This window comes from Micromonospora sp. PRAS1, from assembly GCF_059553435.1.
Map to the genome: position 1 here is coordinate 173,015 of NZ_JCANNB010000007.1, position 53,654 is coordinate 226,668.

Consider the following 53,654-nt stretch of genomic DNA (forward strand, 5'->3'; position numbering starts at 1 on the left):
ACCGGCCGTCGGCCGTGATCGCCGGTTCCGAGCAGGGCGTCGAACTCGCCGACGCGCTCGGTGCGGCGGCCGGGCTGCCCGGCAACGGCACGGCGCTCAGCTACGCGCGGCGGACCAAGGACGCCCAGATCGACGCGATCGCCGCGGCGGGCCTGCCGGCCACCCGCCAACTGCCGGTGCCCGACGCGGAGCGGTTGGCGGCGTGGCACCGTGACCTCGGCGGGCGGGTGGTGGTGAAGCCGATCCGCAGCGCCCGCAACGACGGCGTGCACATCTGTGACACGCCTGCCGAGTCGGTCGCGGCCTACCACCGGATCCGCTCGGCGGTGAACGACTTCGGTCACCGCAACGAGGGTGTCGTCGCCCAGGAGTACCTGACCGGCACCGAGTTCGTGGTGAACACGGTCAGCTGGCGCGGCCGGCACCGGATCACCGACACCTGGCGCTATCACAAGATCAACGTCAACGGGGTACGCGACCGGATCAACGGCATCCTCTCCCTGCCGCCCGGCGATCCACGCTGGACGCGGCTGCGCCGGTACGCGTTCGCCGTGCTCGACGCGCTCGGGATCCGGTACGGGCCCGCGCACCTGGAGATCATCCTCACCGCGGCCGGCCCCCGGCTGGTCGAGGTGGGCGCGCGACTGTGCGGATCGGACGTCGCCCGGTACGCCGTGCTCGCCACCGGCGAGTCCCAGGTCGACCGGACCGTGCAGGCGTACCTGGACGGTGACCGGTTCCTCGCCGAGGTCGACCGGCCCTACCGGCGCGACGATCACGCCGCCATGGCCTTCCTCGTCTCTCCCGTCGAGGGCCGGCTCAAGCGGTACCCCCTGCTCGACCAGGTCGAGCGACTGGAGAGCTACCAGGGTCGATCGGTGCGGGTGCAGCCCGGCGAACTGCTACGCCGCACCGTCGACGACAGCTCCGAACCGCTCGCGGTGGGTCTGGCGCACGCCGACGCCGCGACCGTGGAGAAGGACTTCCAGACCATCTGCTACCTCGACGGACACGGGTTCTACGAACTGGAGGAGGTCCACCATGGGTGACCGGCGCACGATCGCTCTCGTCGACCCGTACGGCGCGGTAAACAAGCTGGGCGGGGCCCTCACCGAGGCCGGTCTGGAGTGCGTACGGGTCCAGTCCACGCCGCAGCCGCCGCCGTCCTACGGCGAGGCCGAGCTGAGCGGCTACACCGACAACATCGTCCACGACGGAGACTTCGACCAGCTGGTGGCCCGGCTGGCGGCGCTGCGACCGGTCTCGGTCGTGGTCGGCAGCGAGCTGGGTGTGGAGTTCACCGACCAGCTCAACGAGGCGCTCGGCCTGCCCGGCAACGGCACCGCGCTGAGCGAGGCCCGGCGCGACAAGTTCGTCCAGATCGAGACGCTGCGGGCGGCCGGCCTGCCGGCCACCCGGCAACTGCGGGTCACCGACCCGGACCAGCTGGCGCAGTGGCACCGGGAACTGGGCGGGCGGATCGTGGTCAAACCGGTGCGCAGCGCCCGCAACGACGGCGTCGCCTTCTGCGACACCCCCGACCAGTCGCGGGCGGCCTACCGGCACATCATGTCCCGCAACAGCGTCTTCGACGTACCGAACGAGGGGGTGGTGGCCCAGGAGTACCTGCGCGGGGTCGAGTTCGTGGTGAACACGGTCAGCTGCCGGGGCCACCACCGGATCACCGACATGTGGCGCTACCAGAAGATCACCGTCAACGGCATCCGGGACCGGATCAACGGCATGACCTCCACGCCACCCGCCGACCCCGACTGGGAACAGGTCGCCGAGTACTCGTACGCGGTGCTCGACGCGCTGGGGATCCGCTTCGGTCCGGTGCACCTGGAGGTGATGCTGACCGCCCACGGGCCCCGCCTGGTGGAGGCGGGTGCCCGACTCTGCGGCGCCGACGTCGCCCGGTACGCCGTGCTGCTCACCGGCGAGTCCCAGATCGACCGCACCGCGCAGGCGTACGCCGACCCGGACCGGTTCATCGCCGAGCACCGCAAGCCGTACGCGCTTGACAACCACGGGGCGATGGCCTTCTTCGCCTCTCCGGTCGAGGGCCTGCTCCGCGGCTACCCGCACGTGCACCTGATCGAGGAACTGGAGAGCTGCCAGGGGGTGACGCTGCGGTTCAAGCCCGGCGAGCGGCTCGTCCGGACGGTCGACGACGAGAGCGAGCCGGTGACGGTGGGTCTGATCCACCCGGACCGGTCGGTCCTGCTCTCCGATTTCGCCACGGTCTGCTACCTGGATGGGTTCGGTTTCTACGACATCGATCCTGGGCAGTGAGCGGTCACGTGCCGTACCGACACCGCCACGATGACGGCAGTCGAGGCGGTCCGAGCAGTCGAGGGAAAAACGTGGCGGAGGGTTGGCGCCGGGACTTCCGGTTCTTCTGGGCAGGCGAGAGCGCCTCCTTCCTCGGTACCCAGGTGTTCCAACTCGCGATGCCGCTGACCGCGGTGCTGACCCTGGACGCCACCCCCGGGCAGCTCGGCCTCCTCGGGGCGGTCACCTTCGCCCCGTACCTGGTCTTCGGGATACCAGCCGGGCTGCTTGTCGACAGGTGGCAGCGACGCGGCGTACTGATCATGTCCAGCCTCGCCCAGGGCGTCGCGATCGGTGCCATCCCGCTGCTCGCGGCGCTGGACCGGCTGACCTTCTCGTGGCTGCTGACGATGGCCTGCCTCGCCGGCGTCGGTCGGGTCTTCTTCAACATCGCCTACCGTTCCTACCTGCCGACGATCGTGCCGCCCGAGCACCTCACCGGGGCCAACTCCCGGCTGACCGCCAGCGAGTCGGTGGCCGAGATCGGCGGCCCCGGGCTCGGCGGCGTGCTCGTGCAGATCGTCGGCGCGCCGTTCGCGCTGCTCGTCAACGCCGTCACCTACCTGGCGTCGGCCGCGGGCGTCACCGCCGTACGCACCCGGGAGAAGCCGGTCGAGGTCGATCCGACACCGCTGCGCTCGCAGATCGCGGAGGGCTTCCGGTTCACCTTCCGCAACCCGTACCTGCGGGCCTTCCTCGGCGAGGCGGCCAGCTACAACATCTGCTGGCAGATCGTGCAGACCGTGCTGGTGATCTTCGCCGTCCGGGAACTCGGCATGAGCCCCGGCACGCTGGGCTTCATGCTCTCCATCGGGGCGGTCGGCGCCCTGCTGGGTGCGACGGTCACCGAACGCGTCGCGGGGCGGGTGGGTCTCGGGCGTACGCTGCTGGCCGCCGCGGTCATCGGCGACCTCGCGCCACTGCTGCTGCCGGTGACCCAGCGGGGCACCTGGGCGGCGCCGATGTTCGCGATCGCGTTCTTCATCCAGGGCTTCGGGATCACCGCGTGCAACGTGCACACGATGAGCGTTCGGCAGGCCATCACGCCGCAACGGCTGCTCGGCCGCACCAACGCCGCGTACCTCTTCGTGGCGCTCGGGGTCAAGCCGATCGGATCGCTGCTCGGCGGCTGGCTCGGCACGCTGGCCGGGCCCCGCAGCGCCCTGCTGATCGGCACGATCGGGCTGCTGGGCACCAGCCTGTTCCTCATCCTCTCGCCGCTTCGCCACGTCCGTTCCCTGCGCAGCATCCTGCCCGAGGAACGAACACCCGTACCCACTCCGGGGTAAGGAAGGGCCCCTTGTTAACGCCTGCGGTAGAGGAAGGGCCCCCTATTAACAACTGCTCTTCCGGCGGGCCGGGCGGGCCGATCAGGCCGTGTCGACGCGCAGCGCCCGGCCGGCCGCGTCCAGCGCGGCCCGGCAATCGTCGGCCGTCGCACCCAGCGCGATCGCGTACCCGACCCGCCCGTCCATCAGCCCCTGCGGCGGCGGGGACTTCACCTCACCCGGCTGCGCCAGCGGCCCGTGCCGGACGATCGCGGCGGGCAGCGGCGCCCGGTCGAAGGCGATCTCGGCGATCCGGCTGTCGTCGTGCGGCGGATAGTAGAAGCGGATGGCGGCCACCTGCCGGCGGGGCGCGACCCGCACCGGCGGCCGGTGCCCGCAGGCCACGGCCGCCGCGGCCAGGCCCAGGTCCGCGCCACCACCGAGCAGGTTGAGGTACGGGATCAGCCCGCCACCGATCCGGGCGTTGACCTCGATCACCTTCGGCCCCTGCCGGGTCAGCTTCACCTCGGTGTGCGTCACCCCGTCGGTGAACCCCAGGGCCGCGTGGGTACGCTCGACGGCCTCGCCCAGCGTCGCGTCCTGCCACAGCGGGTCGGCCGGATCGACCACGTGCCCGGTCTCCTCGAAGTACGGCGCGAAGCCGACCTCCTTGCGGGCGATGCAGAGCGGAATCACCTCGCCCCGGTACACCACCGAGTCGACACTGATCTCCGGGCCCTCGGCGTACTCCTCCACCAGGATGTTGCGCTCGTGCACCGGCAACTCCGGGGCCATCCGGCCGCTGCCCGCGGTGAACCCGACGAACCGGCGTACCGCCGCCGGGTCGTCCGCCTTGACCACGCCGAAGCTGCCGGCCAGCGCCCGGGGCTTGAGCACCACCGGAAACCCGATCTCGCCGGCCACCGCCACCGCCTCGTCGCCGCCGCCCACCAGGCGTGAGCGCGGTTGCGGCACCCGGTGGGCGGCGAGCGCGGCGCGGGTGCCGTGCTTGTCCCGGCACCGCTGGACCACCGCCGGGTCGCCGGGCAGGCCGAGCGCCGCCGCCACCTGCGCGGTCTGGACGATCCACGTCTCGTCCCAGCAGATCACCCCGTCGACCGGGTCCCGCTCGGTGAGCCCCTTGGCGACCGAGACCAACTCCCCCGCGTCGGCGAGATCGGCGATGACCGTCCAGCCGTCCAGATATCCGCGCTCCCATGTCGGCGGCTCGGTCGCCACCAGATGGACCCGGTACGCGCTACTGATCGACTCAAGCAGGTACTCCCGGTACGCACGGATGCCGGGGGTCACGACGAGCAGATGTGGCAGGCCCATGCCTGCAACCTACCGACCTCCCTCGATGCCCGCCCGTCAACGACCGTCGATCACGGGGTGTTGATGTCGGGTCCGAGATCCAGCTCCGGCTCCTGCCGCCCCTGCCGTCGCCAGCGGTCCCCCTGCTGGTCGGTGAAGCTCAACTCGACAGTCGTCGACGCGTACCCGGTCAGGTCCACGGACCGGTCCACGGTGAGGAACAGTTCGGCGCTGCCGTTGCCGTCGAGCCGGTCGGTGGGACCGGTGACGGCCGAGACGGGCAGCGCCGTGTTGGGCCGCCCGGCGGGTCCCGTCGCGACGACGGGCACCAGCGCAAGGTCGAAGATGGGCTGACCGCTGTCGTTGGCCACCCGCACCCGGAGTACGCCGCCGCCCTCGGTCCGGGTGGTCGTCGAGACGAGTCGGGCCTGGCGGGCCCGGGCCGCCCGCTCCTCCCGGCGCCGCTGGCGGACCTCGCGTCGCAGACTCAGCACGCCGAACAGCAGGGTGCCCACCGTGCCGAGCCCGCCCACCCAGTCCGGGACGGAGCCCCAGTCGAGGTGCAGCGCAACGGCGAGGTAGGCACCGACGTCCACCCGCAGCATCGCCTCACCGTACTGACGGCCCGCCAGCACTCGGTTACTCGGACCGCTCCCGTTCGCGTTCCGCCGAAGGTGGCCATCCAAACAGGCCGCTCCGGTTGCTCGCGGTGATGCGGCGACGACGAGCCGGTAAGGTTGGGGTACGGATCACACGACCGGCCGCAACCAGGCGGCCCGGGCACCTGACCCCTGTCGTCCCGCCCCTCCGGGAGATCAGATGAGTCGCACCCGTCCGTCCCCTGTCGCCACTCCGGCCGCCGCATGGCACCCCACCCCATGATCGGTCTGACCTCGGACGCCGAATTCTCCGTAATCCCGCCGCGACGCGGTCGCTCACCGCTACGCGGTCGCGATCACCTGGTCGAGCTGATCATGCGGGCCGCCGAGCCGCCGGCCCGGACGAGCCGCCGGCCGGAGGAGGCCGCGCAGATCCTCTGGGGGCTCGGCGGCTGCGGTAAGAGCATGACCGCGCAGGAGGTGGCCCACCGGCTGGAAGAGCGCGGCCGGAAGGTCTGGTGGATCTCGGCGAAGGACTCGGCCCGGGTCAGCGCCGGCATGCGCGAGATCGCCGGCCAGCTCCAGGCGCCGGGCAGCCAGCTCGACCTGGCCTGGGCGGGCAAGGCGCGCAGCCCGGTCGAGTTGGTCTGGGACCTGCTTAACGACTTCGGCCGTCCCTGGCTGCTCGTCTTCGACAACGCCGACGAGCCGGCCCTGCTCGCCCCGGCGGACGGCCGGGTCGCCGACGGCACGGGCTGGTTCCGCCAGCCGCGTACGCCCAACGGGCTGGTCCTGGTCACCACCCGCGACGGTCGAAAGGAGACCTGGGGCGAGTGGTCCACCCTGCACCCGGTCCGGGAACTGGCTCCCGCCGACGGCGCGCAGGTACTTGTCGACCTGGCCGGGGAGGCCCCAGGCTCGCTGGCCCACGCCACGGCGCTCGCCGCGCGACTCAAGGGCCACCCGCTGGCCCTACGTGGCGCCGGGACGTACCTCGCCGAGGCGAATCGCATCCCGGTGGGTGGCGTCAACTCGTCGATCCGGACCTTCGAGGACTACCGGCGGGCCCTCGACAGCCGTGCCGTGGGTACGATCCGGAGCCGCAGCAGCGACGTCGACCAGGCCGTCCGGCCGGTGGTGCAGTCCTGGGAGATGTCCCTCGACCTGCTCGCCGGCCGGGGCCTCGACCAGGCCCGACCGGTCCTGCGGTTGCTGGCCTGCCTGGGCGACGCGCCGATTCCGTACCCGGTCCTGCTCGACCCGGTGCGGCTCAGCGCCTCCCCGCTGGTCGGCGAGATCGGTGCGCAGCGGCTGCGGGAGGTGCTGCGCTCGCTGGCCGACTTCGCGCTTGTCGACCTCACGGTGATCGAGTCGTTGCCGGCCCAGTCTCCGGTGGCCCACGTGGTGACCCTGCACCCGCTGGTCCGGGAGCTGGTCCGCGCGCATCCCGACGTGGTGACCGACCGGGCCACCTACCACGAGCTGGTCCTCGACCTGCTCGACGCGTTGCGCCTGCGCGACCCGGACCGGCCACGGGAGGAGGAGTTCGACCCGGACGAGCCGGACAAGTGGGCGAGCTGGCACGTGCTGGCGCCGCCCACCTCCGGCGCGGTGCTTGACTTCCTGGACGCGGGGGAACTGCCCAAGGCCCGGCCGGACCTGCTCGCCACCGCCCTCGATCTGGCTCGGCTGATCGCCCGCTACACCCTGGCGGTGGGCCTGCCCGGTCAGGCGGAGATCTTCCTGGACCGCTGCCTCGCCGGGTGCCGGCGGATCGGCCTCGACCTGGACGAGCGGGCCGTGTTGAGCCTGCGGCACGAGCGCTCCCGCGCCGCCCTGGAGCAGGGTCAGCTCGCCTGGGCCGAGGAGGAACTCCGCAAGGTGATCCCGGCCCGCGAGGCGTTGCTGGGCCGGGAGCATCGCAACACCCTGGCCAGCCGGCACAAGCTGGCCCGCACCATCCTGGAACAGGGCCGGTGGCAGGAGGCCGAGGAGGAGTTGCGGGACATCGTCCGGGCCGAGTTCCGGGTCCGCGGAGCGGAGGACCGGGACACCATGACCGCGCGACACAGCCTGGCCCGCGCCGTCGTCGCCCAGGGTCGGTACGCGGACGCCCGGGCGGAGCTGACCGAGATCCTCGACATCCGGCTGCGGCACTGGGCACCCGACCACTTCGAGACGCTTACCGTCCGGCACACCCTGGACATCTGCCGGCTGGCTCAGGGCGAGGCGGCCGAGGCCCTCGCCGACCTGCGCGCGATCCTCGCCACCGACACGGCGAGGCGGCAGGTCCAGCACCTCGGCATGATCGCGGCGCGGCACAGCCTGGCGCACGCGCTACTCGCCACCGACCGCCGGGCGGAGGCGGAGAAGGTGCTGCTCGGGGTGGTGGCGGACCGCCGCCGGATCCTCGGTGACGGCCATCCGGACACCCTCCGTGCCGAGGAGGAACTACGGCAGCTCAGCGGGGAATGAAGCGACAAGCGGGGATCGGGAGCGTCCAGGACGAGGAGTTGACGTGGGCGACGAACTGCGCCGCAGCGACCGGCTGACCGCCGAGTCCCTACGGGACATCGCACTCGGCGAGATCGACCTGATCTGGCACCGCGAGTATTACCCGGCGGCGCTCTGCGACGCCGCTCTGCCCCGCGTGATCCGGGCCGCGGAAGCGGCGAACTTCCTGCTCACCAAGGAGTTCACAAGCGTCGGTACGTCGATGGGCGAGGTGGCCAACGGCGGCGAGAGCGTACGCCGCTACCTGGACACCGCGGCGGCCACCACCTGCCTGATCCGGCACGAGGTCTTCGCCGGGCAGCCCTCCCCCACCGACCTGATCCGGCTGGACCTGGACGAGATGTGGCCGCAGGGTGCCACGGTGGGCCGCCACGAGGGGCGGATGATGCTGCCGGGTGTGCTGCGCCGGATGACCCCGGGTGGACGCGGCCGGCCACACATCGACCGGCTGCGCATCCCGCTGCTCGACACGTACCGGCTGCGACGCCGGCTGGGCGTCAACATCTATTTGGAGGTACCGGCCCCCGGTGACGGCGGCGAGATCGACTTCTGGGGGTACCTCTCCGAGGAGGAGTTCGTCGCGCTCAAGACGGATCCGTTCGACTACGGTCTCGAACCCGAGCGGGTGGGTCCACCGCACGACACGGTGCTCCCCGACAAGGGTGATCTGGTCATCTTCGGGGCCGGTCGGATGCACGGCGTACGGGAGGTGCGACGGGGCTGCCGTACCTCGGCGGCCTGTTTCATAGGCGTACGGACGGCCGACGAGCCACTGCTGGTCTTCGCCTGACCCGCGGCTCCGCCGAGCCGCCTTGCCGCAGTCCTGGTCGGTTCCGGCCCGGTGCCAGGCCGCGGCGCCGCTCGTCAGACGGCGAGCCTGCCGGGAGCGGGGTACGGCTCGCGGAGCGTGAACGCCGCCGGCGACGGGCCGCGGCGGCGCAGCAGGTCCAGCCGTTCGGTGGCCTCGTCGATGGTCGGCAGGGTGTCGGCGGGGATCCACCAGAGCACGAGATGCGCCTCGTCGTGGGGAACGAACCACTCCCGCCGACGGCGCATCGGCTCCAGGTGCACGCTGCGGTACACGAAGCCGTGCAGCGACTCGACCGACTGCCACACGGTCAGGTTCACGACGACGTCCGGTCCGAGGGGCCGCAGCGCGCTCGCGTCGCCGGAGTCATCCTGTAGCCGCCAGACGTAGCCGGGCGACCGCTCGGCCAGGCCGTTGATCTCCGGCAGCAGGGCGACGAAGTCGGCAAGCTCGGGGCTGTCGAGCGGGGCACGCAGTCGAGCGATGTTCAGTTGCGCGAGGTGATGGTCGGCCATGCGGCAAGCGTACCGTCTATGTCAATGAATCTTGTTTTTAGATCTGATCGCGACGCAGCATCCGGTCGGGCCCGGTTCGAGCCGCACGTCTTCCCCGCCGTCGCCCACCAGCCCCTTGAGAAATGCCAGATTCAACCCGCAGACCAGTGCGGGGTGCGCCGCCGCCAGAGCGTGGAACGGGCAGTTGCGCAATCGGATCGTCCCGTCGACGTCCTCGAAGGGCTCGTATCCCAGCGCCACCAGGCGCGGGATCATCTCCTCCCCGGCGAACTCGGCACCCTGCTCCCGGGCTGCCGCGTAGGCCACCGGCTCCACGCCGGCCCGCTCGATCGCACCCGCCAGCACCTCGGCCAACAGCCGATAGTCGCGCGGCGGCAGGCTCACCGCGTGCTCGGCGGCCGACCGGCGGTACAGCTTGGCCGGCCGGCCCGCCCCCGGACCGCCGCGGCGTGCCGCGTTGGTCGTCTCCAGCAGCCCCGCCTCGGTCAGCTTGTCCAGATGGAAGGCCGCCAGGGTGCGGCCGATGCCCACCGCCTCGGCCACCTCGTTCCGGCTGACCGGCTCCGACCGCGCGACGACGTGCTCATACACCGCCCGGCGCACCCGTTCCCGCAGCGCCCCGATGGCCTCCAGTGACATGACCTCGACGCTACCCGTCCCACCACGGCCGGCCGGGGCGGGCGTGGCGGCCGACGCGGACCGAGGCGGGCGTGGCGGCCGACGCGGTCCGCAGGTGGGACAGCAGGGGTGGCCGCGCCGCCGGATGGAATATCGTGCCAGGTTCAAGGGATCACGGGACATGCAACGGACGGGAGTGGGTCGATGCGGCTGCTGCGGGTGGGGGAAGTCGGGGCCGAACGTCCGGTCGCGGCGCTCGACGACGACACCTTCGTCGACGTCAGCGGGATCACCGGCGACATCGACGCCGCGTTCCTGGCCGGCGACGGCCTGGCTCGGGTGCGGGAGGCCGTGGCCGGCGGTGGCCTGCCCGCCTTCGATCCGGCCGGTCAACGGCTGGGTGCGCCGCTCGCCCGGCCCGGCGCGGTCATCTGCATCGGCATGAACTACGCCGAACACGCCGCGGAGTCGGGTGCCGCGCCGCCCGAGCACCCGGTCGTCTTCTTCAAGACCCCCAACACCGTCGTCGGCCCGCACGACACCGTGCTGCTGCCGCGCGGATCGTCCAAGGTGGACTGGGAGGTCGAGCTGGCGGTGGTCATCGGCAGGCGGGCCCGCTACCTGGACTCCCCGGCGGAGGCACCCGACGTCATCGCCGGATACACCATCTCCAACGACGTCAGCGAGCGTACGTTCCAGTTGGAGGTCTCCGGCGGACAGTGGTCCAAGGGCAAGTGCTGCGAGACGTTCAACCCGATGGGCCCGTGGCTGGTGACCCCGGACGAGGTGGGCGACCCGCAGAGGCTGCGGCTGCGCAGCTGGGTCAACGGCGAGCCCCGGCAGGACTCCTCCACCGCCGACATGGTGTTCGGGGTGTACCACCTGATCTGGTCGCTGAGCCAGTTCATGGTGCTGGAGCCGGGTGACGTCATCAACACCGGCACCCCGCAGGGCGTGGCGCTGTCGGGCCGGTTCCCCTACCTGGAGTCGGGCGACGTGGTGACGATGAGCATCGACCGGCTGGGCCGCATGGAGCAGCGCGTACAACCGGCCGGGTGAGCCGTAAGCTATATCGCGCAGGTGACGGAGGGGAGACTCAGGGTGGCCGAGACCACGGTGGCCGAGGTGATGGCCGAGCTGGCCACGCTTGAGGACCCGAAGATGCGCGCGGTGAACGAGCGGCACGGCGACGATCACGGCGTCAACCTCAGCAAGCTCCGCGCGCTCGCCAAGCGGCTGAAGACGCAGCAGGAACTCGCGCGCCAACTATGGGCCACGGGCGACACGGCGGCACGACTGCTGGCGCTGCTGATCTGCCGGCCGAAGGCGTTCGAGCGGGACGAGTTGGCCGCCATGATCCGCCAGGCGCGCGCCCCCAAGGTGCACGACTGGCTGGTCAACTACGTGGTGAAGAAGAGCCCGCACGCCGAGGAACTGCGCCGGGCCTGGTTCGCCGATCCGGACCCGGTGGTCGCGAGTGCCGGCTGGGCGCTCACCACCGAACGAGTGGCCAAGAAACCCGAGGGCCTCGACCTCGCCGGGCTGCTCGACCTCATCGAGGCGGAGATGAAGGACGCCCCGGACCGACTCCAGTGGGCAATGAACAACTGCCTGGCCCAGATCGGAATCGAGCATCCCGAGCACCGCGCCCGCGCGATCGACATCGGCGAGCGCCTGGAGGTGCTCAAGGACTACCCGACCTCCCCGGGCTGCACGTCTCCGTTCGCGCCCACCTGGATCAGCGAGATGGTGCGCCGCCAGCACGACAAGTAGAAGGCCCTGATCCCGGCGCCGGACGCCGGTCAGCTGTGGTTGCCGAGCGGGACGTGCAGCGAGAGGTGCGGAGAGAGTGCACGCAGGAAGTCCGGGGCGTCGAAGACCGCGCCGGCGGAGGCGACCCCGGTGGTCCTGGTCCGGCCGCTGAGGATGCGGTCGACGGCCTCCACCGCCAGCGGCGCGCTGCTGGCGTAGATGTCCTGACCGGTGACGACGGCGCGGCGTTCGGTGCCGCCGGAGCGGACGAGGACGTCGACGACGAAGGTCTGCGCGGAGCGTCCGCGCCCGTCCACGGCGACCGGTGCCGAGATGCCGGAGCTGGACAGGTCCGCAGCGGCCTTGGCGGTCATGTAGGTGCACACCTGCGGAACGGCCAGGTGGCTGGGAACCGTGACGATGTCGGCCATGCTGAACTCCGCGATTACGCGCTGCGAACCGAGCGGAGCCGGGAACGGCCACTCCAGGGTCGGCAACACGTCGTCGTGGTATTCCAGCTGCCCACCGGTGTAGCGCACCCGGCGGCCACCCCGGCGCTGCGCCGAAACCGTGCCCGACGCGAGCGTTCCGCCGGTCGGGTGCCAATCGCTGAGGCCGTAGGCGATGTGTGCCTCGTCCGCCGCCGTCCAGTCATCCATGGCTGTGGTGACCAGCAGGTCGCCGAGGCCGCCGAAGAAGGCCATCGCGGGCACCACCACCGTGCCGGCGGCGCGGGCCCGCTCCGCGAAGTGCGCGAACGTGTCGAGGTTCGCCTCGATCTCGGCCGCCACATCGACGTACGGCAGGCCGGCGCGCAACGCCGCCTCGACGAGCGGGGCGGCGGTCGTGGCGAACGGACCGGCGCAGTTGATGACCGCCGCTGCGCCGTGCAGCGCGCGGTCGAGCGAGGCCGGATCGTCGACCGACGCCGGCCGCGCCTGGAGCCCCGGTCGGGTCTGCGCCAACGCCAGCAACCTGTCCTGGTCACGACCGAGCAGCAGCGGGACGTACCCGCGCTCACACAACTCCGCGACCACGAACCGCCCGGTGTGCCCGTACGCACCGAACACCGCCACGTCCCGACCCGATCCCATGTCTGCTCCGCATGTTCGAAGTGATCCACCAAGAAGATCCTGTTCCCGTCGCCCCCTCGGTGCCAGTGTCCGGAACGACACGACGCGTACAGTTTCCGACATGACTTCCGCCCCGCGTTCCGTCGCGATCGCCGCCACCGACGGGCTGCAGGCGACCACCCACTGGGCGCACACCGAGGAACTGGCCGCGCGCTACCCCCGGGTGCAGGTCGACCCGGACGTGCTCTACGTCGACAACGGCAGCGTGCTCACCTCGGCGGGCAAGGCCGCAGCCATGGACCTCTGCCTGCACCTGGTCCGCCGCGACCGCGGCTCGGCGGTCGCCAACGTGGCCGCCCGACGCCTGGTCGTGCCGCCCCACCGGGCGGGTGGCCAGGCCCAGTTCGTCACCACCCCGGTGCCCACCCAGGACGGCCACCCCCTGGCCGAACTGCTCCCCTGGGTGATGCGGCGGCTGGACCAACCCCTCACCGTGGAGGACCTGGCCCGCCAGGCGAACCTGAGTTCGCGCCACCTGGCCCGCCACTTCCGCTCGACAACCGGCACCACCCCACTGCGGTGGCTGCTGACCCAGCGGATCCGCCGCGCCCAGGAACTGCTGGAGAACACGGACGACAGCATCGACGCGATAGCCACGGCCGCCGGCATGGGCACCGCGACGACGCTGCGCCGCCACTTCCACCGCACGATCGGCGTACCCCCGGACACCTACCGCCGTACCTTCCGCTCGAATTGAGTACGGCGGCGGATGTGCCCCGTCGGGCGCGACCGCGAAGCTGGCCCCATGACCACGTCGATTTCCGCACCGCCGGCTCGGTCGCCGCTGGTGGCCGTACAGCTCGGCATCGTCTGGGCGTTGGGCGGGCTCCTCCTGCCGAACGTGTACCTGCTGACGCTCATCATGCTCTTCACCGGCAGCGGCGCCGTGGTGGTGGTGGCGTTGCTCGCCGGAACGGTCGGGCTGGTCGTCCTGCTCTGGGGCACGGTACGGCTGACCGCCCCGGTCACGGTGCTGGGCAGCACGCCGCACCGGCAACTGGCGTGGGCGCTGCTGGTGTTCGCCGCCGGTACCGCACTGTGGGGTTTCGGTTGGGCGCTTACCGACGAGGCGGGGCTGGGCATCAGCGACCATCAGCTGCTCCGGCCCCTGTTCGGCGGTGCGGCGTACGCCCTCGTCGCCGGGTTGCTGCTCCGCGGCGCGCGGCGCCGGCTCGCCTCGGGCACTGTGCTCGCGGTGCTGCTCGGGTTCGGGCTCGTCGCACTGGCCAGGTCCGGCCCCACCGAGCTGACGGTACGGCTGGCGCACGCCAACGTCTCGCGCGAGCTGGAGTACGTGGTCACCATCCCCGGGTACCGCCCGGTCGACACGGCGTACGGGGACCGGCTCGGCACCCGGCTGTTCGTACCGCAGGACGAGTCGGCGATCCCACCGCTGCGGTTGATCACGATCGTCGCGTACCGCGAGACCGTCACCGAACCGGGGCCGTGCGGCGAGACGGCACTCGACTCCCAGCTGCGGACCGCCGAGTGTGTGCGGGAGCCGGGCGGCCTGCTGTACCGCCGTGGCGTGGTCAACCACGGCTACCAGGTACGCAGCGGCAAGGCTTTCGTCGAGCTGGTCGCACCGCACTCGGTCGACCAGCAGGTGCTACGCGACGCGGTGGCCACCCTGCGCCCGCTGAGCAAGGCGGAGCGAGCCCGGTTCGACCACCACACCGACGACCTGTACACCGCCGACGTGCCCGAGTACGGCGCACAACTGCTGGGGATCCCGCCGGGCGTACAGCTCGCGCCCACCGACCCGAAGGCGGCGCCGCAGAGCGTGCACATCACCGTCGACGCGGTCAGCCACCAGGAGCCGTGCGGCCTCACCGTCGAGTGTGTCTCCTCCGAGGAGGGGCTCTGGTACCGGCGTACCGCCGAAGACCATGGCTACGTCCTGCGGCGGGGTCCCGTCGACGTGTACGCGATCGGTGGTCTCGGGGTCGACCGGCAGTTCCTGCGTACCGTCGCCTTCGACGCCCGCCCGGCCACCGACGCCGAGCTGCTCCGCGCGCTGCCGCCGGCACCTCGCACCGGCCCCCTCGACCGGCTCCGGCGATGGCTGCGCGGCGAAGCCTGACCCATCTCCCCTGCCCCAACCGATCGCGCGGCTCGACGGCCACCTCCCCGAACCGGGGAAGTGGCCGTCGAACCAGGTCCGGGCCGGCTACTCGCAGCCCAGGGCGCTCTTGTACCCGTCCGGGTTCTTACCGGCGGCGACCTTGTCGGCGATCTCCCAGAACACCTCCGGCCAGGCGCCCTCCTCGTCCATCTGGTGCAGCACCTTCCAGTTGTGGCTGCTGCGCATCGCCGCTGCGGCCCGCTGCCGGGCGGCATCGTCGCCGGCCTCCTTCGCGCGCTGCCATTCGGCGATCCAGGCGCAGCCGACCCGGCTGGTCACCCGGGCACCGAACTGGTAGGCGTCGTTGACGCCGAGACCGCGCAGCGCGGTGGCGTCGAAGCCGGGCGGGAGCGGCACGTCGGCGAGGATCGTGGCCGCCTGCTCGTCCGCGCGTTCCGGGGTGACGATCCCGGCCGGCAGGGCGGCGAGCCAGGCACGGGCGGAGACGCGGACCACGTCGGCCAGTACCCGGTCGAACTCGCTGCGCGTCCAGTCGCCACCGGTACGGAATTCGACGAAGGAGCCGTCGCGCGGGCGAAGCATGGCCGCGAAGTCGCTGTCGGAGTACCGGAACAGGTCGGCCGGCCAGCCGTCGACCCGAACCTCTTCCGGCTCGCTGACGTGCAGCCGGTCCCGGTAGTAGCTGTCGTGCTGGCTCGCCGGGTACCAGGTGATCTCGACTTGCCGTCCGCCGTTGCTGAAGGTCAGGCTGCCCTCCTTCTCGGCGAAGCCGTACGCGCCGGTCGCCGTCCAGCCAGGCTGGTCGATCAGCAGCCGTGGGTTCTCCTCGGCCGCCCTCAGGACCATCGCCGAATAGCCCTCCGGGTCCATCGTCTCGGCGGTGATCGGCGGGATCGCCGGCTCCTCCGGCTGGCCACGCAGGGTCGAGACGACAAGCACACCGGCGAGCAGGGTGGCCGCGACGCTCGCGCCAGCGAGGCCGTTGAGCACCGCGCGGCGCGGTCGGAAGCGTCTGCCAAGCGGTTCGGCGACGGGCTCGGGGTTCGGTACGGACACGATCTCCTCCAGGAGGTGCTGCGCGGCCTCGTCGAGGTGCCGGATGGCCCCCGGTCGGTACGGGTCGGCGTCTCGAACCATCCGGTCGAGCGGCTCCTCGCTCATCTGCCCTCCTTCGAGGTGCGTGCGGCCATGACGTCGAGTACATGTCCGGGCGGTCCCAGATCGTCACCGACGAGATCCCGTAATCGGGCGCGGGCGCGGGAGAGCCGGGTACGGACCACCGTCGGGCTCACCTGAAGGACGGCAGCCGCCTCGCGCGGCTCCAGCCCCTCCCAGAAGGTCAGCATCAACACCTCCCGGTCCAACTCGCCCAGCCGGGCCAGCGCGGTGCGTACCGTGAGCCGTTCGGGCACCTGGCTGCCCGGGTCGGCGGCGGCGCTGATCCTGAGCCGCTGCCGCAACCGCTCGCCCAGCCGCTCCCGGCGCAGGCCGGCGCGGTGGTGGTTGGCCAGCACCCGCCGGGCCACCCCGTAGAGCCAGAGCCGGGCCTCGGCCTCAGGCGGCATGTCGCGGCTGCGCCGCCAGGCGATGAGAAAGGTCTCGGCGACCACGTCCGCCGCATCTTCCGGCTGCTCGACGCGGCGCATCGCGTACGCCAACAGCGATTCGAAGTTGACCGCGTAGACGCGTCGGAAGCGGTCCTCGTGCTCAATCCCGGAGCCCACGCCTAATCCATGTCCGATCAGGAGCACATCGTGACAGGTCCGCCTCGGAAATCGCGGTGGCGGGCCGATGCGACCTGGCGCGCGTACGTCGAGCTAATCGGCGTTGTCCAGTAACGTCGCCAGGTCGGTCTCCTCGGTCGAGTCCTCCGGTGCCGGCGGCATGATCTCCCGGAGGTCCTCATCCACCTCAAGGTCGTAACGGGCCGGCAGGCGGCTCGCATTTCCTGGACTCAGCTCCTTCGGCTTCATGGCGCCTACCCTATGAGGCCGACGTCGATCCCGAAGCCCTCAGAACTGGTTCGACAGCATCCCGAGCCCCCAACCCCTGCCCAACCAGTAGGGGCCGATCTGGAGCAACCCGGAGCGGTACTCGGTGCCGGTACCGGGGATTCGTTGCGTGTCTCCCTGCACCCTGGCTGCGATCAGTCGAGGGCCACCTCGACAGTCGCCCGAGGTGATGCAGAGCGCCACTCCCGCCGAAACGAAGGGCGCGGCCAGGCTCGTGCCGCTTGCCGAGCCGTAATCCTGAATGCCGGAGCCGTTCGGATAGGTGGGGAAGGTCGTCAGGATACTGACTCCGGGGGCGGCCAGGTCCACCCAGTCCGCGCCGAAATTCGAGAAGCTGGCCCGCTGATCATTGCGGTCGGTGGCGGCGACCGCGAGCGCCTCGGGATAGCCCGCCGGGTACCAGCGCTCGGACGTGTTGGCGTTCATCGCAGCGGCCACCGGCACGACTCCGGCCGCTGACACCACACGGAGGGCCTTCTGTAGTGGCCCCCATGGAGACGTTCCGCCCAGGCTCATGTTGGCGACCCGGATGTTCTTCGCTCGCGCGTTCTGAGCCACCCAGATCAGACCCATGGCCACGTCGGACAGCAGGGCCACATTGTTGTCATTGATCACTTTGACATTCCACACAGGCGTTCCCGGCGCGGCCCCTTCGACGCCGATGCCGTTGTTGAGGGCCTGTATGACCCCGGCGACCGCAGTGCCGTGTCCCATCACGTCGTTGGTCGTAGGGCTGGGCGAGAAGTTGACGGCTCCTTCGACGCGCAGGTCAGGGTGCCCCGGGTCGATGCCGGAATCCAGGACGGCCACGCCTACCGACGCCGGTGCCGGGACGATGAACTGTGGCGCGTGCAGGTGACCGACACTCCGGTTCACCGCCGAGAACGCGCCGACACGGCAGTGCCCCCACTGCTGGCAGTACGAGAGCGCGTCGCCAGCCCAGGGCACGCTGCGCGGCAGCAACCCGCCCAACGGCTGCTCGGCCTCGGGCGACGCATCCGCCCGGCGGGACTCCTGCTCCGACCGCACAATCTTGTCCAGCCGGATTTTGACGTCCCGCTCCACGTTCTCCACCCGGCTGTCCCGGCCGATCTTGCGTACCTGGGCAGCGGTCGCCTCGACCACGTAGCCCTTCAGGGCGGCACCGTTGACGTCGACGTCGTACACGTGTCTCACCGGCGCGCGAAGGCGCCCGACCTGCTGCTTCGCGATCGCGGCAGGGTCGGTGACCGAGTCCTTCAGCATCACGGCCCACCGCTCGACGCGTTCGCTGGCCTCGGCTCGCACCGGGGAGGCGGGGATGCCGACGAGCACGCACGCCAGCAGGGCCGCAGCCGCCGACCCTCCCGTGGTCCTGGTAACCATCGCAGACCCTCCAGGCATGTAGTCAGACAAGAGTAAAGAACCCATACGTGAAGCAAATTACCCAATACCGACTAACCAGGTACGCCGACCGTGCGGCAGTACGCCATGAAGGTGACGCCTCGCCTACGCCCCCAGACCTCCCGACGGTGCGGGGACGGCGCGGTGAACCGCGGTCCACCGACCGGCAGCCGATGAGACCGCGGCACCGGCTGCCGGCCGTCAGGACCTACGAACGGCCCGCCGCCCGGTAGGCGGCGCCCGCCTCGGTGGCGCTGCCGTTCTCGCGGTACAGACCGTGCGCCGCGTGTTCGCCGGTGGCCGGCAGCCCGAACCAGGCGTACCGCTCGACGTAGGGCGTGGCCTGCAATGCGGCGGTCGCCTTGCCGATGAAGGTGACGAGCTGCTGCGGCGTCGGGTGGCGGGGCCGGCCCTGGCTGAAGTCGATCAGACCGAACTCGGTGATCCAGATCGGCAGGCGGTAGCGTTCGTGGACCGCGCGCACGTACTGCATCAGGTGGTTCGCCGCGTCGTCGCCAAAGTCCGAGCCGTACCAGTGCAGGGCGATGAAGTCGACCCGCAGCCCGCGCTCACGGGCGCCGGCCATGAACCGGTCCAGCCAGCCGCCCGGGGTGTCGGCCCCGAAGGCGACGGCCGGGCTGCCCAGCCGCATGCCGGTGCCCTGGAGCCGGGGCCACAGGTCCAGCGCGTGCTCGACCGACATGTTGGCCTGCGACGGCAGGTCCGGCTCGTTGAAACCGAGCAGCGTACGCCCGGACCGCTTTGCGGTGGTCAGCTCCGCGTCGTTGACGAACGCGGCACCCCAGATCATCGGTACGAACTCGGCCGTCGCCGGCACGTCGCTGTTCGAGGTGGACCAGTCGTGGTACCAGGCCGCGCCCACGTCGCGGATGCCGTCGCCGCTACGCGAGAACTGCCACGTGGCGACGCCCTTCTTCGCCACCGGCTGGGCAACCGCCGACCCGCCGCGCGGGTTCCACGCCTGGGTGGCGGCCCCGGAGCAGCTCCGGATCTGCAACGGCGTCCCGGTCGCCGCCCCACCGGCCGCGTCCAGGCACTTGCCGGACCCGGTGTTGATCAGCTTCCCGTTCTCCGCTGACCAGCTCTGCGCGTCGGTGCCGTTACAGTCCCACAGCTGCACCCGGGTGCCGTCCCGGTGGGCACCACCGGCCACGTCCAGGCACTTGCCGAAGGCGCGGAGGGTGCCCCGCTCCCCCACCCCGGCCCAGTTCTGCGCGTCGGTGCCGTTGCAGTCCCACAGCCAGACGGTCGTGCCGTTCGCGGTTCCGGACCACTGGACGTCGACACACTTCCCGGCCACGCCGACGATCGGGGTGCTGGCGTCGGCCATCGCCGCCGGTGCGGCGGCCAGGCCGACCACGGCCGCGCAGCAGGTCAGCGTCGCGATGACACGCGCAAGCCGTCGGCGGCTCGCATCACGTTGGGTCATTAACGTGCTCCTCGGTATCCATGGCTGGTTGCGGGTACCACGACGCACAACCAGCCACGGTTCACCGACGGGTGACTCCTATTCCACCAAGTCGGACCCGTCCGATCGGCCGGTCGCCGCCGCTACCGGTACCGCCGGATCGTGAAGGTGTCCGACGTGGTGCCCTGCTGGAACAGGACGTCGAGCGCCCCGGAGAGAACATGCACGCCAGCCGGCGTCAGGGCGGCCGTGCTCGACTGGTGGAACAGCGGCGAGGTTCGGCCCCGGGTCGGCGGCCACAAGGTCTTCGAGCACCCCGTCGCCGGACGTCTCGAACTCGACGAGGTCATCCTCCGCCCCGCCATCGCCCCGGATCTGCAACTGTCGGTCCAGGTGCCGACCCGGACCAGCGACACCGCCGACCGCCTGGCGGCGCTGCTGGCGACCCGGCGATCCTCGTCGGTGTACGCAGCCGATCGGTGAGCAGAAAGCCGGGCAGGAAGAACGGGGATCGCTACATCGCCGGAACGCGGTCCAGGAAGCCCAGAACCTGGGTCAGCCGTCCGTTGTCGTCGGTCACTGCGACATCGAAGCCTACGATCGGTGCCTCGACGCCTGCTGGCCCCAACTCCCAGGTGAAGCGAGCCTGATTGTGGTGGCCGTCGACCGGGCCGACCAACCGGAACGTCATGCCGGGAAACTGGCTCTGCACGGCGCCGATCGTCGCGTCGATCGCGTCCCTGCCCTCGGCGATGGCCATCGGGTCGACATAGCGCCCCTCGGGGGCCCACAGTTCGTCGATGTCGCGGCGCCGCTTCGCCGGATCGGTCTCGTTCCAGATCGCGATGTACCGCTCGGCCAGCTCATCGAACGTGGTAGCCATGGGGATCTCTCCTCGATTGTGGAAGGGGACGGCGTGGTCGCCGTACCTGGAAGAGATGATCTCCGGCCCCTCAGCGCGCTGTCGATTACCTCGCAGGTAATGATCGGTGCGCCAGCGCGGCAATTAAGGTCGGCGGCGTGACGACTACGACCAGGGCGGTTCGACCAGTCGGGGATCTGCTGCGCGACTGGCGCCGAACTCGCGGGGTGAGTCAGCTCGACCTGTCGATCGAGACGGGGGTGTCGGCCCGACATCTGAGCTTCGTCGAGACCGGCCGATCCCGGCCGAGTCCGGAGCTGCTCCTGCGGCTGGCGGCGCAGCTTGACCTTCCGCTGGCGGAACGCAACACGCTGCTGCTCGCCGCCGGCTACGCGCCCGCTTATCCCAGCCACCAGCTGAGCGACCCGGAACTGGCTCCGGTACGTGCCGCCATACGGCAGATTATCGACGGACACCGCCCGTACCCCGCGGTCCTCGTCGACCAGCACTGGCATCTCCTCGAAGCCAACCCGGCCGTCGCCCTGCTCACCGCCGGTGCCGAGCCTCACCTGCTCACCCCACCGATCAACGTGCTGCGGCTCAGCCTGCACCCCGACGGTATGGCTCCGCGAATCCTCAACCTGCCGGAGTGGCGCGCTCACCTGCTCCATCGGCTACGCCAGCAGGCCGCGACAACCAATGACCCGGCCCTGTACGAACTGTACGAGGAGCTTCGCGGTTATCCCGGCGACAACGACCCAGCGGCACCGGTCAGTGATGCCGTTTCCCGCGTCGTCATCCCCCTCCGATACCGCCACAACGACCAGGAGCTCTCCTTCTTCAGCACCACCACCCTCTTCGGCACACCACTGGACGTCACCGTCGCCGGGCTGGCCGTCGAGGCATTCTTCCCTGCCGACCCGACGACAACCGAAACGCTCCGCGCCTTCGCCAGGGCATGAGCTGGCACGGGCGATCGACCACCCACCGGCACCACTTCCGCCGAAGCGAACCCAGGGGTGTTACGCCTGTACGGACTGGGCCAATGACCGGACCAGGCGTTGACCGTCGGGCCACTCACCGAACCCGGTCTTGGAGTCCAGGTGCCCGACCTCGCCTGCGTCGAACAGTTCCGAACCCCAGTCTCGCGCGTACGCTTCGAATTGTTCGAGCGTGGCATGCGGGTCGTTCCGGCTGGCGACCAGGATCGAGCGGAAGGGCAGAGGCTCGCGTGGCACGTCCCCGATGAAGAAATCGACGGTCTCATCGGGGTCGGGAGTCCATTCCGGATCCACGTACGGCGGCGTGACCAGCAGGGCGGCAGCGACGGGACCAACGTGTTGGCTGGCCCAGACGGCGACGGTCAGGCATCCCGCGCTGTGCGCCACGAGAATCACCGGCTCACCGTCGGCGTTTATCGCAGCATCCAGCGCGGCGACCCGTTCGGCGGCGACGTACGGTGGCCCGGGTGGTTCGGGCGCCCATTGGTACTCCGGGTGGTCCCTGACCCAGTTGCGCGACCAGTGGTCGGCAAGTGGCACTCCTCGGCCGGGCACGACCAGATAACGCGTCACGCCCGGCAGCGTATCGCGACAGTCAGTCGCCTTGCTGGCCCGCAGCCTGGGTCTTGAACCGACGGACCGGCCAGGCCCAGCACGCCCGCCAAGCTTCCACGATGATTCGCCGGACCGCATGGATACGGGCCATCGCGGCCGGGTCCGACGCGGCTCGGCGGACGCCCCGATCTGGCCGAACTGGCAACGCACTGGCAGAGGTGCTAAATTTTTGGCCATGGTGCCAAATACTGATCAAGACGGCCAGTCGCGCTCCTTCATCGAAGAGGCGCGGCGGGCCCAGATTGTGAACGCCGCCATCGAGACCATCGCGGAGGTCGGTTACCACCGCGCGTCGATGGGCAGGATCGGCACCCGCGCGGGGATCAGCCGCGGACTGATCTCGTACCACTTCGCGGGGAAGTCCGAACTGATCGCCCAGGTCGTCACCACCGTCTACACCGGTGCAGCGGCATTCATGGCACCGATGATCGACGCCGAGAGCACGCCTGCGGGCCAGCTGCGCGCCTACCTGAGCTCGAACCTGGAATACATGCGCCTCCACCCGGCCCGGATGATCGCGCTCGTTGAGATTCTCACCAGCGGTGGCCTGGCTGACCTGCCCGACGCCGACCCAGCCGAATTCGACCGGCAACTGCTGTTGCCGCTGGAGCAACTGTTCGCTGCGGGGCAGGACTGCGGCGAATTCCGGGAGTTCGACGTCACCGTCATGGCCCGGATCGTGCGCGGCGTGATCGACGCCGTACCCACCGCACTGTCCCGCGATCCCGACCTCGACATCGACCGCTACCTGCGGGAGATCACCACCGCCATCGACCACGCCACCCGGCCGGTCCCGTCCACCACGGAGCAGACATGAACCCCCTCGACGGCAAAGTCGCACTCGTCACCGGCGGAGCCAGCGGAATCGGCGCGGCCATCGCCCGCCGCTTCGCGTCTGGCGGCGCCCGCGTCGTCATCGCCGACGTCGATCCGGCCGGGGAGACGGTCGCCCGGGAGGTCGCCGGCACCTTCGTCCGTACCGACGTCGCCCGGCTGGCCGACAACATCGCCGCCGTCCAGACCGCGATCAAGCACTTCGGCGGCCTCGACGTCGCCGTACTGAACGCCGGAATCGGTGAACGGGGCAGTTTCATCGAGGATTTCCGGCCCGAGCACTACCGCGACCTGGTTTCGGTCAATCTCGACGGGGTGGTCTACGGGCTGCACGCCGCCCTGGAGGTATTCACCGAACAGGGTTCCGGCGCGATCCTGGCCACCTCCAGCCTGGCCGGCTTGACCGAGAGCCCGATGAACCCGCTCTACGCGGCCACCAAGCACGCCGTGATCGGGCTGGTCCGCTCCGTCGCGCCGACCGTGGCCGACCGGGGCGTCACCGTCAACGCGCTGTGCCCCACCTTCATCGACACGCCGATCCTGGGAGAGGCGATCCCGTTCATCAGCGAGATGGGAGTGGCGGTCCTTTCGCCCGAACGGGTCGCCGAGGTCGCCGAACTGGTGCTGGCACGCGGCGGGACCGGACAGGCGTGGCCGGTCGTGCCGCACGGCGAACCGGGTCCCATCGCCTTCCCCGGCATCCCGTCGATCATGTCCGACCCGAACCGACAGGTCCCGGAGGCCTCCTCATGACCGTCCTCGCCCGAGCACTCGACCTCACCCGGCGATACCACGACACGATCGCGCTTGACGGCGTGTCCCTGGATATCCCTACCGGACAGGTACTCGGACTGCTCGGCCCCAACGGTGCCGGAAAGTCCACGCTGATCAACGTCATGACCGGCCTGCTGCGGCCCAGTTCCGGCACTGTCGAACTGTGCGGCGGCGACCCGCGAAGCGAGTCGACCCGGCGCGTGATCGGCGTGACGCCGCAGGAGACCGGGCTTCCGGAGACCTGGCGGGTCGCCGAACTGGTGGACTTCGTCGCGGCGCACTTCCCCGATCCGGTGGACCGGGCCGAACTACTTGATCGCTTCGACCTCGCCCCGCTGGCCGACCGGCAGGCCGGCGGCCTCTCCGGCGGACAGCAGCGGCGGGTCGCGGTCGCGCTGGCCTTCGTCGGGCGACCCCGGCTGGTGTTCCTGGACGAGCCCACCACAGGTCTCGACGTGGACGCCCGGCGGGCGCTGTGGGACGGCATCCGTTCCTTCCACGCCGACGGCGGAGCCGTCCTGCTGACCAGCCACTACATCGAGGAGGTGGAGGCGCTGGCCGACCGGGTCGTGGTGATGGACCACGGCCGGATCATCGCCGACGGCAGTGTCGCCGAGATCCGCGGCCAGGTCCGACTCAAACGGGTCACCCTCACCGACCCGACGCTGCCCGCGCTGAGCGGCGTCGCCTCGATCGAGCGAGATGCCGACCGTACCCATCTGCTCACCAACGACGCCACCGCGCTGGTCCGGGAACTGGTGACCTCCGGCGCGTCCTTTACCGACATCGAGATCGAATCCGCATCGCTGGAGGACGCCTTCCTGGCGATCACCGGCGGCCGGCGGACCAGCTGACCCGAAAGGCCGTTCCATGTCCTCGTTGACAATGACCTACACCCGGCGGAACCTCGCTGAGACCGTCCGGACGCCCACGATGTTCCTGACCGTGGCGCTGGTGCCGGTCGGAGTCATGGTGTTCTTCGTCGTACCGTTCATCGGGCAGGATGCGGTGGCGATCACCTCGGCCACCGCGACCCTTGTGGTGTTCGGGGTGCTCATGGCCTGCGTCGCCCACTTCAGCGTCGCGATCGCAGCGCAACGGGAATCGGTCTGGGGAAACTATCTGCGCACCCTGCCCGGCGGGATCGCGCCGCAGATGTTCGGCTACCTGCTGGTCGGGCTGACGGTCGTCGCCGCGGCGATCATTCCGATCCTGCTGGTGGCCGGACTGTTCACCGCCGCCTCGGCTCCGCCGTCACGGGTGCTGCTGGCGGCGGGGGCGCTGCTGGTAGCGGTGGTGACCTTCACCCTGTTGGGGCTGGCGATGGGCTACCTGATGTCGATGCGGGTGGCGGTCATCGCCAACAGCATCGGTTTCCTGCCGCTGGCGGTGGCCGGCGGGATGTTCTTCGACGCGGCGGACACGCCGGAGATCATCGAGCGGATCGCACCCTTCGTACCCACCCGGGGCGCGACGGACCTGGTGCTGGTCGCGCTCACCGGGGAGTCCGTCGGGCCGCTGTCACTGGTGATGCTCGCGGTGTGGATCGCGATCTTCGCCGGGCTCACCGTCTGGGGCCACCGCCGCGATCAGGTCCGCCGGTTCGACTGAGGTCCCTCGGCCCGTCAGGTCAGGTCATCGGCGACCAGCGGGCCGGCCAGGCCCACGAAGACGACGCAGGTGCCGAGGTCGACGCGCTGCTGGGTGCGGGCCGGAATGCCGGTGCGGCCCAGCCATCGCCCGGGAATCGACCTTCGGCGCAGATGACGCCGAAGATCGCTCGCAGCGCCTCCTCGGCAATGCCCTCGTAAGCGCCGCAGACCAGGGTGACTGCCCCGTCCGGGCCGCCGCCCCGCTCGCGTCACCGTCACTCCAATGCGGAAGAATGCTCACATGACCGAGGACCGGGGGTTACCCTCACACTCCAAACTGGACACCACGGTTCCACACTCGGCGCGGATCTGGAACTACTGGCTCGGCGGCAAGGACAACTTCGCGGTCGACCGGGCCGCCGGCGACGAGGTGATCGCACACATCCCGGATATCCCCATCGGGGCCAAGTCCGAGCGCGCGTTCCTCAAGCGGGTGGTCAGGTTCCTCGTCGAGGATGCCGGCATCCGTCAGTTCCTCGACGTCGGCACCGGGCTCCCCTCGGCGGACAACACCCACGAGGTCGCGCAGTCTTTCGACCCGAGCTGCCGGGTGGTCTACATCGACAACGACCCGCTCGTCATGACGCATGCGCGTGCGCTCCTGACCAGCACGCCGCAGGGCAGCTGCGACTACGTCGAGGCCGACCTGCGGCAGCCGGACACGATCCTCGCGTCCGCGCGGCAGACGCTCGACTTCTCGCAGCCGATCGGGCTCATGCTCCTCGGCGTCGTGAACCACCTCATGGACGACGACGTGGCGTACGGCGCCGTCGCGCAGCTCGTGCAGGCGATGCCCACCGGTAGCTACCTGGTGCTCACCCACTCCACCGCGGAGATCCACGGCGAGCCGATGCTGCGCGTGATGCGGGAAACCACCGAGCGCGGCGGCACGCCAATCCGCGCCAGGACGAAGGTGGAACTCGAACGCTTCTTCGACGGGTTGGATCTGCTGGAGCCCGGCGTCGTCACGTGCTCGCGCTGGCGCCCCAAGCCGGAATCCGACGAGCCGGAGGTCTACCTGTTCGGCGGCGTCGGCCGCATCGGCTGAGCTGACCCACTAAACGCCGGCCGGCAGCATCCGTACGGCATCACCGTCCCGGCCGACCGCCTCGGCGGCCCGACCCACGTGTCCATCATGACCCGCCAGAACCGCTCCGCATCGAGCTGAAGGTCAGCCGGCGTGTACGCCTGCCCGGTCAGATCCAGCGTCCCCGCCCGACTGGCCGCGTACCGCGCAGTCCAACCTCGCAACTGCCGACGAGCCCGAATACGATCACCAATCGACGGATCAGCAGGCATAGGCGACGAGGCGTCAGCGGCACTCCCAGAACAGCGAGAACCCCTAACGACCATCCCGGCAGGCTGCCGCTTCGGACGGTACACCTCTCCGCACCGGCATAGCGCCTAGCGCTTGGCCGCTGCGGCCGACAGCAAGAGAGGCTTCATGGGTTACACCTTTGAGTGGGTTGATCTGCCCGATCCTGCTGCGACTGCTCGCACTCGCTACGAGATGCACCTTGATCTCGAAGAGGAGTGCCAACCATGCACGGACCAGTACTACTCGCTTGTGGCTGCCTATCAGTTCCATCTCAACGCCGCCGGCATGGCCTTCTGCCGTGACCGGATGCGCCGCACGGGCATGACCTACCAGGCAACCCCGCAACCCTTCCCCGACTGGCCGTTCGATGGCATCGATGACTGGCGGTCCGATCAGAGTCGGCGCGACGCCTACAACCAGGCCGAACGGGCCGCGTCGGCCCAGACGGTCGCCGGGATGGTTGGCATCCCGGAGTTCAAGCTGACGAGTAACGGCCCCTGGCTCGTAGGTGCGAGGGAGATCGAGCAAGCGCTGACGCTCTACCAGGCTTCATCCCCCGACCTGCATGCGGAACTCGAGGAGGATGACCTGTGGGTGGCCTGGCTGGACTGGCTGAGGCAGACCGTCGACCATGGCGGCTTCACCGTAGGGTGACCTAACCGCCGTTTCCAGATGAGTCTCCGGACATGTCACCCACGCCCGGAGACTCATCCGTCACGCAGGTCCACGTCGTCGCCCATCAAACCGACGGGCACCATCAAAAGCGCCCCGAGCGCCATGCAGAGCAGGAAGGGAACCATCGGCAGACCGGCTCCGACAGAGGGCCGCCAGAAGAGCCCGATGCCCGCTAACGCGCAGAGTCCCAAGACCATCAAGCCCGCCGTGGTCAGCTGCGGAGCCGGTACGCCCCTGGCCACCTGCCCGCGACCCCACCGGCCGCCGATAGCTCCACCCAGCGTCAGAAGACCCGGGTTCCCCGCGGTATGAACGTTGCATTGGCTTGGCTTGGTGTTCACAGTGAGTGCTCGGCGGACGGGAAAGCCGACCTACACGAAGAAGAAATGGGCGTCCCCCTGACGGGACGCCCCTTTTCCGTCACCCCGCCGGGTCGGCGGACCCGGCGGCGGTGGCATCACTCAATCAACGACCGACCATGTGACGCGACGACACGTCACGAGAAACGAGGAAGCCGAACCGCCTTGTCCACCGTCCGGCAGAGGCCACGGTAGAACTCGACCATCTCCTCGTCTGTGGGCTCCTGCTCCTCCAGGGCCCTGCGGGCGCCCACGGACAGCGCACGCACGAGCCGCTTGGCGGCCTCCGGATCTTCGATTTTCCGGATGTCCAGATATCCCATTGCCCGGCCGGGGCTGAGCCACTCGTCGAACTCGTCGACTGCGGCCACGTCGGCGGGGACCAGCCGCATGACGTGCGACAGCACCCTGCCCTGGATCCACCACTCCAGGTCGTCGTCGAACAGCACCGCCAACACCAGGACCCCCATGCCGAGCAACAGAACTGGAACATCAAAAGCCGATGCGGATGACGTCCTTCCGCCCCGAGGCGTCGGCTCTCTTCGCCATCGCAATCCGCCACTCCATCGGATAGCCCGCCATGTCGACGACCGTGAAGTTGTTTCCCTTGGTGAGATGGTGGTCGAATGACGCGAGCCACCACGCCACAGCTGGCAGCGCACCAAGCACGACGATGGCGATCACTCATGAAGCATGATCGGTTGATCGCATAACCGGAAGCACTACGGCTCACCTTGCGTGAAATCTTCACACGTCGGCTCCAAGCTGCCACTCCTCGGTACCCCTACAGACTTGCCACTGCAGCTCGCCGTCCCGTATGCCGCCGACCCGCCCTCCTGGGGGGCCGCCGCCCGGCCCGCCACGTCAACCGGACCTTGACGGCTCGTACGGGCGCTGGTGGGTCGGGCGGTAGTCTGCTCGGCTTGCCCGGGTCGGTGGCAGGCGGGATGGCTCCTTCCGTAACCACTCACGGACCGCGACCGGGTCCCGCAGGTGGTGCCCTCGTTGGTGACGCCGACGATCTGCTTCGCGATGGCCGCCGGGCGGCGGAGCCCCGGCCATCCTGGAGCCGGAGCGCCCCCGCCGGAGGCGCAGTAGCCGCGGCCCAGCGACCGCCGCCAGCTTGCCGACGCGGCCGGCGTGCGCTCCGCTGCTGTACTTTCGGCAGCGCCCGGAGGGCATCCGCCGCGCCGCACACCGGGCACCGGCTCCCCTGCCACCTCTGGTCGCGGCGGGCGCGCCGGGCGGCGAGGGCCAGCCGGTTACGGATCTGCGCGAGCGACAGGAACGGCGCGGTCACCGCTCACACCAGCCCGAGGCTCAGCGCCAACTCACCGATCATCGTCGGCGCCTTCGGATCCCGGGCGACCTCCGCCAGCACATCCCGGCCCACCGGCCGGCGACGAATCTCGTACGGTGCCAGCCGCTCCGCATTCAGCAGCGCACGTGCCGCGCTCGTCGGATCCCCGGCCTGGAGAAACGCCCGGGCGGCATCGATCAGGTACGCGGCCCGATGCTCGACCGGCAGCACGACCCACCCGCCCCGGCGGATCGCGTGCCGGTGCCGGGCGACCGCCGCCGCCCCGTCACCCAACTCCACCGCAGCGGTGACCCGGGCCAACTCCACAGCCGTCGGCCCGAACCCCGTCCGATGCAGGTCGAACCCCTCCCCCACCCGCACCGCCAACTCGGCAGCCTCGTCCAACAACTCGCCACTGGCCCGCTCCTCACCACACCGAGCCGCCACCAACCCCGCCTGCAGCACCAACGCCCCACACAACGACACCTCCCCCACCCCACCGGAATCAAAATCCGAAGGACCGATTCGGTACGCCGCCGCCAGCAACACCGACCGCGCCCGACCCGAGGACCGCAACACCTGCCCAAGCTGCACCGCCGCACACCCCACCAACATCGGATCACCGGCAGCGGCAGCCACCGCCCGATCCGCCGCCAGCCACGCCAGATCCGCCTGACCCAGCTTCACCAACAGCGCTGCCGTCACCCGATACGCCTCCACCACCAGCCAGCCAGCCGACCGATCCCGGGCATACGCGCGCTGCACATCGCTGAGCAGACTCGGCAGCAGCTCGACCACCTGCGGATACCGAGCATGCTGATATGCAGTCCAGGCGTACCCGACGTGCCGGGCAACCTGCTCGGCCGGCAGCACCGGCGCCGGTCGGTCACGCCCTATCTCGTACGTCGACAGGGCCGCCCGGATCCGCGCCACGTCCTCGTCCCGCTCGACCACACCGGCGGGCTGGGCATCCCGACCGAGCAGCGTCGCCGCGTCGACCCGCAGCACCGAGGCGATCTCCCGGATCGTCGACACCCGCTCCAGGCGGCGGACCCCACGCTCGACCTTGTCCACCCAACTCTTCGACTTACCCAACCGATCGGCAAGCGTCTGCTGCGACAACCGCCGCCGCGCCCGCAGATAAGCCACCCGCCGACCGATCGGCACCCGGTCACCGCTCACGACGACGCCACGGCCGATCCGACACAGCCCGAGTCGTCTCCTCGACCGGTATCCGCTCCGCCTCAGCCTGCGCGAGAATCCGCTGCTTCGCAGCCTCGCGTTCCGCCTCCTGGATCTGCTCGCCCCGACTCTTGGCCGAAGATTTCTCGCTCATCCCCATCTCCGTTGGCAGGGCGCGGTACGTGCTCTGGAAGGAGCAACAGCGTCTACCGCATCCCGTGAGCGAGAAACTACGTTCAGTCGCGAGCCAGGCTGGGTAAGGTTCCTACCCTGAATCAGGAGACGAGTCCGACCCGGGCCGCGAGGTCACGCGCGTCTTCCCGAATGGAACGCGGACCGTCGAGCAGGTCCAAGGTGATCTGGCGGGCGTACCCGTTGAAGCGGATCGTCTCCGGAGCCGACTCGTACGCCTGCCGCAGCGTCGCCACGGTCGCTTCCTTGTCGTCCTTGCCGTAGTGCGCCCGCGCCACCTCGATGAGATGGCGTGCCCGACGCGGCCTCGACGGAATCGCCGCCGCATCATGACGACGGGCCTGCCGCACCGCCTCACCAGACTTCTGCAACTCCACCGCCACCGTCACCGCATGAGCGCCCATAATGACCCGCGAAAACGACGTCTGCGGCTGATAGAAACCCTCCGGCAGGCGCTGCGCCACCTGGTCCGCACGATCCCAGTACCGCCAGGCCCGCCCTTCCTCACCCGCACGAGCAGCCGTATACGCGGCCTCGAAGTTCAGCGCACCCCACAGCGCCAGCAGATTCGTACTCCCATCGGCCACCTGCGGCTCCAACGCCGATAACACGTCAAACGTCACCACCATCGCGGTATCCCAATCACCGGCGTCCCGATGCACCTGACACAAAAACCACCCCGCACACGCGATCGCCTCCGGATCACCGGACTCCTGCGCCGCCACCATCGCCCGATCCGCCACCCGCCACAGCAACTCCGCAGCCGGCTGATACGCGATGAACATCTGCGCCAACCCCAGCGTCTCCGTCAACAACGCCTGCGCCTGCCGCCGCTCCTCACCTTCGTACGCCAACACAGCGCGCTGCCCGTCGTGCAGCAACCCCGGCAACAACCCGCCCAGCACCGTACGGTGATCCGATGCCTGATGCCGCGCCCGCCACGCCACCGCAAGCCGCTCCCGCAGCCTGGACAACGACTCCGCCGGGACATCGCCGGAGAGCACGACACGGTTCACGGCATCCCGGACCGACCCCAACGCCGGATGCTCCGGCCCGTTGACCACACCAGAACGGTCACCAAGCTCCACCGCCAACACCGACACGTCGATCTTCAGGGCGCGCGCGATCCGATCCAGCATGTGAATGCGCGGTGGCAGGATCCGATCGCCCTCCACCGCCTTGACCCACTCGGCGCTACGACCCACCAACCCACCGAGCACCGCCCGGCTCTTCCCGGACCGCTCCCGATAGACCTTCAACCGCTGCCCGAACGTCAACTCCGGCAAAGAATCCACCCGGAACCTCCTCGCGTAGCGCAGGACGCACTACCGACTGATCGGCCGCAATCACGTTCAACGCTACCGACCGGCAGACCGCCCCATAACCCCTCACACGCCAGCGACTCCTGGTCCTGTCAGCACGCCGACCCCTCGCTTGCAGGTTCTGGGCGCACCGTCCATCAACGCATGCCGATGTCTGCCACTTGGGGCGTTCGTCTGCGTTGTGGCCCCGGCTCGTTGCTGTCACCAGTCTCAAGCACACGCTTTAGGAAGGCAATTGCGCTTGCCGGGCGCGCCGGCCTCCTAGCAGGAGACATACGCCCAACGCTCCATCAGTCAGAATCTTGATCATTCCGCGCATGTGCCGGATCTTGACCGCTCGGCCTTGGGCTTGTATCTCGGTACCTGCTGGAACGCTGTCGCGGGAACTGCCTAGAGGCCTGCAATATCCGCTCCAGCCGAGATCACCGCACATGCTGATGACAGCGCGGCCAACACAATGGCGACACGGCTCCCTGCGCCTTCCTGGATCTTCACCAACACAGGCTCTGCCTGGAGGGGTCCCCGAGCGTCGCCATCCAGGAATGGATCGCGGTCGCTACCCGTCTGGGCCGACCGCCCCACGGGCATTGCCGCCCGATGCCATCCAAACCACGCGAACGCCTTGGCCCAACAATGCCCAGGCGCGTTCGCACAGCCGAACAGGAGGCCGGTAGTGAAGTTGCGGCATCCCCTACCGCGCTGGGTAGGGACACCGCAAACGGTTGGCGCTTCGAAGGCCAGAAGCCAACAGGGGATGGCGACGACAGCCGACAGGGACCACCCAAGCATCGCCCAGTCTCGCTGGATCGCGGAGATGGGCACAAAAACGATGGCCGCCGGTAACACCAGCAGGACCGAGCCAGCCTTATACCGCTTCGGTATCTTACGTCCCGCCCGAGTCGCCATGCACTCGCCACCAATCGGTGATCGTGAGTGAAGAATGCATCACGCTAGGCGATCTGATTCGAAGTGGCTGTCCAGTTCTTGTCACTGGCCCCTTGCGACGCGACTTGGCCCTCGTTGACAACGTGCGAAGGCAGCTCGCCGTGCCGCCGACCTCTCGCTTGTAAGCTCTGTGCAGGCCGTCCGGCAGCGGCTGGCCAGGTTTGCTACCTCTAGGCGACCATCCCGTATTCGGCTGCCATCGGACACGGTCGTCCAGCATGGCTGCTGTCACCATCGCTGTCGACAGCCACCCGCCTCGCCTCGTCGAAGGAGGGGCGCGCGGCGACTCGCGGCAAGGCCGTTACGGATCCGTAATCGTGCTCTTTCCACCCATCAAAACAACTGCTATTCCTTCTTGGGCGGCCTCTATCGGATTCGGAAAGAGAACGCCTTCCTTGGGCTCCCGGATTGATTGTTCTCCAAAATCAACGACTGCTGCGATTCTAGCTATTTGCTCATCTGTGCAACCCGATCCGTCGACACGAAGGCGGCAGGGCTTCATTAGCGCGTCGGAGATGCAGTCGAATATTCGCCAAAGCGAAGGCCGTTCCCCCTTAGCCGCCGCCAGCCCGCTCGTCACTATCTCCGCAACGTCCGTCCGCAGCGACGGAACGTGCGCTTCCAAGGGCGAAGCTTTCCCTTCCTCGTGCCATCGATAGAGGCCCCACAGTCCCGATCCTTCATTGGCAGGGCGTCCGGCCAAGAGATGGTAGATGGTGGCACACAGTTGATAGATGTCCGTATCCTTGTCGACCTTCTCTTCTCGCCACTGCTCAGGAGCAGCGTACAAGGGAGTCTGCCTAGCCTTGACCGTGTGTGTTCGCGTAATCGCTTCCACCACTCGGGCCAGCCCAAAATCGGCTACCTTAACCCTGCCGTCGGTCGATAGCAAGATGTTCAGCGGCTTAATGTCCCGATGCAAGATGCCTCGTCGGTGTGCCGCCTGTATTGCCTGAATTATCTCTAAGGAGATGAATAAGCCTAGACTGCGCCGAGTGCGCTCGTCTAGCTTTGGAACTTGCACTGCAATCCATTCTGCAAGATTGCACCCTTCTACGTACTCCATGACCAGGGCAGGCCCTCGGTGCAAAGCTGTCTTGACTTCCAGTAAATCTATGATACTTACCACCTGAGGGTGCCCCAGAAGACTGCCCGCAGCCTTCGCCTCATCACGAAGAATGGCTTCAGCGCCTGGAGTTTCTCGCAACTCGCGCTCACCGATAAACTTGATCGCAACATCGCGACCCAACAGTTTGTCATATGCTCGCCAGACTTCGCCCATGCCACCGGCACCTAGGCGTTCAATGACCTCGAACCGGCGTTGGATTGTCTCAATAGCCACTCCCATATCGTACGCCACAAGGGCGGGATCGACTTCGAGCATATCGACCAAAATGGAGGAATTCATAACTAATTGCAGGTCATCTTAACGGTTTTTGGTCCTGTCTACTCACGCTGAAGCCGCTGCCCAATCGGCGCGGTCCATCCCGATGCTCCTATGCAGGTTCAAGGGGTGAGGGCGGTGAAGTCGGCGCGGAGGGCGGTGTAGGCGTTGCGGACGATGTAGCGCTTGAGGCAGCGGAGGATCTCCTGCTTGCTCAGACCCTCCGCGATGCGTCGGTGCAGGTAGGCACGGGTGCATGGGGCATAGCGCAGGCGGCAGAGCGCGATGGTGTGCAGGGCATGGTTGGCGCCGCGGTCGCCTCCTCGGTGCAAGCGGTGGCGGCGCACCCGTCCGGAGCTGGCGGGGATGGGTGCGCCGCCGCAGAGGTGGGCCAGTGCCGCTTCTGACCGCAAGCGGTCGGGGTTGTCGCTGGCGGTGATGAGTAGTTGGGCCGCGACGTCGGTGCCGACGCCGAACAGGGCGCTGGTGCGGGGCGCGGCCTGGCGGACCAGAGGCGCGAGCTGCCTGTCGAGGCTGGTGATCTCCTTGGTCAGGATGCTGACTCGCCGGGCGAGCCTGGCCAGCGCGGCAGCGGTGGCCTCTTGCGGGTCGGTCAGCCGGATCGCGTCGGCGGTCAGGGCAGCGCAACGGTTGACCAGGACAGCGGCGCTGAGCTTGGTCAACTGTGCCCGCAGGTTCTCGAGGGCGGCGACCAGGCCGCGCATCTGGCTGATCGCGGCGGTGCGGGCCGGGCCTTGACCGCTCCTTGGCGGGCCACTCGAAGCGCGCGGAGCTTCCACGGGGCCGGTGCGGGTCTTCGGAACGCCCATGGCGGTGCCGGCGAGGGTTGATCGGGCTGCGGCGATGGCGTCGATCGGGTCGGACTTGCCCTTGGTCCGGCGGCTCCTGCGGTCCGGGCGGTCGACCTCGACAACGGTGACCTTCCGGCTGGTGAGGTAGCGGGCCAGGCCAGCACCATAGCTGCCGGTGCCTTCGACCCCGACGGCGACCAGCCGACCGAAGGAGCGCATCCGGGCCAGCAGGTCGGCATAGCCGTCGCTGCTCGCGGGGAACTCGGCGTCGGCCAGAAGTCCGCCCGTGCTGTCGATGATCGCCGCGTGGTGGGTGTCTCGGTGGGTGTCGACACCACCGATGACCGACCGCTTCTTCGCTGCCATGCTGGTGAGGTCCGCCAACCGGCGTCAGCCGCCCTCCCGGCGGCTGTACGGGCAGCAGAAAGGCCACCTCCCGGAGCCGGGAAGTGGCCTGAGCTGCGTGGGCGATACTGGGATCGAACCAGTGACCTCTTCGGTGTGAACGAAGGAAGGCCACCCCGCCTGACCTGCGGCTCTATCCGCGTAGCCGCTCCGACCTGCAAAAAGTCGTATGCGCGAGTAGGCACGAATAACATGCCGTCTCAAGATCATGACTCATGGGTGACACATCAAGATCACGCCGCTGACTCACGATCCGCCCGCCCGAGCACGCCTGATCGCCTGCCGCGCCCGGTCGAAGCGCTCCTCCCGGGAATGCAGGTACCGCTGCGCCGATCGGATGTCCTCGTGCCCCATCAGCGCCATGATGTCGTGCAGCGGCACTCCCTCGTCGGCGAGCCGCGTACCGAAGGTGTGCCGCAGGTCGTGGGCGGTCGGCTGCGGGTCCTCAAGTCCAGCGCCGGCAATCGCCGGCCGGTACGGGTGGCCCTTCACCACCTTGCGCTCCGGCACCCCGTGCAGCGCCCGCAACCACACCCGCGGCCGCCAGTTGGAGTACCGAAGCGCGTCGCCTTGCTCGCTGGTGAACACCAGCCGGCCCGGGCCGTCGCCGGGGAACACGCCGATGACTTCCGGCGCGGCCAGCTTCGCTGCCTTCATTCGGCCCACCAGGTGCTCCCCGTAGGTCACCATCCGGTTGCCCGCGGCGGACTTCGCGTACGGGCGCGCTGTGCCATCGCGCTCCAGCACCCACGCGATGTGGATCCGGTGCCGGCGGGTGTCGACCAGCTCCGGCGGGATGGCCGCCGCTTCCTCCCAACGCAGGCCGGTGTCGGCCATCAACTCCACGAACAGGCCCGCGTCGACCCGGCCGGGAAAGATGCGGTCGAGCGCGTCGACCAGCTGCTTCTCCTCGTCCGGGTCAAGGACCCGGTCGACGTGCGCGTTGCGCTTCGGCCGCCGGACTCCGCGTGCAGGGTTGACCCGGATGAGGCGGGCGTCGACGGCCAGGTCCAAGACGGCGCGCAGCACCCCGATGGCGCCCTCGATGGTGGCGGCGCCGACCGGCGGCTTGCAGCCGTGGCAGGTGTCCCGCTTGCGGCAGCTGCCCTTGTGGGTGCCCTCCATCTCGACGACCCACGCGGTGACGTCCGGCTTGAGGATCGTGCCGACCGAAACGTCAGCCCAGCGGGGCGCGACGTGCACCCGCCAGTGGGATTGGTCGCGGCGGCGGCTGGCCTGCTCCAGGCGGCGGGCCGTCGTGCCCCACTGCTCCCAGCACTCCCCGACCGTCTTCTTGCCGGCACGCGGGTCGATCCAGTCGCCCTTGCGGATGTCGGCCTCCAGGTCGGCCGCCCAACTTTGGGCGGAGCCCTTGAGCCGGAAGGTCTCGGTGACCCGGTCTGGGTCGCTGCCCTTGGGTAGCCGGACGGTGGCCGCCCACTTTCCGGAGGACAGCTGGCGGATCCAGGCCACGGGTCATCCCTCGCCGGCGGCGTGGTCGAGCCACCAGCGGACTTCGTCGACCTCGGCGGCGGCACGCTGCCGGCGGAGTTCGTACAGCCGCTCGCGCATGCGGGCCTTGACCCTGGCCGGGACGTCGCTGTGCTCGATGACCTGGAGGGCGGGATCGGCGGCGACCTCGTCGGGGCTGGGCGCGTGGACCTGGTGGAGGTCGCCCTGCTGGTAGTAGCCGACGCGGACGAGTAGCTCGCCGAGTGGGACGTCGAAGGTGCGGGCGACGAGTCGGACGCTCTCTTCGCGGACGTCGACTTCTTCGTCGAGCCAGCGGGTGACGGTGCGGCTGTTGACGCCCAGGCGACGTGCGAAGGGTTCTTTCTTGCCGCGGGTGTGGTTGGCCATCAGTTCCCGGATGACGGTCGCCCACGCGGTGCGGTTGATGGACCTTTCGGCGGTTGCCACGACCAGAGGATACGGGGCATGCGCGCCCGAACCTAAGGGCGGATCTGCCTGGTCGCGTAGGCGTAGACCCCCGAATGGCCTGTTAGTCATGCGCGCGTTGCGTCGCCTGCGTAGCACTCGCTGTGACATACGGGCACGGTACTCGGGCACGTACGCCCGATGCCAGTCATCCGAACGGCTGATCCACGGGCGCACATGCCCGACTTTTGTTGACGCCCGCTACCTGCGGCATTAACGTCCAGACACATGAGCCCAGACACGCAAGCCCGAGAATCGGCGTCAGAGTCGGGCATCCGCGCGGGCGTGTTGCTCCGCTCCGACCGGTTCGACCTGATGACCCGGGTCCTCGGCTGCGAGAGCGACCTCGCCCGCGCCCGACTCGTCAACGTCGACCCCAAGACGCTGTGGGCCGCCCGCAAGGGCCGCGTGGGCGAGAAGTTCATCGCCCAGGTCCTCGCCGGCCTCGACCGGCACAAGGCCGAGCTGGAACTGCTCGGACTCTCCCCCACCTTCGAAGAGATCTTCGAGGTCCGCGAGAAGGTCCCGGCCTGATGGACGACCAGCTGCTCACGGTCAAACAGGTCGCCGCCCGCTGGGGCGTCGACAAGATGACCGTCTACCGGGCCATCTGGGCCGGACAGCTGCTGTTCGTCGATCTCGCTCCGCCCGGCTCCAGCCGGGCCCGCATCCGGGTCCGCCCCAGCGCGGCCGACCACTACATCGAATCGCGAGAAAGCGCAGGCAAGGCAGCATGACGCACCCACCCGCCGGCCCGTCCACCCCGCCGTCCTCACCGGGCCCCGGCCGCACCATCACCGCCCTGTTCGACTCCATGCGCGCCAGCCGGACCCGCTCGCAGGCGGCCGCCGAGGGCGCCGGCGCTCGCGGCCGCTCGGCGGCGCCGCTGTCGATGGAGGCCCGCCTCGACCGGTACTTCCGCCAGAACGGCGGAGAGCGGCTGACGCCCCGGCAGAACCGGCGGGCGATGCGCAAGGAGCGGCGGCTGTCGCGGCCGCTCGTCGGCTGATCCACGAACTCCGACCGCATCTGGTCGGAGCCCGCGCCGGCCATCTGAATGACGTCGACAGGCCGGCGCGGGCCACCAATCTCCCGGCCCGCCGGGGACCCCCGCGAATCCCCGCCACCGCGAAGCCCCGGGGGTCGCCCACGGCCCGGCGGGCCGGGACACCCATCGAGAGGAAGCGCCGCCGATGCCACTCACCCGAGCGATCGCCATCGCGGTGCAGGCCTGCGCGTTGACCGCGCTCACCTCGCTGTACCTGGCCGGTGCGGCGAATCCGCAGCCGGCCCCACCGGCGGCCCCGGTGACGGTGCGGCCGGCGACGGCGGCGGAGGAACGCGACTGGCAGCTGCGGCAGCTCGACGCCGCGATCACCGAGGCCCAGCGGGCCCGGCAGTAAGACCGCGGGCCGCCCCATCGCCCGGGACGGCCCGCGTACCGACCCACTCACCACTCCTAGGCAGGAGCAGGTCGATGACCGAAGACAGTACCCGCACCCACACCACCGCCGGCGAGCTGCGCATCGGGCAGCACGTCGTCCTGCGCCTCGGCGGCGCCGTCGTCGAGACGACGGTCTGCACCGTCGAGAACGTCCACCCCTACACCGACTTCCACAACGGCGACGAGATGGTGTCGCTGTTGTTCACAAAGGTCGCGGGCGGTAACCCGTTCTCGAAGGACTGGCGTACCTCCTCCGAGGTGCGGTTGGCCACCGCCGAGGAGATGGCGGCCGTTAAGGCCGAGATGGCGATCGCGAAGGAGGACAGACGCCGGGAGCTGGTGGCGGCGGCGCTGGTGAAGCTGGCCAAGGACATCGTCGAGCTCAAGCTGCCGGTGACCTCGTCCTGGTTCAACGCCGAGCCTGGGGTGCTTGCCTCGCGGGCTGATCTGGACCGGTGGGCGGAGTATGTCGGCTGCGATGTGCAGACGAGCAACGACATTCCGTCGATTCGCGGCAGGATCCCGCTCGCCGAGCGGCTGGAGCTGCACATCGACACGCAGTCCCGGAAGGAGCCGAAGCCGGCTGCTGAGGACGCCGACGCAACGCCGGCCTACGGCGACGAGCACCGGCCCGGTTGCGACCCGACGTGCACGGCCACCCACCACGGTGGGCTGTGCGGCGACCCGTGGCATGAGCAGCCGACCGAGCCCACCGAGCCGTGCCCCGCCTGCGGCGACCAGCCGCCGTCGACCACGGTCGACGCCGTCGAGCCGGAGCACTACCACGCGGCCGGCGCGATCGGCGGTGCCGGCGAGAACAGCGCCGTGTGCGCGTGCGGGGCGGCGGTCGGCGGGTTTGACAGCCAGGCGGAGGCGCTGGCGGTGCTGAACGAGCACATCGCCAACCCGGACCCGGCCGCCGAGTCGGTGGATCGGGGTGTGGTTGACCCGGATCCGACCTCGGTGACGCTGACCGCTCCGCAGGCGGCCACGCGATGAGCGAGCCGATCTTCCCGGCCGCCGCGCCGCTGACCACTCCGGACGTCGCCGACGAGCACCCGCCGCACTGCGCGTGCATCCCCTGCACCGACGCGCTCCTCGCTCGCATCGCTCGCCCCCTGGCCCAGCCGGGCCCGCAGACCGACCCGGCGCTGCTGCCGGCCGGCCGGGCGGCCGCGCACCTCGGGCTGGTCGGCACGGTCCGCGACGACGAAGAGCCGGACGACCCGGAGGCACCGCCGCCGCCGTTGCCGGCGGGTGTCGACGGCTACCAGGTAGGCGGCCGGGTACGGCCGCCGGTGGACTCCCCCGACCGGGCTGCCCATCCGGGCATCCCCACCATCCGTACGGCCCGGTCGGGGGCCAAGCAGGGTGCGGCGGGCACGGGGGCGTGCCCGCCGCACCCCACCCGGGGCGGTGCAGCCGCATGAGCGTCGACCCGTGGGAGGGCCTGCCGGTCACCCCGGCACCCGCCATCGACCACTCGAAGTGCGACTTCGGGTGGCAGCCGGTGAAGTGCGACCGGTGCGGCGCGGAGTACGTGTGCACGCCGTCGAGCGACTTCTACTGCGCCGCCGAGGGTGACCACTGCTGCGAACCGTGCCTGCTGCGCGGCGTCGGCATGACCACCGTGGTGCTGGTGCCCCCGGACGGTGCGGCATGAGCAGCCTCTACCCCACGCCGGCCCGGCTCGCCCTGCTCGACCTGGTCACCTCCGGGCAGATCATCCGCGACGCAGCCGGTGACGACCGGGTCATCGACGGTGCCCGCAAGGTATCCGCGCAGATCGCCGACCTGGAAAAGGCCGGCTGGGTCACTCTCACCGCGAAGCGCTGGCAGGCCACCCCCACGGGGGAAGCGCACCAGCAGCTGCGGATCTGCAACTACGGCACCCACGCCGTCGCCGAGACCGGACCGGAAACCGACCCGCGCGTCATCGGGCAGGCCATCCGCCGCAGCCCCTCCGGCCCTGGCTCCTGGTGGGTGCAGGTCGGTGACGGCCAGGCGGCGTGCCGCAACGCCGACAGCGCGGTGGCCGAACTGCGGCGGCGGGCGGTCGAGCTGCTCGCCGCTGAACTCACATCTGAGGAGTCCTGATGCGCACCACCATCGTGGAGCTGCCACCACTGACCGGCGAGCGGTCAGGGTGGTGGGCCACCGCCGCCCACCGCCACCCGACGCCCGATCCGGCCTGGTCGGAGGCGTTGACCGGCACCACCCAGGAGCTGCCGGCTATCCCAGCGGAGGCCGAGCTGGTGCCGCTGGACGGGCTGACCATGCCGGTCGAGCAGCTCGGTGAGCTGGTGCCGGCGTTGATCGCGGAGGCACTGGCCGCCGAGCTGGCCGAGACCGCTGACGACGGGCCGGAGCCTCAGGAGCACCCCTCGGAGACAGAGGGGGCAGGCCAGTGACCACCCGCACCCAGGACGAGATCCTGGCCCGGTTCCGCGAACTCGCCGACGAAGACCTGTTCGGCTGGCGCCGCGAGGTCCTCACCGACGCGATGACCCGCGACACGGCGCAGCAGGCCCTCGAAACGCAGATCCCCGCCGAGGACTGGACCGAACCCGGCGACATCGAGACCGACGCCCGGAACTACCTGGAGTTCGCCGTCGACAAGGCGGCCGGGCACCGGGGCATCTCGACGAGCCGGTCGGTGGAGAAGCTGGCTGAGTTCGCGTGGCTCCTCGGCCGCGACGACGTCGTCCAGGCGATGGAGACGGCCGAGTATCCGCAGTACGGGGTGCCGAAGCTCAAGGCGTTCGCCGAGGGGATGGGGTGGCCGTGGCCGGGTGAGGTCACTGCCTGGGAGTCGAAGGCGTTGGCGCGGATGGCCGAGGGCCTGCCGTGCCAGGACGACTGCGCGGAAGGGTGCGGCCAGTGAGCGCCGTCGACCTGGACGCCATCACCCGCGAGGTGGACCGTGTCCGCCACGTCCACGCCGGGATCCAGGACCACGTCCGGCCGGGCCTCGTGACGGGCTACCTGCTCTCCGTCGAGCAGTCCGCCGCCGACATCCCGGGCCTGGCGAGCACCGTCACCGCGCTGGCCGCCGAGGTCCGCCGGCTGCGTACGGTCCCGGCCGCCGCCGAGCCGACCGACCGGCAGCTGATCGCCGCTGCCCACCGGTGGGCCCGCACCCACGGTTGGACTTGGCACGAGTGGAACGGCTGGATCAACAACAGCCACCTCGCGAAATCCACGATCGGCGTCGACTGGAGCAACGACGCCGTGATCGTCCGCCGCCGGGTGGCCGACTACGGCTGGCGCAGTGCCGAGTATCCGGTCGAGTCGGTGCGGCAGGCCGTCGACGTGCTCGCCGCCCTGGCGGTGCTGCCCATCGAACTGTCGACCGGATACCGCGCCGGCCAGGCAACCGCCGTCGCGCTCATCGACGGAGACCGGCTGTCCACTCCGGACGACGACTGCACCCACGGTGGCGACTGCCGCGTCCACCCCGACGCCCGGATGCCGCACAACTACGACCGGGAAGCCAACCAGCAGTGACAGAACGCACCACCACGGCCGCACGGCGGGTCACTCCGACCGCCGTGCGGCTTCTGCCCGCCGACGCTGACCGCGACACCTGGCTCGCCGCCCGCCGCGGCGGCATCGGATCCTCCGACGTCGCCGCGATCCTCGGCGTCGCCGACCGCAACACCGCCGTGCACGTCTACCGGGACAAGCGCGGCGAGCTTGTCGACGACGCCGGCGAAGCCGCCCTGTGGGGCAACCTCCTGGAGGAACCCGTCGCCCGGGAGTGGGCCCGCCGGCAGAAGTCCGTCGTCCAACGCGTGGGCCTCGTCGCGCACGTCGACGAGCCGTGGCAGATGGCCACCCTGGACCGGCGCGTGGCCGAATGCCCGATGAACCGCGAGGTCCGCACCAAGTGCGCGCTGGAAGTGAAGTGCCGCTCGGCGTACAAGGCAAGCCGGTGGCGGTCCGACATCCCCGACGACGTCCTCGCCCAGACCACCTGGCAGATGCGCGTCACCGGCTACGACCACATCCACGTCGCGGTGCTCCTCGGCGGTAACGAGCTGAAGATGACCGTCGTCGAGCGGGACGACCGGATGGAGCGGTACGTCCTGCGTGAGGTCACCCGGTTCCGGGAGGAGAACCTGCTCGCCGGCGTCGAACCCGAGTGGGACCTGAGCAAAGCCGCAGCGCTGATCGAGATGGACGCGCTGATGCATCCCGACCGGGTCGGTGAGATCGACCTGGACGAGATCGGCGAGGTCATGGAGTACGCCGAGTTGTCCGCGCGGGCTGGTGCCGCTGATCGCCGTCTCAAGGAGGCGCGGGCGACCCTCGCCCGGCTCGCCCGGGGCGCGCAGACCGTCACGTTCGGCGGAGAGCTGGCCTTCGAGTTCAACCCCGTCACCAAGCGAGCCGTCGACCTTGACCGGCTCCGCGAGCGGCACCCGGCCGCCTACGCCGACGCGGTGACGGAGAAGACCCACTACCAGATCCGGATCGCTCAGGCGTTCCGGCGGACAGGAGAGTTCGAGTGAGCCTGCGAGACCGGGCCGAGGCCGCCGAGGCCCCACCGGCCGACGAATGGCCGGAGACCGCCACCCCCGGTGCCGGCGTCCGACCCACGCCCGCCCGCGCCGCCGAGCCCGTCGACGAGCTGCCCGACATCGAATACACCGGGGCGATCGCCCTCGTCGACCAGGTGCCCGTGCACGAAGCGTGGGCGCGGGTGATGGCCGACGTCCAGTCGGTCGGCAAGGGCGACCGGTTCGCCGTCGCGGGGCAGGGCAACTACAGCTATCGAGGTGTCGACCGGGTCCTCAACGCGGTCGGTCCGGCGCTGCGCCGCCACGGTGTGGCGGTCATCCCGGTTCGCACGGAGCCGTCGTACCGGGACGTGGCCACGTCGAACAACAAGAAGATGCGCGAGTGCACGGTCACCGTGACGTACGAGATCCACGGGCCGAAGGGCGACACGATGCCCGCGCAATCGTGCGGTGAAGCGTTCGATTCCGGCGACAAGAGCACCACGAAGGCGTGCACCGTCGCGTACCGGAACCTGCTCATCACCGCCCTGTCCATCCCGACGCGGGACCCGCGGCTGGACGCGGAGGCCAGTAACCACGAGCGGGGTGCTGGCCCGGCCGCCCGGCCGGCGGACTACCGGGATGAGATCGCGGACCCGCGTACGTCGTTGGGCCGGCTCAAGCAGATGTCGGGCGAGCTGCAACAGCACAACCTCCTCGGCGCGGTGGTGACGAACGAGGTCGGCGAGCAGGAGCAGCTCGGCGCGATGTACGCGCGGGTGGTCCGGCAGCGTCGGGCGGAGGCGGGCGAGTGAGCGGCTGGCTGGTCGTCGCGGTCGACGGCACTCTCACCCACCGCACCGGCACCCCCACCGCCCAGCTGATCCGCGAGGCGATCGGCGACGACGCAGACCGGGTCGGACTGCCGCCAGGGCTGGCGGGCTGGGTCGACGGCGACGGCCACCCCAAGCGCCTGCCCCGCAACGAGGTCGGCAGCGTGCTGCTGATGGCCCTCGGCGCCGGACACCAGCCGTACGCCGGGCCGGTGGTGATCACCGGCTGGCACCGGGTCATGGAGATCACCGAGCTGGACCACGACACCGAGTGGTACGTCCGCACGGTCCACGACCGGATCCGGTACGCGCTCGGTGGCGGGGTGGACGGCCACGGGTTCGCCGACGCGGCGCGGGAAACGGCCGCTGCGGTGCGGGAGGCGGAGACGCCGACGCTGCGCGTGATCCCGCTGGGCGGTCGGTCATGACCGTCGACGCCGCGAGCCTCACGCCCAAAGTCAAGGCCATGCTCACCGCTGCGATCGCCCGCGAATACGAGACGGTCACCGGACTGATGGCGGAGATCGCCACCGACGCTGGCACCGCCGGAGTCTGGGCCACGTGCGGAGTGCTCGCCGAGCTATTCAAGGGACACCTGGGAGCCGACGCGCCGGGCGCATTCACGTTCCTGCGCGTCACCGACGAGCACGGCAAACAGCTCGACCCGGGCGCACTCCCGGTCGAGATGCGGCCGCGGCTGTGGGCGACCCGGTTCGTGACGGCCTGGTGCAACGGCGACAAGGACACGGCGATGGCCCTGTTCCGGGCCAGCTTCGATGACCCGGAGGGCCATGTGGCTGGGGTGTCGGCGCTGATCAGCATGACGGCGGGCGTGCTCCGCTCGTCGGCAGGTGATGCGTCGTGAGTTGGGACGACTTCGACGACTGGGGCCCGTACGAGGACCACCCGGTTAAGGAAGAGCCGGACTGCCCGCCGTGCGGCGACACCGGCCGCGTCGGCCGCCGGAACTGCAAGAGCTGCAACCCGACCGTCGTGCAGCACCTGTGGTGGCTGCTCACGTGGCGGATCCGGTGGCAGCTGCGCCGGCTCGGTGACCGGCTACGCGGCAACCAATACGACGAGGAGGCCCCGTTCTGATGACCACCGAAATCACCGAGCTGCGCATGGTTGGCCTCGATCTCTCCCCGACCGGTACCGGTATCGCCGTTACCCACGACCACCACGGTCGGCCCGGTCTCGCCTGCCGCACCGCGCTATCCCCATGGGGACCGGACCGGCCCCACGACCGGCTCCAATCGATCCTCAACGACGTTGCTGCGGCCGCGAAGTGTCGACCACACCTGGTGCTCATCGAGGGTGCCTCGTACGGCTCCTCCGGGAACGTCGTTGATCAGCTCGCCGGTCTCCGCTGGGTCGTGAAGCACTGGCTGTGGGTGCAGATGATCCCCTACATCGAGATCACGCCGGCCACGCTGAAGGTGTGGGCCACCGGCTCCGGCGCGACGCACGGCGAGAACAAGGTGACCAAGGACAAGGTCATCGCCGGCGTCGTCGCGGTGTACGGCCACCTGGTCCACATCGACCCCCGCGACGACAACCAGGCCGACGCGGTAGCGCTGGTGACGATGGGCCGGGCCGCGTACGGGCAGCCGATGGCCACCGTCAACGTGCACCGCCGCCGCGCGTTGGAGACGCCGAGCTGGCGCACGTTGTCCACCGAGTCGGGGCCGGTGGTGCCGGCATGAGCGGCCAGGTCCCCGCGCACCTCGTCGCCCAGGTCGACCAGTACCGGGCGTTCATCGCCGAGCTCGCCGGCCTCGCCCGGGCGCACGCCGCCGAGGACCCGTGCGGATACCCGCAGGTCTGCCCCGGGCAGGCGGTCGCGGATCGGTTCGACCAGTTGTCGCCGCCGCGGCGTGCGCTGCTGGAGTGCCTGATGGTGGCAGAGCTGGCGCACCTCGGCTACGGCCAGCGGGCGCCGGCGCCGGCGGCGGAGCCGGTGAAGCCGGCGGCGGAGAGCCGGCCGGTCGAGTCGCCGGCGGAGCGCAGGTGGTGGTGGCCATGGCGGAACTGACCGAGCTGTCGGACGCGGGCCCCTGCCGCTGCTGCCAGTGCGGGCAGTGGGACCACAAGCGGGGCAAGGGCGGCTGCAAGCAGTGCGGCGTGTGCGCGAAGTACGAGCCGCCGAAGGCCGGGCCGGTGGTCGAGTCGGATCCGGCGTCGCCGGTGCCGGGTGTCGTCGAGGAACGGCCGGACGGTCCGGATCTGGGTGTGTGCGTGGGCGGGCCGCTGCCGGCCGAGCCGGGCGACGTGGACTTGCCGGTCAGGCGGCGGCGTCGCCGTGGGCCGTCCGGGACGGTGGTGGCCACGGATCCGGCCGCGCAGGCGGAGTCGCTGCGGCTGGTGGCCGCCGTCGACGCGCAGCTCGGCAAGCCCGGCCCGACCGTAGCCGGGGGCATGACGGCTGCCCACGATGACCTCCGCCGGCATCTGTACACCCGGCACCACAACCTCGCCGCGCTGGGGTTGAGCGACGCGGACGCCCGGGACGACCACGCCCACGAACACAGAGGCCCCGGAACCATCCGCAACCACGACCCGGCCGACCTGTCCTACGACCCCTATCGACCCGACGCGCAGCTGGCCGAGCCGGAGCCGACGGCCGACGTCGCCGAGCAGCTGCGCGCCGACCTGGCCGAGGAGCGCCGCGAGCACCAGGCGACCGCGCAGCTGCTCGCCGAGCAGCGGCAGATCGCCGAGCGGGCCACCGCCGAGCTGACCGCGACGCTGCGGGAGCTGGGCCGGGAACGGGCGAAACTGCGGGCTGCCCGGGAGCGCGTCGGCGAGCTGGAGAGGACTCTGGCCCGGCAGCTGGACGGCCCGGCCGCAGAGGCCGGCCCGGGCCGCGTGCTGTGGCAGTACGACGCCCGCCAGTGCCTCGACTGTGGCTTCCGGACCACCGTCGAGGACCTGGACCACGAGCATCCGCTGGTGCCGGTCACCGTGCTGGTCGTCGCCCGGGAGACGCCGTGATCACGCTGACCCGCAGCGACCGCGACGCCCTCGCCACGCTCGTCGCCGGCGGCCGCGTGGCGGTGGCGCGCCGGTACGGGGCCGGCCGCCTCCAGGCCCTCGCCGCCCTCCTGCGCGGCGGCGGCCGCCGCCGCGCGGTGGAACTCGTCGACCTGTTCGACGGTCTGGCCGCCCGGCCGGTGCGGGAGTTCCCGCCGTCCGGTGTCCGGCCGGGCCGCGTCCTTTACACGGCTCGGGCACACACCCCGGCCGATCAACCCAGCAAGGAGCACACCAGGTGGCAGTGAAGATCAGCGCCCAGCTCACGGGCGCGCAGCGGGATATGAACGGGCTGAACCGGATCGAGGAGCAGCTCGTCGAGCAGCCGCGCGGTGACCGGTACGCGGTCATCCGGTACGACGTGAAGCGCGTCGCGGACGAGATCAGCGAGGGCATCAAGATCCCGACGGTGGAGATCGTCCACATCGAGCCGGTGGAGGGTGTGACGGCGGACAGGGTACGGGAGATCCTCGCCCAAGAGTACGAGGACCGCACGGGGAAGAGCCTCGATGGGGATCCGACCCTGGCGCCGGAGAACTTCTTCAACCCGGACGCGGTGCCGGAGGCGTCCGGGGAGGAGATCCTCGCGGAGCGGGCGGAGCGGCTGGCCGCCGAGGCGGAGGAGGAGCGGGCCGAGCGGGGCCCGGTCGCCGTGCCGGCGTTCTCCGGCGGCGGTGACGCGGCATGACGAGGCGAACCTTCGAGATCATCGCCGCGCCGGGCATCAATTCCGAGGTGCGCATCGACGGCAACCTGCTCGACTGCGTGCGCGGCTACATCCTCACCAGCGACGTGCGCAGCGTGCCCCGGCTGGAGCTGGATCTGCTCGTGTACGAGGCAACGCCATTGTCGGGTGAGGCGACGGTGATCGTGCCGGACAGCACGCGAGAGGCGTTGATCGCGCTCGGATGGACGCCGCCGGCTGAGGGCGCCCCGTCGTGATCCCTCAGGACGATCCGCTGCTGACGCCTGGCGAGGTGGCCCGGCTCTTCCGCGTCTCCCCGAAGACCGTCACCCGGTGGGCCGCCACCGGCCGCCTCACCAGCATCCGCACCCCCGGCGGACACCGCCGATTCCGCGAGTCGGAGGTCCGGGCACTGCTGAAAGACCAGCCGACATGACAACCCTCATGGTCAGCGACCTGCGAGCCCGCGTCGACGCCGGCGCGGCGTGGCTCGACGTACGCGTGCCCGGCTGGCACGACCAGGTCGACCTCGACTTACTCGACGTGGCCAGCCCCGGCTGCTGCCCGCTCGGGCAAACCCTCGGCTTCCCCGCCGACGGCATGGACTTGGACCAGGCCGCCGGGCTCGGTTTCGAGGCGTCGGCATCGCACGACGCGATCGCCGAGGAGTACGAGGCGCTGACCGCGCTGTGGCGGCGTGCCATCGCGCAGCGGCGAGCGGAGCCAGCCCGTGGCTGACCAGCTCACCACCGGCTACCAGCGCGTCTGGGCAGAGCGTTTCGGCCCACCACCACGCCCAGACGACCGCAATCCATCGACCAGCTGCGACGCCGCCGCGCCCACCCGGGCCGGCGGCGTCGCCCGCCCCCAGCCCACCCACCACCGAGACGAGCAGCCATGACCACCACAACCCTGCCCCGGGCACGCTCACCGAGAACCGCCACCACCAGCGGCATACAGCGCCGCGAACGCGCCGAGCAGCTACCCCTGCCGACTCGCATCGGTGACCTGGCCGGCACCGACATCATCCACGGCTTCGCCCCGCTGTTCCCGACGGTCGGGGCCGCGCAGTGCCGCCGCTGCTTCGGCTGGCCCGACGACCCCCGGCACGCGTTGACGGGGATGCGTCGTGCCTGACGAGTTTCCCACCGAGAAGTGCCGGTCCTGCACGGTCGAGGTGATCTGGGCCGTCACCGAGCGGGGCAAGTCGATCCCGGTCAACGTCGACCCGGAGGCCGGCGGCAACATCCAGCTGGCCGAGCAGTACGGGCAGCTGACCGCCGTGGTGGTGCCCGCCAAGCGCGCGTTCGGCCGGAAGAACCTGCGCAAGTCCCACTTTGTGGACTGCCCGGACGCGGCAAAGTGGCGGCGGCGATGAACGACTTGCTGCTGATCGCTACGCAGGACCAGGCGCTGCACGCCATCCTCGCCCACGTCGACCAGCCCAGCACCGACCCCGCCCTGCGCGCCGTCGTCTGCGCCGTCACCGCGCTGCACGGCGTCGACCCACCCGACCAAGGACCACGGCCCGCCGCCGACTGCGAGGACTGTGACGGCACCGGCGTCATTGACATGCTGATGCCCGACGACACCCCCGGCACCGTCCACTGCCACTGCCAATGCCAATGGTGTCCTGCCTGCGACGAGCCGCTGTGCGCAGGCATGTGCCCGACGATCGCGGCCGTCGCAGTGGCCTTGGGTCTGCTGCCGCCCGAACAGGGGCCGGCGTGCGGTGGCGTCCAGCCCGTGCCCGCCGGAGGGCTGTGGATGGCGTACCGCTGCTCGGAGACACCGGGTCACGGCGGTGACTGCCGGGCGGTCATCGACGGCCGGACCGTCGCGACGTGGCCACGCAAGGCGGTCCGGTGATCCCGCAGACCCGGGCCGAGGTGCTCGCCCGCCTCCGCGCCGCCCCGGACCGGGTGCGCCGTCTGCTCTACCTGGCCCGGGCCAGGCGCCGGCGCACCCGCTACATCCTGACCCGCCGCTGATCGAAGGAACCGCATGACGACTCCGTACACCGACGCCGACAGGGCCCTGGCGGAGGCAGCCGTCAAGAAAGCCCTGATGGTCGACCCGTTCGCCTCTGACGGCGACCTCGCCCAGGCGGTCCTCGACGCGCTCGCCGGCGCCAACCGGATCGCTCCCGCCGACGCGGCGGGTGACCAACGATGACCGCCCGGACGCGCACCCGCACCGACGGCAGCCTCGACGAACGACACCGGCTGGGCCAGCAGATCCGCCACTGCCGCGATCGGCTCGGCATGACCCAACGCGACCTGGCAGCCATCAGCGGCATGCGGCAGGACTCCGTCTGGTGCGTCGAGACCGCTCACCGCGACGTGATGCTGTCCACCGTCGTCGACATGGCCGCCGGCGTTGACCGTCGCCTTGCCGTCGTCGCCGAGTATCACCTGCCGCTGCTTGGCCTGTCGGCCGCCCAGGTGGACGCCCTGGTGCGTGCCGCCGACTCGTGGGCCGACAGTGCCGCCGCTGACGCCATCCGCGCTGACCAGCCCGACGACACCGACCCGAATCTGCTGGCGGCTCTCGCCAAGCTCACCAAGACGGAGGTCTGATGACCGAGACGCACGCCGATCACATCCGCGCGGCTGCCCGCACCATTGCCGCCGAGCGCCTCCGCCAGCCCGTCGACGACTGGCAGGCGGTCGCCGCGCACGTGGCCACGACCGAGGCCGACGCCGACGCGATCGCGGTCGAGCTGGCCCGGCTCGCCGACACGCTCAAGGACCCCGCGCCGCGCAGCGCCGCACAGCAGATGATCGCCGACCTCACCCGCGACCGCGACCGCTTCAAGGCCGAGCGCGACGCCCTGCTGGGTACCAACCGGCAGCTAGCGGAAGGGCTCCGTGACGCGCAGGAGTCCGAGGAGCATCTGGCCGAGCAACTCCGCAACGCCCGCCGCAAGCTGAACGCTGCCACCACCCCGGCCTACGTTCACCACCTGCTCGACGCGTACCTCACCGGCCAGCCCCTCAACTTCCGGCGCGACCCGGTACCGCTCGACGTCCAGCGGCGGCTGGAGCACGCGGTGGCCACCGGGCAGATGGGCACCGCCCCCGCTTCGCCCCGTGGAGCCAAGGAGCAGATCGAACGGACCCTCGCCGCGATGCACGCCACCGGCGGCGTCGAGACCTACCGCGCCACCGACGACCGGGCCGCGGACCAGACCAATCTCACCCAGGACCTGGTTGCCGCCCTGGCCGACTGCGTCGTCAAGGCCGTCGAGCATGGCGAGCAGGACGGCGGGTTCGTCGCCTTCTACCTGCTTCCCACAGGGCCCATCCACCGCGCGATCGCGCTGCTCCAACAGCGTCACGGCATCACCGTGCGGCCCGGGTTCGTCGGCCGCGAGGTGACCGATGCGAGCCTCCAGACCGACTGGCAGCACGAGATCGCATTCGACGACGACGGCACCTGGAGCATCGGCCACCCCGACGGATGCCCCGGCCAGGCCGGCGGAAACTGCGACGTCGCCCGGCTCGCCACCCAACAGCTGGCCAGCCTCGACCTCCAGAGCACCAGGCTGATCGGGCACCGCTACCGCTGCGCCGTCGGTGACCTCGGTGACCACTTCCTGATCGGCGACCGCATCGACGAGCCGGCGGCCACCCTCGCGCAGATCGAGCGTGATGCTGCCCAGCTCGACGACGACCTGGTCGCCGGGCGGGTCGCGGACCGGTTGGGCGACCCACCGCCGAACCCCACCGGTGGATCCCGCTGCACCTGCCCCCAGGTCGACGTGTCACCGCTGCACGAGCCGCCCGGCACCCGGACCGTGCCCGGCTACCCCGCCCCCGCCTGCTCCGAGCACGGCTGGACCAAGCCGAAGCACGACCACACCACCGGCTACCCCACCTTCGCGCCCGACGCCGAACTGGTCGTCAGCACCACCGACGGGCCGCAGCAGTGGACCGGCGCCCGGTGGAACGAGCACGTCCACGCCGCCTGGAAGGCCCGCAACGGCGTGCTGGAGCTGCTGAGGATCTGCCCGACGCCGACGTGCACCACCGCATGCCCGGCCAACCCTGCCCGGACGGAGGGCTGACGTGGACGACGATCAGCTCCGCAAGCTCGCCGCCGGCCGGCCCGGCTACGCCACCTACCCCGACAGCCGGCCCGGCAGCCCGTCATGGTGGACACGGCGCGGCCACCAGCCACCCGCGCGACCCACACCCACCTCCCAGCCGTGGGCCGGCCCGGACCCGCTGATGGCGTTCGGACCGCCGATGATCCTCGCCCCGCTCGACGACGACCCGGCCGACCAGTTCGCCGACGAGTTCGCGCCCACCCTGGCCGAGCAGCTCCAGGAGCCCAAGGTGCGGGCGGCGTACGAAGCGGAGGCCGCCGAGCAGCTTGTCGAGCGGCACGGTGAGCCCATGCGCGAGGCCCTCTTCCGGGCCCGCAGTCGGAACGCCGACCACCGCCGCTGGTGGCACCGGTGGAGTTGGCGATGACCGCCGACCTCGCCGGGACCGTCATCGGCCTGGCCGTCGCGCTGCTCCTGGCCGTCGCGCTGGTGTGGCTAATCGTCTCCGGGCTCACCGACAGCCTGCGGCACCACCAGAATGTCGCCCGCATCCGGGCCGAGTCCCGCCGCGTGCTGGCCACATACCGGAGCCGGCGATGACCCACCAGCAGCCGCTCATCCCCACCCGCCACGCACCCGACATCTGGAAGAAGTACCGCCTGCCCGGCACCCGGCGCGTCAACGAAGCCGCCTGGGAAGACGCCCGCGCCCAACGCCAGTCAGTCGGCACCTGCCGCCACGCACCGGCCGGAGTGCAGTGCGGCGGATACCTCAACCCGGGCCAGCCGTACACCGTCGGCGGCCGCCGACGGATGTTCCCCACCAGCTGCTCGTCCTGTGGCCACGAGACGGCCGCTCCGGGCCCGTCGCCGCCGAGGAAACGCGGCCGACGGTGACCACCAGTCCAACGAACCAAAGGAGCCCAGTGACCCCGATCCACAACGGACCCGCCCGCAACGCCAAGGGCCGCCAGCGGCGCGTCCTTACCGCTGACCGCGATCCGAGCACCTGCCACTGCCCGAACGGCCGGCCCATCCCGGTGGCCACCTTCCGCAAGCAGCAGCTCGTCGACATCGAGCTGCTGCACCTCCGCGCGGCCGGCTGCGTCCTGCCGACCGTGCACGTGCCGCCGCGCACCTGGCTCACCGGAGCCGCCCACTGACCTCTACCCGGCCCGGCCAGACACGTCGTCTGGCCGGGCCCAGCACCACCCCGAACCAACGAAGGGCGCACCTTGAGCTACGAGGCCGTCAAGTGGGCACTTTACGAATCGCCCACCCTGCTCACCCCCGCCGGCAAGCCAGACACCGTCGCGAAGTTCGTGCTCGTCGCCCACTGCGAACGGGCTGACAAGCATGGCAAGGGCAGCTACCCGGGCCCGGCCGCTCTCGTCGCCGCCACCGGCTACGACGAACGCACCATCGACCGCGCCGAGAAGCGCCTCAAGGCCGAAGGTCTCCTGATCCCGCGCGGTATCTCCCACCTCGGTACCGCCCGCTGGGACGTCGACATGTCGAAGGTCCGCACCGACAGCGGCCAGGAACAGGCAGAGGCCCGGATCAAGCGCCGCCGAGAAGTGGATGCGAAGCGCCAGCGGAGCCGCCGAGAGCGATTGAAGGCGGCGGCCGAGAATGCGAACTCGACGGCCGCAAGCATTGACGGTGACGGACAACCGGATGCGATTGTCACGGACTCTACGTCCGTGACATCGGCACCAACCGAGCCCGATTGTATCGAGCATCACCCATCCACCGGTGAGGGTGTCACGGAT

The 53,654-nt window shown here is 70.3% G+C and carries 74 protein-coding genes and 1 pseudogene (1 of these 75 cut by a window edge); 54 read left to right on the top strand and 21 right to left on the bottom strand.

Features of this window, described 5'->3' with window-relative positions; all coding sequences use genetic code 11:
* The 3 genes from AC507J_RS09425 to AC507J_RS09435 form a co-directional block, all read left to right on the top strand.
* A protein-coding gene (locus AC507J_RS09425) for an ATP-grasp domain-containing protein (protein ID WP_496288696.1) crosses the window boundary here: on the top strand, positions 1–1,049 show its 3' portion. It extends 214 nt beyond the left edge of the window; only the last 1,049 of its 1,263 coding nucleotides appear in the window; its start codon lies off the left edge, out of view; its stop codon occupies positions 1,047–1,049.
* Positions 1,042–2,295 carry an ATP-grasp domain-containing protein gene (locus AC507J_RS09430; protein WP_496288697.1) on the top strand — a complete coding sequence of 418 codons (1,254 nt, stop codon included), beginning with the start codon at positions 1,042–1,044 and terminating at the stop codon, positions 2,293–2,295. Before AC507J_RS09425 ends, AC507J_RS09430 begins: the two co-directional genes overlap by 8 nt.
* A gap of 71 nt (positions 2,296–2,366) precedes the next feature.
* On the top strand, positions 2,367–3,623 hold the full coding sequence (locus tag AC507J_RS09435) for an MFS transporter (RefSeq protein ID WP_496288698.1): 1,257 nt from the start codon (positions 2,367–2,369) through the stop codon (positions 3,621–3,623).
* Positions 3,624–3,704: 81 nt separating this feature from the next.
* On the opposite strand, the gene AC507J_RS09440 is transcribed toward AC507J_RS09435, so the two are convergent.
* Positions 3,705–4,937, bottom strand: coding sequence for an ATP-grasp domain-containing protein (locus tag AC507J_RS09440; RefSeq protein ID WP_496288699.1), 1,233 nt, complete (start codon positions 4,935–4,937; stop codon positions 3,705–3,707).
* Between the two features lie 50 nt (positions 4,938–4,987).
* A complete protein-coding gene (locus AC507J_RS09445; RefSeq protein WP_496288700.1) occupies positions 4,988–5,521 on the bottom strand; it encodes a hypothetical protein in 534 nt (177 codons plus the stop codon).
* A 258-nt stretch (positions 5,522–5,779) separates the two neighbouring features.
* Here AC507J_RS09445 and AC507J_RS09450 point away from each other — a divergent pair, with 258 nt between their 5' ends.
* Complete coding sequence (locus AC507J_RS09450) at positions 5,780–7,990, top strand: tetratricopeptide repeat protein (protein WP_496288701.1); 2,211 nt, start codon at positions 5,780–5,782, stop codon at positions 7,988–7,990.
* Between the two features lie 43 nt (positions 7,991–8,033).
* Positions 8,034–8,819 (top strand): 2OG-Fe(II) oxygenase, encoded by a 786-nt coding sequence (locus tag AC507J_RS09455; RefSeq protein WP_496288702.1) that lies wholly within the window; start codon positions 8,034–8,036, stop codon positions 8,817–8,819.
* 74 nt (positions 8,820–8,893) lie between these two features.
* On the opposite strand, the gene AC507J_RS09460 is transcribed toward AC507J_RS09455, so the two are convergent.
* Positions 8,894–9,352 (bottom strand): DUF3291 domain-containing protein, encoded by a 459-nt coding sequence (locus AC507J_RS09460; protein WP_496288703.1) that lies wholly within the window; start codon positions 9,350–9,352, stop codon positions 8,894–8,896.
* A gap of 21 nt (positions 9,353–9,373) precedes the next feature.
* The gene (locus tag AC507J_RS09465; RefSeq protein WP_496288704.1) at positions 9,374–9,991 is read right to left on the bottom strand and encodes a helix-turn-helix transcriptional regulator; all 618 of its coding nucleotides are present in this window, start codon (positions 9,989–9,991) and stop codon (positions 9,374–9,376) included.
* Positions 9,992–10,174: 183 nt separating this feature from the next.
* Here AC507J_RS09465 and AC507J_RS09470 point away from each other — a divergent pair, with 183 nt between their 5' ends.
* Positions 10,175–11,029, top strand: coding sequence for a fumarylacetoacetate hydrolase family protein (locus AC507J_RS09470; protein WP_496288705.1), 855 nt, complete (start codon positions 10,175–10,177; stop codon positions 11,027–11,029).
* A 42-nt stretch (positions 11,030–11,071) separates the two neighbouring features.
* The gene (locus tag AC507J_RS09475) at positions 11,072–11,743 is read left to right on the top strand and encodes a DNA alkylation repair protein (RefSeq protein WP_496288706.1); all 672 of its coding nucleotides are present in this window, start codon (positions 11,072–11,074) and stop codon (positions 11,741–11,743) included.
* Between the two features lie 29 nt (positions 11,744–11,772).
* On the opposite strand, the gene AC507J_RS09480 is transcribed toward AC507J_RS09475, so the two are convergent.
* Positions 11,773–12,816: a saccharopine dehydrogenase family protein gene (locus tag AC507J_RS09480; RefSeq protein ID WP_496288707.1), complete on the bottom strand. Its 1,044-nt coding sequence runs from the start codon at positions 12,814–12,816 to the stop codon at positions 11,773–11,775.
* 100 nt (positions 12,817–12,916) lie between these two features.
* Here AC507J_RS09480 and AC507J_RS09485 point away from each other — a divergent pair, with 100 nt between their 5' ends.
* Positions 12,917–13,552, top strand: a complete 636-nt coding sequence (locus tag AC507J_RS09485; protein ID WP_496288708.1) for a helix-turn-helix domain-containing protein — start codon at positions 12,917–12,919, stop codon at positions 13,550–13,552.
* Positions 13,553–13,600: 48 nt separating this feature from the next.
* On the top strand, positions 13,601–14,938 hold the full coding sequence (locus AC507J_RS09490; RefSeq protein WP_496288709.1) for a hypothetical protein: 1,338 nt from the start codon (positions 13,601–13,603) through the stop codon (positions 14,936–14,938).
* Positions 14,939–15,025: 87 nt separating this feature from the next.
* On the opposite strand, the gene AC507J_RS09495 is transcribed toward AC507J_RS09490, so the two are convergent.
* The 5 genes from AC507J_RS09495 to AC507J_RS09515 form a co-directional block, all read right to left on the bottom strand.
* On the bottom strand, positions 15,026–16,102 hold the full coding sequence (locus tag AC507J_RS09495; protein WP_496288710.1) for a hypothetical protein: 1,077 nt from the start codon (positions 16,100–16,102) through the stop codon (positions 15,026–15,028).
* A complete protein-coding gene (locus AC507J_RS09500; protein ID WP_496288711.1) occupies positions 16,099–16,665 on the bottom strand; it encodes an RNA polymerase sigma factor in 567 nt (188 codons plus the stop codon). Before AC507J_RS09500 ends, AC507J_RS09495 begins: the two co-directional genes overlap by 4 nt.
* 93 nt (positions 16,666–16,758) lie before the next feature.
* Entirely contained in the window at positions 16,759–16,914 is a 156-nt protein-coding gene (locus AC507J_RS09505) for a hypothetical protein (protein ID WP_496288712.1), read from the bottom strand.
* A gap of 39 nt (positions 16,915–16,953) precedes the next feature.
* Positions 16,954–18,267 (bottom strand): S8 family serine peptidase, encoded by a 1,314-nt coding sequence (locus tag AC507J_RS09510; RefSeq protein ID WP_496288713.1) that lies wholly within the window; start codon positions 18,265–18,267, stop codon positions 16,954–16,956.
* 277 nt (positions 18,268–18,544) lie between these two features.
* On the bottom strand, positions 18,545–19,786 hold the full coding sequence (locus AC507J_RS09515; RefSeq protein ID WP_496288714.1) for a glycoside hydrolase family protein: 1,242 nt from the start codon (positions 19,784–19,786) through the stop codon (positions 18,545–18,547).
* Between the two features lie 141 nt (positions 19,787–19,927).
* On the opposite strand from AC507J_RS09515, the gene AC507J_RS09520 reads away from it, so the two are divergent.
* Positions 19,928–20,248, top strand: a complete 321-nt coding sequence (locus tag AC507J_RS09520) for an MmyB family transcriptional regulator (protein ID WP_496288715.1) — start codon at positions 19,928–19,930, stop codon at positions 20,246–20,248.
* 31 nt (positions 20,249–20,279) lie between these two features.
* Here the strand turns inward: AC507J_RS09520 and AC507J_RS09525 are convergent, their stop codons facing one another.
* Positions 20,280–20,648, bottom strand: a complete 369-nt coding sequence (locus AC507J_RS09525; RefSeq protein WP_496288716.1) for a nuclear transport factor 2 family protein — start codon at positions 20,646–20,648, stop codon at positions 20,280–20,282.
* 137 nt (positions 20,649–20,785) lie between these two features.
* On the opposite strand from AC507J_RS09525, the gene AC507J_RS09530 reads away from it, so the two are divergent.
* Entirely contained in the window at positions 20,786–21,589 is an 804-nt protein-coding gene (locus AC507J_RS09530) for a helix-turn-helix domain-containing protein (RefSeq protein ID WP_496288717.1), read from the top strand.
* Between the two features lie 60 nt (positions 21,590–21,649).
* Here AC507J_RS09530 and AC507J_RS09535 read toward each other — a convergent pair whose 3' ends face one another.
* The gene (locus AC507J_RS09535) at positions 21,650–22,201 is read right to left on the bottom strand and encodes an RBBP9/YdeN family alpha/beta hydrolase (protein ID WP_496288718.1); all 552 of its coding nucleotides are present in this window, start codon (positions 22,199–22,201) and stop codon (positions 21,650–21,652) included.
* Between the two features lie 118 nt (positions 22,202–22,319).
* Here AC507J_RS09535 and AC507J_RS09540 point away from each other — a divergent pair, with 118 nt between their 5' ends.
* The 6 genes from AC507J_RS09540 to AC507J_RS09565 all read left to right on the top strand — a co-directional run bounded on the left by AC507J_RS09540 (position 22,320) and on the right by AC507J_RS09565 (position 27,475).
* A complete protein-coding gene (locus tag AC507J_RS09540) occupies positions 22,320–23,060 on the top strand; it encodes a TetR/AcrR family transcriptional regulator (RefSeq protein ID WP_496288719.1) in 741 nt (246 codons plus the stop codon).
* Entirely contained in the window at positions 23,057–23,830 is a 774-nt protein-coding gene (locus AC507J_RS09545; protein WP_496288720.1) for an SDR family NAD(P)-dependent oxidoreductase, read from the top strand. Before AC507J_RS09540 ends, AC507J_RS09545 begins: the two co-directional genes overlap by 4 nt.
* Positions 23,827–24,705, top strand: coding sequence for an ABC transporter ATP-binding protein (locus AC507J_RS09550; protein ID WP_496288721.1), 879 nt, complete (start codon positions 23,827–23,829; stop codon positions 24,703–24,705). Before AC507J_RS09545 ends, AC507J_RS09550 begins: the two co-directional genes overlap by 4 nt.
* A gap of 16 nt (positions 24,706–24,721) precedes the next feature.
* The gene (locus AC507J_RS09555; RefSeq protein ID WP_496288722.1) at positions 24,722–25,462 is read left to right on the top strand and encodes an ABC transporter permease; all 741 of its coding nucleotides are present in this window, start codon (positions 24,722–24,724) and stop codon (positions 25,460–25,462) included.
* A 282-nt stretch (positions 25,463–25,744) separates the two neighbouring features.
* Positions 25,745–26,551, top strand: coding sequence for an SAM-dependent methyltransferase (locus AC507J_RS09560; RefSeq protein WP_496288723.1), 807 nt, complete (start codon positions 25,745–25,747; stop codon positions 26,549–26,551).
* A gap of 396 nt (positions 26,552–26,947) precedes the next feature.
* Positions 26,948–27,475 (top strand): hypothetical protein, encoded by a 528-nt coding sequence (locus tag AC507J_RS09565; RefSeq protein WP_496288724.1) that lies wholly within the window; start codon positions 26,948–26,950, stop codon positions 27,473–27,475.
* A 517-nt stretch (positions 27,476–27,992) separates the two neighbouring features.
* Here the strand turns inward: AC507J_RS09565 and AC507J_RS09570 are convergent.
* The 9 genes and pseudogenes from AC507J_RS09570 to AC507J_RS09610 all read right to left on the bottom strand — a co-directional run bounded on the left by AC507J_RS09570 (position 27,993) and on the right by AC507J_RS09610 (position 37,317).
* Entirely contained in the window at positions 27,993–28,325 is a 333-nt protein-coding gene (locus tag AC507J_RS09570) for a hypothetical protein (protein ID WP_496288725.1), read from the bottom strand.
* 22 nt (positions 28,326–28,347) lie between these two features.
* Positions 28,348–28,539 (bottom strand): hypothetical protein, encoded by a 192-nt coding sequence (locus tag AC507J_RS09575; RefSeq protein WP_496288726.1) that lies wholly within the window; start codon positions 28,537–28,539, stop codon positions 28,348–28,350.
* Positions 28,540–29,158: 619 nt separating this feature from the next.
* The gene (locus AC507J_RS09580) at positions 29,159–30,337 is read right to left on the bottom strand and encodes a helix-turn-helix domain-containing protein (RefSeq protein ID WP_496288727.1); all 1,179 of its coding nucleotides are present in this window, start codon (positions 30,335–30,337) and stop codon (positions 29,159–29,161) included.
* A complete protein-coding gene (locus tag AC507J_RS09585; protein ID WP_496288728.1) occupies positions 30,327–30,491 on the bottom strand; it encodes a hypothetical protein in 165 nt (54 codons plus the stop codon). Before AC507J_RS09585 ends, AC507J_RS09580 begins: the two co-directional genes overlap by 11 nt.
* A 121-nt stretch (positions 30,492–30,612) precedes the next feature.
* On the bottom strand, positions 30,613–31,824 hold the full coding sequence (locus AC507J_RS09590; protein ID WP_496288729.1) for a helix-turn-helix domain-containing protein: 1,212 nt from the start codon (positions 31,822–31,824) through the stop codon (positions 30,613–30,615).
* 1,273 nt (positions 31,825–33,097) lie between these two features.
* The gene (locus AC507J_RS09595) at positions 33,098–34,138 is read right to left on the bottom strand and encodes a serine/threonine-protein kinase (RefSeq protein WP_496288730.1); all 1,041 of its coding nucleotides are present in this window, start codon (positions 34,136–34,138) and stop codon (positions 33,098–33,100) included.
* Between the two features lie 164 nt (positions 34,139–34,302).
* Positions 34,303–35,358 (bottom strand): annotated as a pseudogene (locus AC507J_RS09600) (IS110 family RNA-guided transposase).
* A 285-nt stretch (positions 35,359–35,643) separates the two neighbouring features.
* Positions 35,644–36,870: a tyrosine-type recombinase/integrase gene (locus AC507J_RS09605; RefSeq protein WP_496288731.1), complete on the bottom strand. Its 1,227-nt coding sequence runs from the start codon at positions 36,868–36,870 to the stop codon at positions 35,644–35,646.
* Positions 36,871–36,873: 3 nt separating this feature from the next.
* Complete coding sequence (locus AC507J_RS09610; protein WP_496288732.1) at positions 36,874–37,317, bottom strand: hypothetical protein; 444 nt, start codon at positions 37,315–37,317, stop codon at positions 36,874–36,876.
* Between the two features lie 246 nt (positions 37,318–37,563).
* On the opposite strand from AC507J_RS09610, the gene AC507J_RS09615 reads away from it, so the two are divergent.
* The 37 genes from AC507J_RS09615 to AC507J_RS09795 form a co-directional block, all read left to right on the top strand.
* On the top strand, positions 37,564–37,869 hold the full coding sequence (locus AC507J_RS09615; protein WP_496288733.1) for a hypothetical protein: 306 nt from the start codon (positions 37,564–37,566) through the stop codon (positions 37,867–37,869).
* A complete protein-coding gene (locus AC507J_RS09620) occupies positions 37,869–38,072 on the top strand; it encodes a helix-turn-helix domain-containing protein (protein ID WP_496288734.1) in 204 nt (67 codons plus the stop codon). The genes AC507J_RS09615 and AC507J_RS09620 overlap by 1 nt, the downstream gene beginning before the upstream one ends.
* A complete protein-coding gene (locus AC507J_RS09625; RefSeq protein WP_496288735.1) occupies positions 38,069–38,344 on the top strand; it encodes a hypothetical protein in 276 nt (91 codons plus the stop codon). Before AC507J_RS09620 ends, AC507J_RS09625 begins: the two co-directional genes overlap by 4 nt.
* A 184-nt stretch (positions 38,345–38,528) precedes the next feature.
* The gene (locus AC507J_RS09630) at positions 38,529–38,738 is read left to right on the top strand and encodes a hypothetical protein (RefSeq protein WP_496288736.1); all 210 of its coding nucleotides are present in this window, start codon (positions 38,529–38,531) and stop codon (positions 38,736–38,738) included.
* Positions 38,739–38,812: 74 nt separating this feature from the next.
* On the top strand, positions 38,813–39,778 hold the full coding sequence (locus tag AC507J_RS09635; protein WP_496288737.1) for a hypothetical protein: 966 nt from the start codon (positions 38,813–38,815) through the stop codon (positions 39,776–39,778).
* Positions 39,775–40,209 carry a hypothetical protein gene (locus AC507J_RS09640; protein ID WP_496288738.1) on the top strand — a complete coding sequence of 145 codons (435 nt, stop codon included), beginning with the start codon at positions 39,775–39,777 and terminating at the stop codon, positions 40,207–40,209. The genes AC507J_RS09635 and AC507J_RS09640 overlap by 4 nt, the downstream gene beginning before the upstream one ends.
* Positions 40,206–40,442, top strand: coding sequence for a hypothetical protein (locus tag AC507J_RS09645; RefSeq protein WP_496288739.1), 237 nt, complete (start codon positions 40,206–40,208; stop codon positions 40,440–40,442). Before AC507J_RS09640 ends, AC507J_RS09645 begins: the two co-directional genes overlap by 4 nt.
* Complete coding sequence (locus AC507J_RS09650) at positions 40,439–40,876, top strand: hypothetical protein (RefSeq protein WP_496288740.1); 438 nt, start codon at positions 40,439–40,441, stop codon at positions 40,874–40,876. Before AC507J_RS09645 ends, AC507J_RS09650 begins: the two co-directional genes overlap by 4 nt.
* Positions 40,876–41,190, top strand: a complete 315-nt coding sequence (locus AC507J_RS09655) for a hypothetical protein (RefSeq protein ID WP_496288741.1) — start codon at positions 40,876–40,878, stop codon at positions 41,188–41,190. Before AC507J_RS09650 ends, AC507J_RS09655 begins: the two co-directional genes overlap by 1 nt.
* Entirely contained in the window at positions 41,187–41,663 is a 477-nt protein-coding gene (locus AC507J_RS09660) for a hypothetical protein (RefSeq protein ID WP_496288742.1), read from the top strand. Before AC507J_RS09655 ends, AC507J_RS09660 begins: the two co-directional genes overlap by 4 nt.
* Positions 41,660–42,286: a hypothetical protein gene (locus tag AC507J_RS09665; RefSeq protein ID WP_496288743.1), complete on the top strand. Its 627-nt coding sequence runs from the start codon at positions 41,660–41,662 to the stop codon at positions 42,284–42,286. Before AC507J_RS09660 ends, AC507J_RS09665 begins: the two co-directional genes overlap by 4 nt.
* Positions 42,283–43,293 (top strand): YqaJ viral recombinase family nuclease, encoded by a 1,011-nt coding sequence (locus AC507J_RS09670; RefSeq protein WP_496288744.1) that lies wholly within the window; start codon positions 42,283–42,285, stop codon positions 43,291–43,293. The genes AC507J_RS09665 and AC507J_RS09670 overlap by 4 nt, the downstream gene beginning before the upstream one ends.
* Positions 43,290–44,096, top strand: coding sequence for an ERF family protein (locus AC507J_RS09675; RefSeq protein WP_496288745.1), 807 nt, complete (start codon positions 43,290–43,292; stop codon positions 44,094–44,096). The genes AC507J_RS09670 and AC507J_RS09675 overlap by 4 nt, the downstream gene beginning before the upstream one ends.
* Entirely contained in the window at positions 44,093–44,542 is a 450-nt protein-coding gene (locus tag AC507J_RS09680) for a hypothetical protein (protein WP_496288746.1), read from the top strand. The genes AC507J_RS09675 and AC507J_RS09680 overlap by 4 nt, the downstream gene beginning before the upstream one ends.
* Positions 44,539–44,979, top strand: coding sequence for a hypothetical protein (locus AC507J_RS09685; protein WP_496288747.1), 441 nt, complete (start codon positions 44,539–44,541; stop codon positions 44,977–44,979). The genes AC507J_RS09680 and AC507J_RS09685 overlap by 4 nt, the downstream gene beginning before the upstream one ends.
* The gene (locus AC507J_RS09690; protein WP_496288748.1) at positions 44,976–45,212 is read left to right on the top strand and encodes a hypothetical protein; all 237 of its coding nucleotides are present in this window, start codon (positions 44,976–44,978) and stop codon (positions 45,210–45,212) included. The genes AC507J_RS09685 and AC507J_RS09690 overlap by 4 nt, the downstream gene beginning before the upstream one ends.
* Positions 45,212–45,820, top strand: coding sequence for a hypothetical protein (locus tag AC507J_RS09695; protein ID WP_496288749.1), 609 nt, complete (start codon positions 45,212–45,214; stop codon positions 45,818–45,820). Before AC507J_RS09690 ends, AC507J_RS09695 begins: the two co-directional genes overlap by 1 nt.
* Complete coding sequence (locus AC507J_RS09700; protein WP_496288750.1) at positions 45,817–46,149, top strand: hypothetical protein; 333 nt, start codon at positions 45,817–45,819, stop codon at positions 46,147–46,149. Before AC507J_RS09695 ends, AC507J_RS09700 begins: the two co-directional genes overlap by 4 nt.
* On the top strand, positions 46,137–47,108 hold the full coding sequence (locus AC507J_RS09705; protein WP_496288751.1) for a hypothetical protein: 972 nt from the start codon (positions 46,137–46,139) through the stop codon (positions 47,106–47,108). Before AC507J_RS09700 ends, AC507J_RS09705 begins: the two co-directional genes overlap by 13 nt.
* Complete coding sequence (locus AC507J_RS09710) at positions 47,105–47,395, top strand: hypothetical protein (RefSeq protein WP_496288752.1); 291 nt, start codon at positions 47,105–47,107, stop codon at positions 47,393–47,395. Before AC507J_RS09705 ends, AC507J_RS09710 begins: the two co-directional genes overlap by 4 nt.
* Entirely contained in the window at positions 47,386–47,835 is a 450-nt protein-coding gene (locus AC507J_RS09715) for a hypothetical protein (RefSeq protein ID WP_496288753.1), read from the top strand. Before AC507J_RS09710 ends, AC507J_RS09715 begins: the two co-directional genes overlap by 10 nt.
* Positions 47,832–48,089 (top strand): hypothetical protein, encoded by a 258-nt coding sequence (locus AC507J_RS09720; RefSeq protein WP_496288754.1) that lies wholly within the window; start codon positions 47,832–47,834, stop codon positions 48,087–48,089. The genes AC507J_RS09715 and AC507J_RS09720 overlap by 4 nt, the downstream gene beginning before the upstream one ends.
* Positions 48,086–48,268 (top strand): BldC family transcriptional regulator, encoded by a 183-nt coding sequence (locus AC507J_RS09725; RefSeq protein ID WP_496288755.1) that lies wholly within the window; start codon positions 48,086–48,088, stop codon positions 48,266–48,268. The genes AC507J_RS09720 and AC507J_RS09725 overlap by 4 nt, the downstream gene beginning before the upstream one ends.
* Positions 48,265–48,570, top strand: coding sequence for a hypothetical protein (locus AC507J_RS09730; RefSeq protein WP_496288756.1), 306 nt, complete (start codon positions 48,265–48,267; stop codon positions 48,568–48,570). Before AC507J_RS09725 ends, AC507J_RS09730 begins: the two co-directional genes overlap by 4 nt.
* Positions 48,563–48,733 (top strand): hypothetical protein, encoded by a 171-nt coding sequence (locus AC507J_RS09735; RefSeq protein WP_496288757.1) that lies wholly within the window; start codon positions 48,563–48,565, stop codon positions 48,731–48,733. Before AC507J_RS09730 ends, AC507J_RS09735 begins: the two co-directional genes overlap by 8 nt.
* Entirely contained in the window at positions 48,730–48,969 is a 240-nt protein-coding gene (locus AC507J_RS09740; RefSeq protein ID WP_496288758.1) for a hypothetical protein, read from the top strand. The genes AC507J_RS09735 and AC507J_RS09740 overlap by 4 nt, the downstream gene beginning before the upstream one ends.
* A complete protein-coding gene (locus tag AC507J_RS09745; protein WP_496288759.1) occupies positions 48,962–49,210 on the top strand; it encodes a hypothetical protein in 249 nt (82 codons plus the stop codon). The genes AC507J_RS09740 and AC507J_RS09745 overlap by 8 nt, the downstream gene beginning before the upstream one ends.
* Positions 49,207–49,701: a hypothetical protein gene (locus AC507J_RS09750; RefSeq protein ID WP_496288760.1), complete on the top strand. Its 495-nt coding sequence runs from the start codon at positions 49,207–49,209 to the stop codon at positions 49,699–49,701. Before AC507J_RS09745 ends, AC507J_RS09750 begins: the two co-directional genes overlap by 4 nt.
* Entirely contained in the window at positions 49,698–49,823 is a 126-nt protein-coding gene (locus AC507J_RS09755; protein ID WP_496288761.1) for a hypothetical protein, read from the top strand. The genes AC507J_RS09750 and AC507J_RS09755 overlap by 4 nt, the downstream gene beginning before the upstream one ends.
* 13 nt (positions 49,824–49,836) lie before the next feature.
* Positions 49,837–50,007, top strand: a complete 171-nt coding sequence (locus AC507J_RS09760) for a hypothetical protein (RefSeq protein WP_496288762.1) — start codon at positions 49,837–49,839, stop codon at positions 50,005–50,007.
* Complete coding sequence (locus AC507J_RS09765) at positions 50,004–50,411, top strand: helix-turn-helix domain-containing protein (protein WP_496288763.1); 408 nt, start codon at positions 50,004–50,006, stop codon at positions 50,409–50,411. The genes AC507J_RS09760 and AC507J_RS09765 overlap by 4 nt, the downstream gene beginning before the upstream one ends.
* Positions 50,411–51,901 carry a hypothetical protein gene (locus AC507J_RS09770; RefSeq protein WP_496288764.1) on the top strand — a complete coding sequence of 497 codons (1,491 nt, stop codon included), beginning with the start codon at positions 50,411–50,413 and terminating at the stop codon, positions 51,899–51,901. The genes AC507J_RS09765 and AC507J_RS09770 overlap by 1 nt, the downstream gene beginning before the upstream one ends.
* A 1-nt stretch (position 51,902) precedes the next feature.
* Positions 51,903–52,310, top strand: a complete 408-nt coding sequence (locus AC507J_RS09775; protein ID WP_496288765.1) for a hypothetical protein — start codon at positions 51,903–51,905, stop codon at positions 52,308–52,310.
* Positions 52,307–52,483: a hypothetical protein gene (locus AC507J_RS09780; RefSeq protein ID WP_496288766.1), complete on the top strand. Its 177-nt coding sequence runs from the start codon at positions 52,307–52,309 to the stop codon at positions 52,481–52,483. The genes AC507J_RS09775 and AC507J_RS09780 overlap by 4 nt, the downstream gene beginning before the upstream one ends.
* A complete protein-coding gene (locus AC507J_RS09785) occupies positions 52,480–52,779 on the top strand; it encodes a hypothetical protein (RefSeq protein WP_496288767.1) in 300 nt (99 codons plus the stop codon). Before AC507J_RS09780 ends, AC507J_RS09785 begins: the two co-directional genes overlap by 4 nt.
* A gap of 29 nt (positions 52,780–52,808) precedes the next feature.
* Complete coding sequence (locus AC507J_RS09790) at positions 52,809–53,045, top strand: hypothetical protein (protein WP_496288768.1); 237 nt, start codon at positions 52,809–52,811, stop codon at positions 53,043–53,045.
* A 72-nt stretch (positions 53,046–53,117) separates the two neighbouring features.
* Positions 53,118–53,654: hypothetical protein (locus AC507J_RS09795; RefSeq protein WP_496288769.1), on the top strand; the 537-nt coding region annotated here is incomplete at its 3' end.

Coding starts and splice junctions, on each gene's coding strand:
- AC507J_RS09740 (WP_496288758.1), top strand. CDS start 48,730: ATGACCACCACAACCCTGCCCCGGGCACGCTCACCGAGAACCGCCACC.
- AC507J_RS09495 (WP_496288710.1), bottom strand. CDS start 16,102: ATGAGCGAGGAGCCGCTCGACCGGATGGTTCGAGACGCCGACCCGTAC.
- AC507J_RS09695 (WP_496288749.1), top strand. CDS start 45,212: ATGACCACCGAAATCACCGAGCTGCGCATGGTTGGCCTCGATCTCTCC.
- AC507J_RS09785 (WP_496288767.1), top strand. CDS start 52,480: ATGACCCACCAGCAGCCGCTCATCCCCACCCGCCACGCACCCGACATC.
- AC507J_RS09685 (WP_496288747.1), top strand. CDS start 44,539: ATGACCGTCGACGCCGCGAGCCTCACGCCCAAAGTCAAGGCCATGCTC.
- AC507J_RS09550 (WP_496288721.1), top strand. CDS start 23,827: ATGACCGTCCTCGCCCGAGCACTCGACCTCACCCGGCGATACCACGAC.
- AC507J_RS09635 (WP_496288737.1), top strand. CDS start 38,813: ATGACCGAAGACAGTACCCGCACCCACACCACCGCCGGCGAGCTGCGC.
- AC507J_RS09490 (WP_496288709.1), top strand. CDS start 13,601: ATGACCACGTCGATTTCCGCACCGCCGGCTCGGTCGCCGCTGGTGGCC.
- AC507J_RS09640 (WP_496288738.1), top strand. CDS start 39,775: ATGAGCGAGCCGATCTTCCCGGCCGCCGCGCCGCTGACCACTCCGGAC.
- AC507J_RS09570 (WP_496288725.1), bottom strand. CDS start 28,325: ATGGGGGTCCTGGTGTTGGCGGTGCTGTTCGACGACGACCTGGAGTGG.
- AC507J_RS09780 (WP_496288766.1), top strand. CDS start 52,307: ATGACCGCCGACCTCGCCGGGACCGTCATCGGCCTGGCCGTCGCGCTG.
- AC507J_RS09650 (WP_496288740.1), top strand. CDS start 40,439: ATGAGCAGCCTCTACCCCACGCCGGCCCGGCTCGCCCTGCTCGACCTG.
- AC507J_RS09615 (WP_496288733.1), top strand. CDS start 37,564: ATGAGCCCAGACACGCAAGCCCGAGAATCGGCGTCAGAGTCGGGCATC.
- AC507J_RS09700 (WP_496288750.1), top strand. CDS start 45,817: ATGAGCGGCCAGGTCCCCGCGCACCTCGTCGCCCAGGTCGACCAGTAC.
- AC507J_RS09515 (WP_496288714.1), bottom strand. CDS start 19,786: ATGACCCAACGTGATGCGAGCCGCCGACGGCTTGCGCGTGTCATCGCG.
- AC507J_RS09545 (WP_496288720.1), top strand. CDS start 23,057: ATGAACCCCCTCGACGGCAAAGTCGCACTCGTCACCGGCGGAGCCAGC.
- AC507J_RS09645 (WP_496288739.1), top strand. CDS start 40,206: ATGAGCGTCGACCCGTGGGAGGGCCTGCCGGTCACCCCGGCACCCGCC.
- AC507J_RS09720 (WP_496288754.1), top strand. CDS start 47,832: ATGACGAGGCGAACCTTCGAGATCATCGCCGCGCCGGGCATCAATTCC.
- AC507J_RS09560 (WP_496288723.1), top strand. CDS start 25,745: ATGACCGAGGACCGGGGGTTACCCTCACACTCCAAACTGGACACCACG.
- AC507J_RS09525 (WP_496288716.1), bottom strand. CDS start 20,648: ATGGCTACCACGTTCGATGAGCTGGCCGAGCGGTACATCGCGATCTGG.
- AC507J_RS09705 (WP_496288751.1), top strand. CDS start 46,137: ATGGCGGAACTGACCGAGCTGTCGGACGCGGGCCCCTGCCGCTGCTGC.
- AC507J_RS09565 (WP_496288724.1), top strand. CDS start 26,948: ATGGGTTACACCTTTGAGTGGGTTGATCTGCCCGATCCTGCTGCGACT.
- AC507J_RS09770 (WP_496288764.1), top strand. CDS start 50,411: ATGACCGAGACGCACGCCGATCACATCCGCGCGGCTGCCCGCACCATT.
- AC507J_RS09460 (WP_496288703.1), bottom strand. CDS start 9,352: ATGGCCGACCATCACCTCGCGCAACTGAACATCGCTCGACTGCGTGCC.
- AC507J_RS09445 (WP_496288700.1), bottom strand. CDS start 5,521: ATGCTGCGGGTGGACGTCGGTGCCTACCTCGCCGTTGCGCTGCACCTC.
- AC507J_RS09485 (WP_496288708.1), top strand. CDS start 12,917: ATGACTTCCGCCCCGCGTTCCGTCGCGATCGCCGCCACCGACGGGCTG.
- AC507J_RS09655 (WP_496288741.1), top strand. CDS start 40,876: ATGCGCACCACCATCGTGGAGCTGCCACCACTGACCGGCGAGCGGTCA.
- AC507J_RS09765 (WP_496288763.1), top strand. CDS start 50,004: ATGACCGCCCGGACGCGCACCCGCACCGACGGCAGCCTCGACGAACGA.
- AC507J_RS09630 (WP_496288736.1), top strand. CDS start 38,529: ATGCCACTCACCCGAGCGATCGCCATCGCGGTGCAGGCCTGCGCGTTG.
- AC507J_RS09430 (WP_496288697.1), top strand. CDS start 1,042: ATGGGTGACCGGCGCACGATCGCTCTCGTCGACCCGTACGGCGCGGTA.
- AC507J_RS09540 (WP_496288719.1), top strand. CDS start 22,320: ATGGATACGGGCCATCGCGGCCGGGTCCGACGCGGCTCGGCGGACGCC.
- AC507J_RS09585 (WP_496288728.1), bottom strand. CDS start 30,491: ATGAGCGAGAAATCTTCGGCCAAGAGTCGGGGCGAGCAGATCCAGGAG.
- AC507J_RS09750 (WP_496288760.1), top strand. CDS start 49,207: ATGAACGACTTGCTGCTGATCGCTACGCAGGACCAGGCGCTGCACGCC.
- AC507J_RS09505 (WP_496288712.1), bottom strand. CDS start 16,914: ATGAAGCCGAAGGAGCTGAGTCCAGGAAATGCGAGCCGCCTGCCGGCC.
- AC507J_RS09480 (WP_496288707.1), bottom strand. CDS start 12,816: ATGGGATCGGGTCGGGACGTGGCGGTGTTCGGTGCGTACGGGCACACC.
- AC507J_RS09440 (WP_496288699.1), bottom strand. CDS start 4,937: ATGGGCCTGCCACATCTGCTCGTCGTGACCCCCGGCATCCGTGCGTAC.
- AC507J_RS09470 (WP_496288705.1), top strand. CDS start 10,175: ATGCGGCTGCTGCGGGTGGGGGAAGTCGGGGCCGAACGTCCGGTCGCG.
- AC507J_RS09555 (WP_496288722.1), top strand. CDS start 24,722: ATGTCCTCGTTGACAATGACCTACACCCGGCGGAACCTCGCTGAGACC.
- AC507J_RS09760 (WP_496288762.1), top strand. CDS start 49,837: ATGACGACTCCGTACACCGACGCCGACAGGGCCCTGGCGGAGGCAGCC.
- AC507J_RS09730 (WP_496288756.1), top strand. CDS start 48,265: ATGACAACCCTCATGGTCAGCGACCTGCGAGCCCGCGTCGACGCCGGC.
- AC507J_RS09625 (WP_496288735.1), top strand. CDS start 38,069: ATGACGCACCCACCCGCCGGCCCGTCCACCCCGCCGTCCTCACCGGGC.
- AC507J_RS09465 (WP_496288704.1), bottom strand. CDS start 9,991: ATGTCACTGGAGGCCATCGGGGCGCTGCGGGAACGGGTGCGCCGGGCG.
- AC507J_RS09450 (WP_496288701.1), top strand. CDS start 5,780: ATGGCACCCCACCCCATGATCGGTCTGACCTCGGACGCCGAATTCTCC.
- AC507J_RS09620 (WP_496288734.1), top strand. CDS start 37,869: ATGGACGACCAGCTGCTCACGGTCAAACAGGTCGCCGCCCGCTGGGGC.